Raw genomic sequence first — 56,205 nt, forward strand, 5'->3', positions numbered from 1 at the left:
TCGTGTCGATGTCACCCCCATCGAATTCATGTACTAATTTTACCGCACCAGGACCGTCGCGAGAACCCGAATTGTCCTGTATCACTTATATTTTCGCTCGTCATTGAATAAAATCCGATCCATACCGGCCGCCCCAACCAAACACAGACCATGTGGAATTCCACCAATATCCGCCAACGGAAGACTGATCGCCGGCACACCCGCAATAGCGGCAAGGCAAGTCAAATGGAGAGTTCGTACCCGCCGCGATTCCAGCGTTTCCGATACCGCCGTCCGACACGGCTACAGAGCAGCCGTACCAGGCAACACCAGGATCCGATCACTCAACGCGTTGCGAACCAGTTCGGCGGCCCCGCGTATCACTTCCCGTGCCTCCACTGCCCGTTCCGCCGTGATGGACGAAGGTGAACAGGAAACGCTGCGCCACTTCAGGTTCCAGCGCATTCGACGAACGCACGGTCGAACTGATCGAGCGCCGCTCACGGTGAGGGTGGTGGTCGAGGCGCGTCAGTGGCGGCTCTTACCCCGGGCCGTCCTCGTCGTCGAAGTTCATCGGAACGACCCGATGGTCGCCGCAGATACGCTCGATGTTCCACCCGGAACACACTCTGGGGCAGCAGGATTCATCGGCATTCCGTAACGCCGGTTGCGACCTGTCACGCTGTAGGAGAATTCGTCGTCTGGTGCGTCAAGCCGAATCTATGTGCTTGAAATAGTCTGCACGGGGAGGGATTCGGCCGAAGACTACGAAAGGCCGACCGCGACCTCGGTCCGGAAGGTGCGCCGATAGGCCAGTGGCGAGACGCCGATCGCGTCGTGCAGGTGCTGACGCAGGGACGCTCCGGTAGCGAATCCCACCTCGCCGGCGATCCGATCCACCGAAAGCTCTGTGGTCTCCAGCAATTCGCGGGCGCGGAACACCCGCTGCTGGATCAGCCACCGCCCCGGGCTCATGCCCACCTCGTCACGGAAGCGCCGGGCGAAGGTGCGCCCACTCATGCGCGCTCGATCCGCGAGGTCGGCCATGGTGAGCGGCCGGTCGAGATTCTCGAGCGCCCACTGACGTGCGATGGCTGTCCCGGCCGCGGTGGGCGGAGGCACGGGCTGTTCGATGAATTGGGCCTGGCCGCCTTCACGCCAGGGCGGCACGACGCAGCGGCGGGCGACCATATTGGCGACTTCGCTGCCGTGATCGGCGCGAATCAGGTGCAGGCACAGGTCGACTCCGGCGGTGGCGCCGGCGGAGGTGAGGATGTCGCCGTCGTCGACGTACAGGACGTTCGGGTCGACGCGCACTCTCGGGAAGGTGCGCCGGAACCGTTCGGCGAAGTTCCAGTGGGTGGTTGCGGGTCGATCGTCGAGCAGCCCGGCGGCAGCGACGACGATCGCGCCCGTGCAGATGGAAACCAGCCGCGCTCCGGGGCGGATGGTGGCCAGCGCATCCGAAACCGCCTGCGGCAGGCCGCTTTCCAGAATGGGCAGGACATCACAGGGCGGAATCACCACAGTGTCGGCGGTTTTCAGCAGGCTCGCGTCGTGCGCGACCGCGATGTCGAAGTCGGAGCTGCTGCGCACCGGCCGCCCGTCGAGCGAGCAGGTGATCACCTCGTACCGCCCGTCCGAGGTGCCGAACACCCGGTTCGGGATGCCGAGCTCGAACGGGTACACCCCGTCGAGCGCCAGGACGACGACCCGGTGCGGCACGACAACCTCCGATTTCATGGCACGATCCTATCGAATAATGGCAATCGTGCCATTTACCCGCGACTCCCCCGGCGGCAAGCTGAGAGGCATGAGCGAGAAGGACATCACCATCCCCACCACCATGAAGGCCATCGGCCAGGACGTGCTCGGCGGTCCCGAGGTCCTGCACGAGGTGGAACTGCCGGTGCCGCAACCGGGTCCGAGCGAGCTGCTGGTGCGGGTGCGCGCCACCGCACTGAACCCGACCGACTGGGGTCACCGCGCCCGCGCGGGTCTGTTCCTGCCCGCGCCGCCGTTCGTGCTGGGCTGGGATGTCTCCGGCGAGGTGGTGGCGATCGGCGTCGGCGTCACCCTCTTCAAGCCCGGCGACGAGGTCTTCGGCATGCTTCCCTACCCGCACGGGCACGGCGCGGCCGCCGAGTACGTCACCGGTCCCGCCCGGGCCTTCGCCCGCAAGCCCGCCAACCTCGACCACGCCCAGGCCGCCGCGATCCCCCTGGCCGCCCTCACCGCCTACCAGGCCCTGGTGGACACCGCGAATGTGCAAGCCGGACAGCGGGTCCTGATCCACGCGGCCGCCGGCGGCGTCGGCCACTTCGCGGTCCAGATCGCCAAGGCGCGCGGCGCATACGTGATCGGCACCGCCAGCGCAGCCAATCACGACTTCCTGCGCAGCATCGGCGTGGACGAGGTGATCGACTACCGCACCACCGATTTCGCGGTCACGGTCCGCGATATCGACATGGTCCTCGACCCCATCGATGCCGACCACGCCCAACGTTCCCTGCGCACACTGCGCCCCGGCGGCATTCTGGTCTCTCTGCGCGCCAATGGCGGTGACCATTACAAGGCCGACGCCGAGAAGCTCGGCGTGCGTGCCGAAATCCTGCTCGTCGAGGCCGATCACACCGGGATGGAGGCGCTGCGCGAGCTCGCCGAATCCGGCGCGCTGCGACCCACCATCGCGGGGTCTTTCCCGCTCGCCGACGCCGCCAAGGCCCATGCACTCGGCGAGACCCGCCGTACCGTCGGAAAGCTCGTCCTCACCGTCGACTGAAGTCCGGGAAGAACATCGGCCGTGCCCAGAAACGGGCGCGGCCGGTGTCCTCTGTGACAGACGCGTAGTTCCGCCGGCACAAGCCATACCTGGATCTCGAATCAGGCCAAAGGCGGGAACGACCCCGATGGTGTCGCCGACGATCTGTACCAACGTGCCGCCAGGGCGCGCGTCGCGGTGTCGCACAACCGCTTACGACTCGAACAGACCCATCTGCGGCTCGTGACGACGCACCTCGATCGACCCGAAAACCAGGTCCGGCGGCGGCACCAAGCCCAGGTGCTCCCAAGCAGCCGCGGTCGCGATCCGCCCTCGGGGCGTGCGCGCCACCAAACCCGCTCGCACCAGGAACGGTTCGCACACTTCCTCGACAGTGGCTGCTTCCTCGCCCACCGCGACGGCGAGCGTCGACACACCCACCGGCCCGCCGTTGAAGCTGCGGATCAGCGCACTCAGCACCGCGCGGTCCAGCCGGTCGAGACCGAGCGCATCCACGTCGTACACCGCCAGTGCGGCACCGGCGATTTCGCGTGTGACCAGGCCGTCGGCCTTGACCTCCGCGTAGTCGCGCACGCGGCGCAGCAGCCGGTTGGCGATACGCGGCGTGCCCCGGGATCGGCCCGCGATCTCGGCCGCCGCGTCGGACTCCAAGCGCACGCCCAGGATTCGCGCCGAGCGCTCCAGAATCTTCTGCAGCTCTTCGGGTTCGTAGAAGTCCATGTGGCCCGTGAAGCCGAACCGGTCACGCAAGGGCCCGGTCAGCGCGCCGGACCGGGTGGTCGCGCCGACCAGCGTGAACGGCGCGATATCAAGGGGAATCGAGGTGGCGCCCGGGCCTTTGCCGACCACCACGTCGACGCGGAAGTCCTCCATGGCCAGGTACAGCATTTCCTCGGCGGGCCGGGCCATGCGGTGGATCTCGTCGATGAACAGCACATCACCCTCGACCAGATTGCTGAGCATGGCGGCCAGGTCGCCCGCGCGTTCCAGCGCCGGACCCGAGGTGAGCCGCAGCGCGGTACCCAGTTCGCCGGCGATGATCATGGCCATGCTCGTCTTGCCGAGGCCGGGCGGACCGGACAGCAGAACGTGGTCGGGGGTACCGCCGCGCAGTTTCGCGCCGCGCAGCACCAGCGCCAGCTGTTCGCGCACGCGCGGCTGGCCGATGAAGTCGTCGAGCGACTTGGGGCGCAGGCTGGCCTCGATCTCGCCGTCGGACTGCAGATAGCTTGCACTGACGGCGGATTCGGTGTCGTCGAGGTCGTCGAACTCGTCGGTCATGGCGGCCTAGCGATTCTTACCCAGCAGCCCGAGCGCCGTGCGCAGGGCCTGAGAGGTGCCGATGCCGGGTTCGTCGGCCAGCACCGCGTCCACCGCGCCCTCGGCCTGCCGGGCCGGGAAACCCAGCCCGATGAGCGCGTCCACCACCTGCTCGCGCACGGGCGTCACCACGGGCGCGGGCCCGGATCCGGGCGGACCGGACTGCACCGGAACCAGATTCACCTTGTCGCGCAACTCGACCACCATGCGTTCGGCGCCGCGCTTGCCGACACCCGGAACCCGGGTCAGCGCCGCCACGTTCGATTCGGCGAGCGCCTTGCGCAGCGCCTCGGGTTCGAGCACCGCCAGCACCGCCATGGCCAGCTTCGGGCCCACCCCGGACACGGTCTGCAACAGCCCGAACAGCTCCCGCGCCTCGGTGTCGGCGAAGCCGAACAGGGTCATGGAGTCCTCGCGCACGATCATGGTCGTGTAGAGCCGGGCGTCCTCGCCGCGGGCGAGCCCGGCCAGGGTGACCGGGGTGGCGTTGAGCCGGTAGCCGACCCCCGCCGCCTCGATGACCACATGGTCGAGCCCGATCTCGAGCACCTCGCCGCGTACCGACGCGATCACCGCGTTACCGCCTTCCGTTGCTGGGCAAGCCTTTCCTCGTACATGCGCCGTTGCCGCTCGGCCATCGCCTCCGCCTTGGCCATGCGTTCCAGCATGGGTGCGCGCCAGCAGTGGCAGATGGCCAGGGCGAGCGCGTCGGCGGCGTCGGCGGGCTTGGGCGCGACGGCCAGCCCGAGGATACGGGTCACCATGGCGGTCACTTGCGCCTTGTCCGCCGAACCGTTGCCGGTGACCGCCGCCTTCACCTGAGACGGCGTGTGGAAGTGCACCGGGATCCGGCGGCGCGCGGCCGCGAGGGCGATGACGCCGCCGGCCTGTGCTGTCGCCATGGCGGTCCGCACATTGTGCTGGGAGAAGACGCGTTCGATGGCCACGACCTCGGGCCTGTGAGTGTCCATCCAGGTTTCGGCGGCGTCGGCGACCAGCAGAAGCCGTTGCGCCAGCTCCATTTCCGCCGGGGTGCGGATCACGTCGACGGCCAGCATGGAGACCTGCCTCCCCATACTGCCCACGACCATGCTGATGCCGCACCGGGTGAGCCCGGGGTCGACGCCCATCACCCGCACCGAAGCCCCTCTCACCGTGAACGAACAACTGTTCGAGAGTCTAACGGACCCTCGGCGCGACAGTATCCATCGACACGGCCGGTCCCGGTGGGGGCTCGGCGGATTCGGCCGGAATCAAGAACCGCTGGGGGCCGGGGCGGGCCGGCGGCGGCCGCTGTTGTCGACCACGGCAGCGAGATAGTCGATACCCATCTCGTAGCTGGGTTCGAAGGTGCCGGGGTCGGTCACCATCGGCGGCGTGCTCCAGGTGCCGTCGGAGTTCATCGACGGCGTTCCCAGGTGGGTCTGCCCGGGCACCCAGCGTCCGGTGCATCCGGGACGCACGTCCTGGGTGGTATGACTGTTCACCCAGACCGACGTCTCGTAGGTGCCGTTGAATCCCGTGCAGTTCACCCGGACCCGCACCCGGTAGATGTCGTCGGTGTCGTTTCGGCAGCTGTGGTCGCTGCAGGAGACTCCGTCGGCCAGGTCCGTGGCGAAGGCCGCCGGGGCGAGTGCACCGGCGGTGGCGGCGATCAGGGCGGCAGCGCCGAGACCGATGAGCAACCGTTGAGCCATGCGTGAATCAACTCCTATCAACCATCCCGACCCGGGATACAGCCTGTCGCACAAGAGGTTTCACGCACATCGGGGTAAACCCGGAATTCGCCGCTCAGGCACCCTGATTCGCGCCGAGCGCGCCGTCGAAGATGCGGAACGCGTCCGCGCTGAAGAGCACGAACCGCACCTCCCGCACCCGGGTCGCGGTGCCGCGCAGGGTCTCGACGGCGATGCGCGCGCCGTCGTCCATGGGCCAGCCGTACACGCCGGTGGAGATGGCCGGGAACGCCACCGTGGCCGCCCCGAGTTCGTCTGCCACACGCAAGGATTCGCGATAGCAGGAGGCCAGCAGGGCGGAACGGTCCTCGCTCGCCGACCACACGGGACCGACGGTGTGAATCACCCACTGGGCCGGCAGGTTTCCGGCGGTGGTCGCGACCGCCTGCCCGGTCTCGAGGCCGCGCCCGTACTGCGAGGCCCGCAGGGCGCGGCAGGCGGCGAGGATCTCGGGCCCGCCCTTGCGGTGGATGGCGCCGTCCACTCCCCCGCCGCCGAGCAACGAGGAGTTCGCCGCGTTCACCACGGCATCCACCCGCTGTTCGGTGATATCGCCTCGAACGGCAAGCAATTCGACCATGCCGCGATTCTCGCACCCGATGCTCGCCGACCCCGGGAAAAATCACGCGGGCCGCCTCCCGGATCGGGAAGCGGCCCGCGTGATCGGGTATTCGCCCGGCAGAAAGAGCCGGCTCAGGCGTCGAGCTCGGCCAGCACCTCATCGGAGATGTCGATGTTGGTGAAGACGTTCTGCACGTCGTCGCAGTCCTCGAGGGCGTCGACCAGCTTGAACACCTTGCGGGCCAGCTCGGCGTCGGCGGGGACGGAGACCGAGGGCTGGAAGCCGGACTCGGCGGAGGTGTAGTCGATGCCCGCCTCCTGCAGCGCGGTGCGGACCGCGATCATGTCGCCCGGCTCGGAGATGATCTCGAACTCGTCGCCGAGGTCGTTGACCTCTTCGGCGCCCGCGTCCAGCACGGCCATCAGGACGTCGTCCTCGGTCTGGCCGGCCTTCTCCAGCGTCACCACGCCCTTGCGGGAGAACATGTACGACACCGAACCGGGGTCGGCCATATTGCCGCCGTTGCGGGTGACCGCCACGCGGACCTCGCCGGCCGCACGGTTGCGGTTGTCGGTCAGGCACTCGATGAGCACCGCGACACCGCTGGGGCCGTAGCCCTCGTACATGATTGTCTGCCAGTCGGCACCACCGGCTTCTTCGCCGCCACCGCGCTTACGGGCCCGCTCGATGTTGTCCTGCGGCACCGAGTTCTTCTTGGCCTTCTGGATGGCGTCGTAGAGCGTCGGGTTGCCATCCGGGTCACCACCACCGGTGCGCGCCGCGACCTCGATGTTCTTGATCAGCTTGGCGAACAGCTTGCCGCGCTTGGCGTCGAGGGCAGCCTTCTTGTGCTTGGTGGTGGCCCATTTTGAATGGCCGCTCATTCCCTACTTCCTCGCTTCGGGGGTCTGTGTGGTTTCCGACATTCGAGAGTACGTCAGACTCCGGCGCGCGGTCGCACCACGGTATCGACGAACAGCTTGTGCACCCGCAGATCGCCGGTCACTTCCGGGTGGAAGGAGGTGGCGATGACATTGCCCTGCCGCACCGCGACGATGCGCCCGGCCGCCGGGCCCGCGGGCACCCGCGCCAGCACCTCGACGCCGGCCCCGGCCCGCTCCACCCAGGGGGCGCGGATGAAGACCGCCCGGACCGGGCCGTCGTCGAGGCCGGTGAAATCGAGGTCGGCCTCGAAGGAGTCGACCTGGCGGCCGAAGGCATTGCGGCGCACGGTCATATCGATGCCGTACAGGGGCTGCATGTCGGGGCGGGTATCGAGCACCTCCGAGGCCAGCAGGATCATGCCCGCGCAGGAGCCGTAGGCGGGCAGGCCGTCGCGCAGGCGCTGCTTGAGCGGTTCCAGCAGCTCGAAGACTTCCAGCAGCTTGCTGATCGTGGTGGATTCGCCACCCGGGATCACCAGACCGTCGACGGCGGCCAGCTCGGATTCGCGGCGCACGGGCAGCGCCGCCGCTCCGCAAGCTTCCAGCGCGTGCGCGTGTTCGCGCACATCACCCTGCAGGGCCAGCACACCAATCGTCGGTTTCACGCCGTCGAGCATACGTTCGGGGGGTGTTGTGGCCCTGCTCACCCAAGGTGTCAGGGTTTCGTCAGGACGGGCGTCCAAGAGCACTTTCGGGTGAACACTCCGCATGTGACCGATTTGCTTCCGCAAACCTCGCCCGGGCCGCGCGGCGGGGTCGACGCACCGCCGCCCCGGCACGGGCTGACCGTGGCGACCGGGCTGGCCGGGCTCTCGCTCGACGCCATGGCCTCGGTGGCCTATGGGCCCGAGGCCATCGTGCTGGTCCTGGCGGCGGCGGGCACGGCCGGACTCGGCTTCACCCTGCCGGTGACCCTGGCGATCGTGGTGCTGCTGACCGTGCTGACCTTCTCCTACCGGCAGGTCATCGCGGCGTTCCCGAACGGCGGCGGCGCGTACGCGGTGGCCAAGGCGCGGCTGGGGCGGCGCACCAGCCTGGTCGCCGCGGCCTCGCTCATCGTCGACTACGTCCTGAATGTGGCGGTGTCCATCGCCGCGGGCGTGGCGGCGCTGACCTCGGCGTTCCCCTCGCTCTTCCCTTACACGGTGTGGATCTGCCTGGCGGTCCTGGCCGGAATCACCGTATTGAATCTGTACGGAATCCGTGAGAGCGCGCGGGCCTTCATGGCCCCGACCGTGGTGTTCGTGCTCGGTATCTTCGTCGTCATCGTCGCGGGCCTGCTGCGGGCGCAACCGGCCGCGGTCGAAACCGGCGCCGCGGTCGCCGAGAACGCCCGCAATATCGGAATCCTGTTGCTGCTCAAGGCCTTCTCCAGCGGCTGCGCGGCCCTGACCGGTGTCGAGGCGATCGCCAACGCGGTACCGAGCTTCGCGCAGCCCAGGGTCGAGCGGGCGCAGCGGGCCGAGGTGGCGCTGGGTGCGCTGCTGGGCCTCATGCTCGTCGGGCTGGCCACGCTGATCGGGAAGTTCTCGATCCACCCGATCGAAGGCGCCACCATCCTGTCGCAGCTGACCGAGGCGGCGCTGGGCCACGGAATCGCCTACTACATCGTGCAATTCGCGACCGTGATCCTGCTGGCGCTGGCGGCCAACACCTCCTACGGCGGCCTGCCGACACTGACCAAGATCCTGGCCGACGACAATTCGCTGCCACACCGGTTCGCGGTGCGTTCACAGCGGCAGGTGTACCGCTTCGGCGTGCTCGCCCTGGGCGTCTCGTCGGCGGTGCTGCTGGCCGCGTCCGACGGCGAGATGAACGCCCTGGTGCCGCTGTTCGCGATCGGCGTGTTCGTGGGCTTCACCATCGCCCAGGCCGGCATGGTCCGGCACTGGCCGGCGGTCCGGACCAAGGGCTGGCGGTGGCGGGTGGCGCTGAACGGGTTCGGCGCGGTGCTCACCTTGGTGGCGCTGATCGTCACCACCGCAATGAAATTCGCCGAGGGCGCGTGGCTGATCGTGGTGGTGCTGCCGCTGCTGGTGGTGGCCATGGAGCGGATCCGCACGATCTACGCCCGTATCGACGGCTGCCGCGGCGTGGGGTGCGTGCCCGCCGAGCCGAAGGCCACCGAGACCGCGATCGTGGTGCCGGTGTCGGAGGTGTCGGAGCTGAGCCGGGAGGCGCTGTCGGCGGCCATGTCGCTGGGCCGGGACGTGACCGCGGTGCACGTGTGCCTGCCGGGCGAGAACATCACCGTCTTCACCAAGGAGTGGGAGACCTGGCACCCGGACGTGCGCCTGGTGCTGCTCGAGGACGGCGATTCGACGGTCGGGGGCCCGGTGGCGCGTTATGTCGCCGACCATTTCACCGGCCGCCGCAAGGTGGTGGTGATCGCCGAGGTCGAGCCGCCCGCGGGCTGGAATCACGTGCTGCCCAGCCATCGCAGTGACGAGCTGGAGCGGGTGCTGCGCAAGATGACCGACACCGTGGTGTGTCACCTGCGGGTGCAGATCGCCTGATCCCGGAAACACTAGCGCGCCACCGTAATTCACCGGCGGCGCGCTCGATTGGTTTGCGGCTCAGGCGGTTCCGGCCGGGTAGGACTCGGCCTGCGCGTCACGGAAGGTGCGGGTCAGCCCCTCCTGAATGACCACCGCCACCAGTTCCCCGGCCTGATTCCAGATCCGCCCGCCGGTCAGCGCACGGCCCGCGCCCGCCGACGGCGACTGCTGGTCGTAGAGCAGCCAGTCGTCGGCGCGGAACGGGCGCAGGAACCACATGGCGTGGTCGAGCGAGGCGTTCTGCGTGGGCTCATCGGGGTGGATGACCTTGGACGAGCCGAGCAGCGTCATATCGCTCATGTACGCCAGGGTGCAGACGTGGAACAGCGGATCGTCGGGCAGCGGGTGCCGGTAGCGGAACCACACCTGCTGCTGGGCGGCGAGACCGTCGCGGCGGTCCACCTCGTCCTGCGGGATGGTGCGGATATCCCAGTGCTCCCATTCGCGCATGAGCCACAGCCGTTCGGGGCTCATGGCCTCCTTGGCGTCCGACAGATCAGACGCCGCGGGCACCGCCGGCATCCTGTCCTGATGCTCGGGACCCTCGTCGCCGACATGGAAGGAGGCCGACATGGTGAAGATGGCCTCGCCGTTCTGCACTCCGGTGACTCTGCGCGTGCAGAAGGAGCGGCCTTCGCGGATGCGGTCCACCTGGTAGACGGTGGGTCGCTCCGGATTGCCCGGCCGCAGGAAATACCCGTGCAGCGAGTGCACCTGATAGTGCGGATCCACCGTGCGCACCGCCGCCACCAGCGCCTGCCCCGCTACCTGCCCGCCGAATGTGCGTGGCAGCTGCGTCTTGGTGGACGCACCACGGAAGATGTCGCGTTCGAGTTGCTCTATTTCGAGCGCCTCTTCGATCGTCGCCATGCACCCGTCCCTTCGCGTTTGTCCCGCTCAGGCTAACAACCGCCTAAAACTATCGAATCATTCACGATCGTTTCTGCTACGATAGTTCTTATGAGCTGGAAGCGCCGGACCCTCCTCGCTGTGAGTTGTGTTGCCGCACTGGTGCTGTCGGCCGGCGGATGGGTGATCGTCCAGCACGACTTCGGTTTTCGCGCGGAGCGGGTCACCATCACCGGCGGTACCCAGCCGCTGCAGGGCGCGCTGGCATTGCACCGCACGGGTGTACCGGGATTCGGTGCCGTCGAACCTGCTGACGGTCCCGGACGTTCCCGGACGCCTCGCACAACATCGTGAAGTTCGATCTGGATAGGCCCGACAGCGCGTGGTCCTACCTGGTCGCGCTCTTCGCACCCCGATCCCTGTACGCCCCAGGCTATCTCGATGCTCTGCGTCGGTACGCCGACCAGCCGGACCACTGATTCAGGAGTACGTCATGAGAGTTCTAGCCCTGGGCGCGGCGGGCGCGATGGGCGCGGCCGCCGTCGAGACGGCCGCCGGGCTGCTGGGTGTCGAGCAGATCGTAATCGCCGATCGCGACGGTGCCGCCGCCGCGGCGGTGGCCCGCCGATTCGCCGACGCCCGGGTCCCGGTCACCGCACGCACACTCGATGTCACCGACGCGGCCGCGCTGCGCGGGGCGCTCTCGCGGGCCGATCTGGTGCTCAATACCGTTGGCCCCTACTACCGTTTCGGCCGCGCCGTCCTGCGGGCGGCCATCGACACCGGCACGCACTATCTCGACATCTGCGACGACTGGGAGCCGACGGTCGACATGCTCGGATCGGATCAGGAGGCTCGGGACGCCGGGGTGTGCGCGGTGGTGGGGATGGGCGCGAGCCCCGGCATCAGCAACCTGCTCGCGGCGCTGGCCGCCGACGAACTCGACACCGTCCTCGACGCGTATACGGCCTGGCCGGTGGATGTTCCGGGCGCGGGCGCCGACGACGCGCTGCTGACCGATGGACGGCCGACGGCGGCGGCCGTGCACTGGATGCAGCAGAGCAGCGGCACCATCTCCGCGGTGGCGGCGGGCCGACTGGTCGCGCAGCGGCCGCTGCGGGCGGTCGAGCTCACCCTGCCCGGGGGCCGGCGCGGGACCGCGTACACGATCGGCCATCCCGAGCCGATCACCCTGCAGCGCAGCCTGAATCCGACCGGCGACGCCGCCAACCTGATGGTGGTGACGCCGTGGACGCTGGCCTACCTGGAGATGCTGCGCCGCGATATCGACGCCGGGCTGCTCACCAACGAGGCGGCCGCCGAGGAGCTGGCCAGCCCGTCGCTGGGGCGGATGGTCCGGTCGGTGCCGACGGCGATGCGGACCCGGGGTCCCGGCAATTTGCCACCCTTCTTCGCCGCGCTGTCCGGCACCCGGGACGGGCGCGAGTACCGGGTGCTCGCCCACCTGAGCCCCGAGGAGACGGGCGGAGTCCGTATGCTGTTCGGCGATATGGCGCGGGCCACCGGGATCCCCTTGGCGCTGGGCATGTCCCAGGTCATCGACGGCAGCGCCCGCCGGCCGGGCGTGCATCCGCCGGAGGCGGTCATCGACGCGCGGCGGTTCTTCGCCGACCTGGGCCGGGAATTCGGCGGCAGCGCGGCGCCGGTCGTCATCGAACGGGAGCCCGGTGGCATCACGGCCGGCCGGGTGGAGCGAGGAGTGACCAGTGGATGATCCGGTTGCGGCCACCGAGATTCCGACCCGGACGCTCGTGGAGAGCATGATCCGCGAGGACGCCACCATCGACGCGGGCGAACTCTACGATGTCGCCACGGCGCTGGGGATGAGCGATCAGCAGGTGCGGCTGTGCATCAAAAGGCTGGTGGCCGAAGGCCGATTCACGCACGAGGGGCGCGGGCGCAAAGCGATACTGCGCGCCACCGCGGACACCCGGGGCAGCACCCTCGAACCCGACCTGGAGTATTTGCGGTTCACCTACGCCCAGGATCGCGGGGAGGTGACGTGGGACGGCAATTGGCATCTGGCGGCCTTCGCGGTGCCGGAGGCCAATCGGCAGGCGCGTGACGCCATGCGTGAGGCCATCATGTTCCACGGCGGCGCGCCGATCCAGGGCGGACTGTACGTGTCGCCGCACGCGTGGGAGGACCGGATCCGTTCCCTGGCAGGCACACTCGGCATCGACGGGCAGCTCACCCTGATGACCACCGCTGAGCTGTCGGTCGGGGGGATCACCGCGGGAACCGAACTCGCGGCGCGACTGTGGCCGCTGGATCGGCTGGCCGCCGGGCACGAGCGGCTGCTCGCGACCGCCGAGCGCACGCTGTCGGCGCTGCGCACCGCGGATTCGACCGAACAGCTGTCGCTGGCGATCACGGTGGCCGCCGAATTCGATCGAGCGCTCGCCGGCGATCCGCTGCTGCCGCCCGAGCTGCTCCCCCAACCCTGGATCGGGGTGACCGCCCGCGCCGCGGTCGCCCGATGCTGGGCGGCGCTGAATGCCGTTCCCCTGCCGCCGATTCGACTGTTCCGCTGGCACACCGACGTGGTCGCCGAGATCACCGCCCCCACCGGTACCCGGGATTAGACCGACAGCACATCATCCCCCGGCCCGGCTGTCACTGTGACCCGGAACCCGGAAAATCCTTACGGTCTGCTTACGCCCAGCGGTGGCAGCATGTGCTGACGGGCTCACGCCCGGCAGAGACATCGCTGCAACAGGGGGTGCCAGTGTTGGCAATAGCCGAGGTCGATCGGGCCTTGGGTCCTGGAATCGCTTGCGCTGCTGAGGGACCGGCATGACCATGACCCACTGCCTGCGACCGGACTGCGGCGGAACCATCCAGGACGGCTTCTGCGACGAGTGCGGAATGGCGCCCGCCGCACCGGCGCGTCAGAGCCGCCGCTCCTCCTCCCGTTCCACCCGCACCGCGCGGTCCAGCCGGGGCCGGCTGGGCGCGGGCCTGGTATCGATTCCGCAAGTGCCGTACCGGGATCCGTCCACGGCGGTGCTGGCCGACCCGCAGGTGCCCGAGCGCGAACGCTTCTGCAGCAACTGCAATCAGCGGGTGGGCCGCGGCCGCGAGGGTGTGCCGGGCCGTACCGAGGGCTTCTGCCGCCAGTGCGGCACCGCCTACTCCTTCACCCCGAAGCTGGCCGCGGGCGATCTGGTGGCCGGACAGTACGAAGTGCTGGGCTGCCTGGCGCACGGTGGCCTCGGCTGGATCTACCTGGCACGCGACCACAATGTCAGCGACCGCTGGGTCGTGCTCAAGGGCCTGCTCGACTCCGGCGATGCCGACGCGATGGCCGCGGCGGTGGCCGAGCGGCAGTTCCTGGCATCGGTGGAGCATCCGAACATCGTCAAGATCTTCAACTTCGTACGGCATCCGGACCCGCGCACGCATGAGCCGGTCGGCTACATCGTCATGGAGTACATCGGTGGCGCATCGCTGAAAGAGCTGCGCTCCCAGCATGATCCTTCCGGCAGACCGGCGCCGCTGCCGCTGGCGCGGGGGCTGGCCTACATTCTCGAGATCCTGCCCGCCATCGGCTATCTGCACGGCATGGATCTGCTCTACTGCGATTTCAAGCCCGACAATATGATTCAGACCGAGGAGCAGCTCAAGCTCATCGATCTGGGCGCGGTCCGGCACGTGGAAGACGAGGACAGCGCCGGCTTCAAGACCGACGGCTACTGCGCGCCCGAGCTGGAAACCGAAGGCGCGTCGGTGGAGTCGGATCTGTTCACGGTGGCGCGGACACTCGCGGTGCTCACCTTCAACTTCGACTACCAGCACGCCTACAAGTACACCCTGCCGCCCGCGACGGACGTGCCGCTGCTGGCGCAGTTCCCGTCGTTCCGGCGGCTGCTGGAACGCGCCACCGCCGCCGACCCGAACGAGCGCTTCGGGTCCGCCTCGGAGATGGCCGAACAGGTGACCGGCGTCTTGCGCGAGGTGGTGGCCGCCGAGGACGGGCAGCCGCGCCCGGCGCTGTCCACCGTGTTCAGTGGTGAGCGTGCGGCTTTCGGGGCCGACCCGCGGCAGTGGCCCGCCACCCCGGACCCGCTCGCCATCGCCGCGGCGCTGCCGGTGCCCATGGTCGACCCGTCCGATCCGGCGGCGGCCTTCCTGGCCACCACCTCGATCGGCGACCCCGGGCAGTTGGTGGCCGCCCTGGAGGCCGCGCCGGTGTCCTCGCCCGAGGTGACGCTGGCGCTGATTCGCGCCCGCATCGAGAGCGGCGACTTCGACACGGCCGCAGGCGAACTCACCGTATTCGAGGAGTCCCAGGACGCCGACTGGCGGATCACCTGGTATCGCGGGCTCACTGCGCTGGCGCGCCGAGACTTCACCGCCGCGCGCCAGTACTTCGACACCGTCTACGGCATGCTGCCCGGCGAGGCGGCGGCCAAACTGGCGCTCGCGGCCGCTCAGGAGTGCGGCGGCGGGTTCGCCGCCGCGTCCCGGCTGTACCTGCGGGTGTGGCGGACCGACAACGGATATCCCAGTGCCGCCTTCGGTTCGGCGCGCACCCTGCTGCAGGAGCGCGATGTCGACGGCGCCATCGCTGTCGCGGAATCCGTGCCCGCCGGCTCCAGCCATCACACCGCCGCCCAGCTCGCCGCCTTCGGCGCGCAGCTCGCGGGCGGGTCGGGCCGGCACGGCTATCTCGTCGCGGCCGGTGAACGCCTCACCGGTCTGCCGCTGGATCCGGAATACAAGGCATGGAAGAGCATTGCGGTCCTCGATGCCGCGCGCGCCCTGGCGGCCGCGCATCCGGTCGAGCCGGGCGCGACCGTGCTCGGCTGCCGCTTCGCCGATCGCGAGCTGCGGACCGCGCTGGAGTCCCAGTTCCGGATCCTGGCGCGACTGGCCCCCGACAAACTGACCCGGCGGGATCTGGTCAACCGGGCCAATGCCATTCGCCCCGTCAGCTGGGTGTGAACGATGACGACACTCGAGGAGACGACCGACGTGTGCCCGGCGTGTGGCGCACGATGCGCCGACGGCGACCGATTCTGCGAGGACTGCGGCGCATGCCTGACCGGTGAGGTCGCGGCGGCCCCCGCCGTTCCCGACCGGCGGCAACTCGATCTCGGCGGCCTCGCCGCGGTCAGCGATCGCGGGAAACGGCACGCGCACAACGAGGATGCGATGGCGCTGCGCACCGTGGCAGACTTTCGGATCCTGGTGGTGTGCGACGGGGTATCCAGCTCCGAGCACGCCGCCGACGCCGCCCAGCGCGCCGCCGCAACCGCCGCCGATCGGCTCGCGGCCGAGTTGAGTGTGGGTCTCGGCGCGGAGGCGGCGACCATCCTGGCCATCGGCGCGGCAGCCGAAGCCGTTGCGGCCCTGGGTGATCGAGGCGAGCTGACACCGTCCTGCACGATCGTGACGGCGGCGGTCACCGCGACCGCGGTCACCGTCGGGTCCATCGGCGACAGCCGTGCCTACTGGCTCACCGCCGACGCGGCCGCCACGCCACCGCGTCGGCTGAGCATCGACGATTCGGTGGCCGCCGGGCTGGTGGACCTGGGTGTGGACGAGGCGACCGCCATGTCCATGCCCGACGCGCACACCCTCACCGCCTGGCTCGGGGCCGACGCGGACGGCGTCGAACCCCACCTGCGCACCTTCGTCCCGGACGGGACGGGCGCGGTGCTGCTGTGCAGCGACGGACTGTGGAACTACCACCCCGACGCCGCCGCGCTCACCGCGCTCGCCCTGCCGTCCGCCCTGACCGACCCGTGCGCCACCGCCCATCACCTGGCCGATCTGGCGCTCGCCGCCGGCGGCGGCGACAACATCACCGTCGCCGTCGCGCCGTTTCCCGCACTCTCGAGGAATAGCCGATCATGAACGATGCCCTGGGTTTCCGCATCGACACCTACCAGAACGAGTACCTGCCCGCGGGCGCGACGCGGGTCGACGCGGTCGTCACCGTGACCGCGAGCGGGGGCGGCGCGATACCCGCGAGCGGCGGGGCGGCCGAGGTGATCATCGTCGACTGCTCGGGCAGCATGGACCACGCCTACGGGAAACTCGCCGCCGCCAAGAACGCCACGGCGGCCGCCATCTCGGCGGTGCGCGATGGCGTGGACTTCGCAGTCGTCGCGGGCACCGAGGTGGCGCGCATGGTGTATCCGGTGACGCCGTCGCTGATCACCGCTACGTCCGGCAACAAGGTCAATGCCATTGCCGCCGTGCAGAACCTGCGGGCCGGCGGGGGCACCGCGATCGGCAACTGGCTGCGGCTGGCGCGGCACCTGCTCGGGGACCGGGAAGGGTTGCGCCACGCCATCCTGCTCACCGACGGCCGCGACGAACACGAGACGCCGCAGCAGCTCGACGCCGAGATCCAGGCCAGCACCGGGGTGTACGTGTGCGACTGCCGCGGCGTCGGCACCGACTGGGAGATCGCCGAACTGCGCAAGATCTCGAGCGCACTGCTCGGCACCGTCGACATCGTCGCCGACCCCCGCGACCTGGTGGACGACTTCCAGGCCATGACCACCGCGGCCATGGGCAAGTCCGTCGCCGATGTGACGCTGCGGCTGTGGACGCCGCGCGGGGCCACCGTGAAATTCGTCAAGCAGGTCGCGCCGGATCTGCTCGATCTGACCGGGCGGCGCACCGAAACCGGTACGCAGACCGGCGAATACCCGACCGGATCGTGGGGCGGCGCGGAGAGCCGCGACTACCACATCTGCGTCGAGGTCGCGCCCGGCGGACTCGGGGACGTCATGCTCGCGGGGCGGATCGGACTGGTGCGCGGCAGCGGGGATCGGGCCGAGGTGCTCGGGCAGGGGCTGATCAAGGCGGTGTGGACCGACGATGTCGCGCAGTCCAGCAAGATCAGCCCGGAGGTGGCCCACTACACCGGGCAGGCCGAGCTGGCCGGGGTCATCCAGGAGGGCCTCGCCGCGCGCCGCGACGGCGATCTCGACACCGCCACCAGGAAACTCGGGCGCGCGGTGCAGATCGCGGCGGCCTCCGGCAACGCGGACACCGCCAAACTCCTGGAGGGCGTGGTCGACGTGCTCGACGCGCGGACCGGGACCGTGCGGCTGAAGTCGGCGGTCCGCAAGGCCGACGAGATGACGCTCGACACGCGGTCGACCAAGACTTCGCGCGTGCACAAACGATAGAGGGGGACGAACATGCTGACCTGTCCGGCCGGACACGATTCGGCGGCCGGCGACTACTGTGACGTGTGCGGTCTACTGATGGAAAACGAAAGATCTTCTCCCGCAGTGGAAGCCGCAGGGGTGCCATGCCCGGCGTGTGGGGAGCCGCAGACGGGGCGGTTCTGCGAGGGGTGCAGTTACGACTTCGCGGCGGGCCGGCCCGTGCGAACGGTCGCCACACCGGCGGCCGCGGTGGACGCATCCACACCGGCCGGGTCCGCGTCCGCGCCGACGATGGTCGCGCCGCTGGCCGCCGTATTTGGAACCTCTTGGACAGCAACCGTTTTCGCCGACCGCGAGTACTTCGACACCATGCGCGGCGAGGACGACGACGTCGAATTCCCGGCCTACTGCCCCGAACGCGTCTTCGCGCTGCGGGGCGCGCAGATGCGGGTGGGCCGCCACAGCGCCGCCAAGGGCATCGATCCCGAGATCGATCTCACCGGTCCCCCGCAGGATCCGGGCGTCTCACACCTGCACGTGCTGTTCGTCGCCCAGCCCGGGAACGGCTGGGCCATCATCGATCTCGGCTCCACCAACGGCACCCGCGTCAACGCGGCCGCCGACCCCATCCCGCGCGGGCAGGCGGTGCCGGTGCGGCCCGGCGACCGAATCCACCTGGGCGCGTGGACCACGCTCACCCTGAAGCAGGACACCCCGTCATGACGACGATGCTCACCCGCCCCCGGACTCCGCGCGCCGAGACCGCGCCTGCCACAGGCGCGCTCACGCGAGTGCGCGGGCTGTTGCCCGGGAGGTCGGATACTCCGGGCTGGATTCGGCTGCTGGCCGTGGCCGCGGTGCTGCTCACGGCGGTGACCGCGCTCGTGATGGCCGCCGACGCGCGGTCGACCCGGCACCGCATCGATGTCATCGGCCACCACACCGCGCCGACCGTGACCGCCACCGAGGACCTGTACTTCGCGCTGGCCGATATGGACGCCCAACTGGCGGATGTGCTTCTCGCCGGGAACGATTCGACGCTGGCCACGGTGCGCGAGAACGCGCTCGCCGGCTACGAGCAGCGGCGGGTGCAGGCCGACGCCGACCTGCAACAGGCCATGACCATCGCCACCACTGACGATGCGGCCCGGCAGATCCGGGAGCTGCTCGACGAGTTCGGCAGTACGAGGCGCTCGCCGCCGGCACCTTCCAGCTCGGCGATCTCGATCGTGGCGCCGCGGGCCGGCCTTCGGCCCGCACCCTGGATGCCTACCGGACGGCGACGGGGATGGTGCCGGATCTGCTGTCCCGCGCCCAGAAACTGGCAGACACCAACAGCGGTGTGCTGAGCCAGGCGTACCAGGACAGCGAGCACACCACGGTCGCGGAACGGGTGCGCATCGCCGTGCTGGGCCTGCTGCTGCTCGGGGTGCTGGCCGGACTACAGGTCGTGCTGCGGGTGACGCTGCATCGCCGGGTCAACCCGGCACTCGCCGCGACCACCGTGCTGATGCTCGGGGTGCTGACCGGCGGCTTTGTCGCGAATGCCTCGGCGGCACATCAGCTCACCGTCGCCAAACAGGACGCGTTCGAATCGCTGCTGGCGCTGCGGCAGGCACGGGCGCTGAGCTACGACGCCAATGCCGACGAGAGCCGATACCTGCTCGATCTCGCGCACGCCGCGACCTATCAGCAGAGCTACTTCGAGAAATCGCAGCGGCTGGCCGGGGTGCAGGCGCGCGGCGTCGACGACTACGCGGGCGCGATCGACCAGGCGATCGCCGCGCACACCGGCTATCCGGCACAGGCCGTCAGCGCCGACTCCTTTCTCGGAGAGGAACTGCGCAACATCACCTTCGGTGGCGAACGGCAGGCCGCCGAGCAGAGCCTGCTCACCTACCAGGCCTACCAGCACGACGACCACGTCCTGCGCGGACTGGCGGGCACGGACCTGCGGGCGGCCATCGCCCTGGACACCGGCGCATCCAACGACCACTTCGGCGCCTACGACAAGGCGCTGGTATCGGCCATCGACATCAACCAGCACGCCTTCGACACCGCGATCGCCCAGGGCGAGAACGACCTGTCCGGCTGGGGCACCTGGCTCCCCTACGGCGCGGCCATGCTCGTGGCGGTCCTGGTCCTGCTCGGCGTCCGCCCGCGCCTGGCCGAATACCGCTGACCCGAGGTGACCGGGCACGAGGCCTCGACCAAGATGGGTCTCGTGCCCGAATTCACCGCCATCACCCCCGATGCCCTGCGCGCACTCCTCGCCGACCGGGCCATGGCACTGCCCGGATACACGGTGATCGCGGTGGACGGCGCGGACGCGGCCGACCCGCGCACCCTCGCGAACGGAGTCGCCGAACTCCTCCGCACCCGCGGCCGGCCCGCCGAAGTGGTGTCGCTGCACGATTTCGTCCGGCCCGCCTCCGTGCGCCTGGAATACGATCGCGACAGCGAGTTCACCTACCGCACAGCCTGGTTCGATTTCGCGGCGCTGAATCGCGAAGTCCTCGAACCACTCCGGGACACGGGCCGTTACCTGCCGGCGCTCTGGGATGAACAGGCCGACCGCTCGGCCCGCGCCCGCATCCGCGCCGCCGCCGAGAGAACAGTGCTGTTCGTCGCCGGGCCGATGCTCCTCGGTCGCGGCCTGGACTTCGATCTGACTGTCGGCCTGCGCATGTCGGAGGGGGCGCTGCGACGCCGCACGGACGCCGACGCGATGTTCACGGTGGACGGGCTGCTCGAATTCCACCGCGAACACGCCGCCGACCCCGATATCCAGGTCGCCTGGGACCACCCCGATCGCCCGGCCATCCGGGTCGGCTGAGCCACGCCGACGGGGCTCAGCGCGACGCCGCCTGCTCCGCCAGCGCGCTGAAGGCCGCTTTGGGTGCCCAGCTCAGCGAACCGCTCTCGGGCTGAAGGACTTTCACCAATCCCGGGCTGGCCAGGTCCAGGTCGAGTCCGGCGTCGTCGCGGTGGGGTAGGTCGTAGCGGGCGAAGCAGTAGTAGAAGGCGGCGTCCACGCCCTCGGCGTCGAGGATGCCGAGCAGGTCGGTGAGGTGGGCGGCCTGGGCGGGCTCGTCACGCTGGTAGCTGCCGTCCAGGCGGAGCGGTCTCGCCGTATCCGGGTCCCACTCGATGATGTCGAATCCGTGCCGGCCCGCATCGGGCGCGCCGCGGAAGGACGGGCAGCCGAATTCGGTGATGGCCACCGGCTTTCCGAGTCTCTCGCCCAGCGCGACATAGGCGCGCATGGTGTCCCGATAGCCCGGGGCGAGCTCCGCGCCACGGTATCCGGCGTCGGTGGCGAGGATGTCGAACTTATCCCAGTCGACCTGTTCGAAAGGCAGGCTGCAATAGGTCAGCCTGCCGCGGAAGCGATCCCGGGCGATCGCCGCGGCGCGGGACAGGAGAGCGTTGACGCGCGCGGGGATTCCGGCGAGAGCGGCCTGGCCTTCCGGGGTCCCGAGGGCGGCCGCGCGCTCGGTCAGGGTGTCACCGGGGAGATATCCGAGCACGAACATGGCGAGCTCCGACCCGACTGCCAGCACGATCTCCGCACCGCCGGCACGCAGCCGTTCCGCGTGTCCGGCACAGTCGGCGACGACCGCGAGGACCTCGTCCTCGGTGACATCGTTCAGGAAGGGGCACAGCCACACCTCCAATCCGGCCGCCGCGGCCTCGGTCGCCGCCCGCTTCAACCGTTCCGGATACCCCCCGGTGATCCGGACCGCGTCGCAGTGCAGGTCTTCGCGAATGACCCGCATGTCCTCCCGCACCCGCGCGAGTTCGAACGGCTCGTGGGTGCTGCTGCCCAGGTTCACGAAGCCGGTGTCGTAACAAACGCCGATCGCTCGCATCGGCTACCTCCTCCAATTACGGTACGTTTAGTACCCTAGTTGCGACCGTAGTCGGGCCTACCCCAGCCCCGCAAGGTACGCTCAGTACCGTTATGAGCGAATCGACAGAGCGCGCGACCCGCCGTCGCGGCCCGGCCCTGGAACAGGCGATCCTCCGCGCGGCCGTGGACGAACTGCTCGAATCCGGCTATCCCGGCATGACCATGGACGCCGTCGCCACCCGAGCCGGCACCAACAAGAACGCCATCTACCGCCGCTGGCCGCACCGTGCCGCCCTCGGCGTCGCCGCCTACCGCCAGCTGAGCTCGGCCGCCCTCGATCTACCCGACACCGGCGCCCTCCGCACCGACGTCCTGGAGTTGTTGCGCCGCGCCAACTCCCACCTGGCCTCGCCCCTCGGCGAAATCCTCCGCACCCTGCTCTCCCAGCTCGCGAACGAGCCCGAACTCCTCGCTCAACTGCGAGAGCAGTCCGGAGACACCGGAACCCGGCCCTGGCTCACCATCCTGGAGCGTGCCGCCGATCGCGGCGAAGCCCCGCGCGCAGCCTGCGTGCCCCGGGTCGCCACCACGCCCATCGACCTGCTGCGCAACGAGTTCGTGACCCGTGGCGTGCCGGCGGTACCCGACGACGTCCTGGTGGACATCGTCGACACCGTGTACCTGCCACTGATCCGCGGCTTTTCCGTGCCGTCGGACTGACCGCGCACGGACCCGGCCCGGGCGGCGGAAATCGTTGCACCGCATCTCTTCCGGCGCCCGGACATCGTCCCCGTTCGCCCGCGCGGCCCTCACCATCGGTGACGGCGGAAATCGAACTGTCCGTCGGGTATTCGTCCGGTCAGGATCCACCCTCCGTGCCCCTGCTGATCACGAGCCCGCACCATGCACCGCAGGGCCGAACGACCCGGTGACGGACATGACATGGGCCAGAACGGGAGTGAGCCGCCCATAGGTGAAATGGTCGATTACCAATATGCGGGCTCCTTGCCGGAATGACTGCTCATGACGTTTCACCGGCGACCGATCCGAACCGTAGCGAGGAAACACCAGGTAGTAATTCACCGAAGCCCAGCCCCGAAAAAATAGCTGGAGTTTGCTGAACGGTATGCACGCAGGTGGCCACCGGTATGGACGGGTCCGCAGCGCCACTCACACCGCGTATGCGCGCCTTGACGGCCAGCACCCACCGTGCAAACCCGATAGGGCCGCAAGTCCCTCGCGCACAATGAAAAACCGCCGGGCGGTCACAGGGACCACCCGGCGGTGTGAATCAGACTGTGGCGAAGCCGATTACCGGTCACGCCCCGGCGGGATCACCAGCCGCGCTCGGCGAGCCGGTGGGGCTGGGCGATGTCCTCGACATTGATGCCGACCATGGCCTCGCCCAGGCCGCGCGAAACCTTCGCCAGCACATCGGGATCGTCGTGGAAGGTGGTGGCCTTCACGATGGCGGCGGCGCGCTGGGCCGGGTTGCCGGACTTGAAGATGCCGGAGCCGACGAACACGCCCTCGGCGCCGAGCTGCATCATCATGGCGGCGTCGGCCGGGGTGGCGATGCCACCGGCGGTGAAGAGCACGACCGGAAGCTTGCCGGTCTCGGCGACCTCGGCGACCAGCTCGTAGGGGGCCTGCAGCTCCTTGGCGGCGACGTACAGCTCGTCCTTGGGCAGCGAGGTCAAGCGGCGGATCTCGTCGCGGATCTTGCGCATGTGGGTGGTGGCGTTGGAGACGTCACCGGTGCCGGCCTCACCCTTGGAGCGAATCATGGCCGCGCCCTCGGTGATCCGGCGCAGCGCCTCACCCAGGTTGGTGGCGCCACACACGAAAGGCACGGTGAAGGCGAACTTGTCGATGTGGTTGGCGTAGTCGGCCGGGGTCAGCACCTCGGACTCGTCGATGTAGTCCACACCCAGCGACTGCAGGATCTGCGCCTCGACGAAGTGGCCGATACGGGCCTTCGCCATGACGGGGATGGAGACGGCGTTGATGATGCCGTCGATCATGTCCGGATCCGACATGCGGGACACGCCACCCTGGGCGCGAATGTCGGCGGGAACCCGCTCGAGCGCCATGACCGCGACGGCGCCCGCATCCTCGGCGATCTTGGCCTGGTCCGGCGTGACGACATCCATGATCACACCGCCCTTCAGCATCTCGGCCATGCCGCGCTTGACGCGGGCGGTACCGATGGTCGGGGTGGTGTCGGGCGTGGTCACGGCAAACTCCTGGGTCATGGGGGCCAATCGGGTCGCTCGGAATCGAACACCCCGATTCTAGGCGGCGCTTTCAGGCCACTTGATAGCCAGTCCGACACGACTGGACTGCCCGCCTCCAGCAGGATGACGGGCGTCACAGCCGCCAGGGTTACCGCGTCGCTACTACAGCGGTCCGATGACGAAAATCGTCGCCCAGTACTCGGCCGCGGCCGGGCCCATCAACGGTTCCAGGAAGTCGTAGAGCAGGTAAGACACGAAGAACATTCCACCTTCCACACACGGTCTGCCGATTCCGCTGCGCGGCAAACCTTCCCAGGGACCCTAGCGGACAATGCGCCAGGGATCACGGGAAAGTTCTTCAGGCTATCGATCAGCCCAGGGTGTAGACGTACCGGCTCGTGGGCACCAGATCCAGATTCAGGTGGGCGCCGAAGCGCACGACGCTCTCCATCATGGCGGTGACCCGCCGCTGCAGTTCCGCATCGTCGCCACCGCTGCCGTAGAAGGCATGTGCGCTGGTCATGGCCGCCATCGGGAACAATTCCTCGACGAGGGCGTCGACCCGATCGCCCTCGGTGATCGCCTCGGTCACCGTGTTCTGGACGTAGCCGAATGTGTCCTGCGTCTCGATAGCCACTGGCGTGTGCAGGACGTGCCACCGATGCAGCCACTCCGCACGCGTCAGGTCCTCCGGAATCCGCAGAATCGCGATGTTCGCCAGCGCGTCGGTCCGCACGCCGTCCTCGACCACCGGCGGTTCGATGGGCCGCCGCTCGTCCACGACCCAGCCGTTCACGTCGTCCGCGACCGTCCGCAGCACGCCGGTGACCGCCGCGTGGTCGGCCTCGGTCCATACGCTCACGATCGCGTCGATGGGCGTGTCATAGGTGGTGTGCTTGACCTGCGCGTCCTCGACATCGGCGTCCCGCACATTCACCTGATACGCGGTCACCCCCACCCCGGCCAGCTCTTTGCGCAGCTCCTCGCCCCGCAGCCGCTCCCCCAGCCCCGCGCCCCACAACGCATACATCAACTTCATGCCGTAAGTCCTTGCCACAGATCACCATTGATCGCCCCACCGTAGCCCCGTGCGACGCCCGCACTGCGCGCTTTCACCCGCCGATCCCACCCACCGGACGGCGGTCGTCAGCGGATGGAGCGGACTTCGGGGTCGATGTCGGAGTCGGCGGCGCTGATCGCCTCGGCGAGGAGCTGGTCGAGGTGATAGGGGTAGACGGTTTCGCCGGAATGGTCGATCTGCGCGATGTCGGTGGGGGTGCACCACTTGCTGCCGGTGATCGAACGGCGCTCGATGTAGTCGAGATTGGTGGGCGCCGGGTCGAAAGACTTGGCGCGCAGGACGAAGAACAGTTCCTCGGAGCGGATGAGCTCGCCGTTGAAGGGGAACACCGCCACCCGGCGCCAGAGCGGGCCGCGCAGCGCCGAGGAGTCGGCGGCGTGGCCGGTCTCCTCGTAGAGTTCGCGGATCGCGGCCTCGCGCAGGGTTTCCCCGGGGTTGACGCCACCACCGATGGTGAACCAGAACGGAACGTCGGGGACCTTGGGATCCACGCCCTGCAGCAGCAGAACCCGATCGTTCTCGTCGACCAGCACCACGCGCGCCGAGGTGCGGACGGTGTCGACGTCGAGGCCGGTCGAGGCGGCCGGGGTGACCCGTTCGGCGATCTCGAAGTAGGTCGGCAGCGGCGCGGTACCGCCGAGGTGCAGCCAGCGGACCAGGCGGCGGGTGCGCAGCGCGAGGGTGTCGCGGACGGCGTCGTTGTGGAAGCGGCGGGCGATGAGCACCCGGGCCTCGGCGTCGGCGAGCTCGGCCACCAGCTGAGGCGGCAGCAGCGCGATGTCGACCGCGGACAGGGCGGCAGCGAGCTGGTTCTCGACGGTTTCACGATCGCGCCAGTTGGAGCGTTCGGCGCGGTCGGCCAGCGCGGTCAGTCGGCGGGCCTGCTCGACCAGCGCCGGGTCGTAGAGCCCGGCCAGCGTGGTGGCCACCGCGCGTCCGACCACCGCGCGCCGGGCCAGGGCCGCGTCCAGCGCGTGGCGGGCCTGGTCGGTGCGCACGTGCAGGCGGTCGAGGCGGTTGGCGGTGGTGTAGGCCCAGCCGGCGGCGGTGACGATGAGCGCCGCGACGAAGGCGAGGACCAGGATGGTCGTCGCGGAAAAAGTGATCATCCGGCGGTCCTGACACGCACGTCACCGACGGTCACGGTCTCGTACACCCGCAGGATCTGCTCGGCCACGACCGGCCAATCGTATTCGCCGACAACCTGATTGGCGGTGCGGATGAACTCCTCGCGCCGGTCGTCGTCGGTCAGCAGGCCGCTGATCGCCTCGCCCAGCCGCGCCGAGTCGCCGACCGGCACCAGCAGGCCCGCGGTGCCGTCGCGCAGCACCCGGCGGAAGGCGTCCAGATCGCTGGCCACCACGGCGGTCCCGGCGGCCATGGCCTCGACCAGCACGATGCCGAAGCTCTCACCGCCGAGATTGGGCGCGACATAGACATCGGCGCTGCGCATGGCCGACGCCTTCTCGGCATCCGACACCTGGCCGAGGAAGCGCAGGTGTCCGGCGTTCTCCCCCGCCTCGCGCCGCAGCCGGTCCTCATCGCCGCGGCCGACGATCAGCACCTCGAGGTCCGGATGCCGGCGCACCAGCGCGGGCAGCGCGCCGAGCAGCACCTCCATGCCCTTGCGCGGCTCGTCGAACCGGCCCAGGAACAGCACCGACTTCCCCGCGCGCGGATACCCGTCCAGCAGCGGCGCGTACGCGAACGCGGGCACGTCGACGCCATTGGGAATCTCGACCGCGTCCCCGCCGAGCGCCTCCACCTGCCAGCGCCGCGCCAGCTCGCTCACCGCGATCCGCCCGCTGATCTTCTCGTGGTACGGCCGCAGCACGCCCTGAAAAGTGCTCAGTACCAGCGATTTCGTGGTCGAGGTGTGGAAGGTGGCCACGATCGGCCCCTCCGCGATCTTCAATGCCAGCATGGACAGGCTGGGCGCGTTGGGTTCGTGGATGTGCAGGACGTCGAAATCGTTCTCGGCGATCCAGCGGCGGATCCGGGTATAGGCGGTGGGCCCGAACGACAGTCGCGCCACCGACCCGTTGTAGGGGATCGCGACGGCCTTGCCCGCCGACACCACGAAATCGGGCAGCGGGGTGTCGTCGGCGGCGGGGGCGAGCACGCTCACCTTGTGGCCGCGCTCGATGAGCACCTGGGCGAGCTCCACGACATGGGCTTGCACACCGCCCGGCACATCGAACGAATACGGGCAGACCATGCCGATTCTCATAGCGCCCCTGTTTCCGGAGACCTCTGCGCGTCGTACCCCAGCGCCTGTTGCGCGACGGCGATACGTTCCAGTCTGGCCTGTGACAGGTCGCTTTCCCACATCGGCTGGAGCATGTGCCAGTCGGCCGGGTGCGCGGCGATATTGGCGGCGAAGACATCTGCCAGGGCCTGGGTGGCCGGCGTGATGCCCCCGGACAGATCCAGGGCCTCGAACACCCGCATGCCCCAGCCCTCGCGGCCGTCCGCCTCGGTGGTGAACCAGCAGTGCACGGGCAGCAGCGCGGCCCCGGTGTCGGCGGCCAGCTTGGCGGCGCCGGCGGGCAGCCAGGTGCGTTCGCCGTACATGGTGACGGGGACGCCCTTGCCGGTGAGGTCGCGCTCGCCCATCAGGCAGACGACCTTGTTGTCCCGCAGCCGATCCGCGAGCTGCGGGAACGGCGGCTGCTCACCGCCGGTCAGCGGAAACACCTCGAAACCCAGACTCTCCCGGTATTCGACGAACCGCTCGAACAGCGACTCCGGCTTCAAACGCTCTGCGACCGTGGAGAACTGGCCGTAGTTCTGGACCAGCCAGACCCCGGCCATATCCCAGTTGCCCGAGTGCGGCAGCACCAGCAGCGCTCCCCTGCCGCGGGCCAGCGCGGCGTCGAGGTGCTCGACCCCGTCCACGTGCAACTGTCCGAGCACGGTGTGATCCATGGACGGCAGCCGGAACGCCTCGCGCCAATACCGGGCGTAGGACCGCATGCTCGCCGCGATCAGGCTGTCCGGCACCGCTTGCGGCGTCGTCCCCACCACGCGGGCGAGGTTGCGGCGCAGTTGGTTCGGGTGCCCGCGATGCGACTTCCGGTTCGACCGCTGGGCGGCGGCGTTCGCGCCCGCGTCGAAGCCCTTGCGCACCATGCGCTCCGGCAGGCCGCGGACAAGCCGCCACCCGGCCGCGAACGCCTTGTCGGTCATCGCGGACGTGAAATCGGTTGTCACCGCTACGGTTCCTCCGGGGTCTTCGCCGTGGGGGCGATGATGTCGCGGGCGCCGGGCGAGTTGCGCACCGCCAGCACCCGCTGGAAGACGGTGATGATGCTGAGCACGGCCAGCGCGTACATGGCCACGTACACCGCGTACGACAGCCAGGTGATGCCGAAATAACCGCCGATGCCGGTGAATCCGGCGCCGACCAGCACGATAACCAGCCGATCGGGCCGCTCGATCAGGCCGCCGTCAGCGGAGAGCCCGCTGGCCTCGGCACGCGCCTTGGCGTACGAGATGACCTGCGAGGTCACCAGCACCACCAGGGTCGCCACGAACAGGTGCTCGGAGTTCTCGTGGTACACCGACCACCAGGCCAGCGCCGCGAAGATGGCGCCGTCGGCCACGCGGTCACACGTGGCGTCCAGCACCGCACCGTATTTCGTGCCGCCGCCGCGGGCGCGGGCCATGGCCCCGTCCAGCATGTCGAACATGACGAACAGCCAGATCACCATGGTTCCCCAGAACAGGTGACCGGTCGGGAACAGCGTCACCGCCGCCACGATCGAGGCGGTGGTGCCGATGAGCGTCATCGCATCCGGCGTGAGGCCCGTGCTCACCAGCGCTTTGCCCAGCGGCGCAGTCGCTTTGGCGAACGTCTCGCGACCGAAGAAGCTCAGCACGCTACCCGGCGTCCTTCCATGCGTCGGCTTCCTTCCACGCCTGTGCCAGCAGCGCCCGGGTTTCCCGGAGCAACTGCGGCATCACCTTCACTCCGCCGACGACGGTAATGAAGTTCGCGTCCCCACTCCAGCGCGGCACGATATGTTGATGCAGGTGATCGGCGAGTGAACCACCGGCAACGCCACCGAGATTCAGGCCGACATTGAAGCCCTCGGGCCGCGACACCTGCTTCATCACCCGGATCGCCTGCTGGGTGAACGCCATCAGCTCGGCGCTCTCCTCGGCGGTCAGGTCCTCGAGGTTGGCGACGCGACGGTAGGGCACCACCATCATGTGGCCGGGGTTGTACGGGTACAGGTTCAGCACCGCGTACACCGATTCACCACGCGCGATGATCAGGCCGTCCTCGTCCGACATCTGCGGGATGTCGGTGAAGGGATGCCCGGTCTTCTTGGGCGCGTCGACCTTCCGGTCTTCGGCCTCGCCGGTGATGTAGGACATCCGGTACGGGGTCCACAGCCGCTGCAGCCGGTCGGGGTCCCCCGCACCGGTGTCCACGATCTGCTCGGACACGGGTGCCGTCCAATCGCTCATCGATCCGCCTTGCGGATCTCGAAGCCCGCGGCGGTCGGCGACCCGTTCTCGCGGCGCCCGATCCAGTCCACGATGGTGGCGATGGCGTCGGCGACGGGCACGCCGTTGACCTGCGTGCCGTCGCGGAAGCGGAAGCTGACCGCGTCGCTCTCCACGTCGCGGGCGCCGGCCAGCAGCATGAACGGGATCTTCTGCGCGGTCTGGTTGAAGATCTTCTTCTGCATGCGGTCGTCGCTGCGGTCGACCTCGGCGCGAATGTTGCTGTCGCGCAACTGCTCGATGACGCCGTCGAGGTGTTCGGCGAAGGCCTCGGCGACCGGGATGCCCACCACCTGCACCGGCGACAGCCAGGCCGGGAACGCGCCCGCGTAGTGCTCGGTGAGCACGCCGAAGAAGCGCTCGATGGAGCCGAAGAGCGCGCGGTGGATCATGACCGGGCGGTGCTTGGCGCCATCGGAGCCGGTGTACTCCAGCTCGAAACGCTCGGGCAGGTTGAAGTCCAGCTGGATGGTGGACATCTGCCAGGTGCGGCCCAGCGCGTCCTTGGCCTGCACCGAGATCTTCGGACCGTAGAACGCGGCCCCGCCCGGATCCGGCACCAGCTCCAGACCGGAGTCGGTGGCCACCTTGCGCAGGGTCTCGGTGGCCTCCTCCCACAGCTCGTCGGAGCCCACGAACTTCTTCGGGTCCTTGGTGGACAGCTCGAGGTAGAAGTCGTCGAGACCGTAGTCGCGCAGCAGGCTCAGCACGAACTGCAGCGTGGAGGTGAGCTCCGCGTGCATCTGCTCCTTGGTGCAGTAGATGTGCGCGTCGTCCTGCGTCATACCGCGCACGCGGGTCAGGCCGTGCACGACGCCGGACTTCTCGTAGCGGTAGACCGAGCCGAATTCGAACATGCGCAAGGGCAGTTCGCGGTAGGAGCGCCCGCGCGACCGGAAGATCAGGTTGTGCATCGGGCAGTTCATCGGCTTGACGTAGTAGTCCTGGCCGGGCTTGCGCACCGAGCCGTCCTCATTGAGTTCGGCGTCGAGGTGCATGGCCGGGAACATGCCGTCGCGGTACCAGTCCAGGTGGCCGGAGACCTCGAACAGATGACCCTTGGTGATGTGCGGGGTGTTGACGAACTCGTAGCCGGCGGCGATGTGGCGGCGGCGCGAGTAGTCCTCGAGCTCCTTGCGGATGATGCCGCCCTTGGGATGGAACACCGGCAGGCCCGAGCCCAGCTCGTCGGGGAAGGAGAACAGGTCCAGCTCCAGGCCCAGCTTGCGGTGGTCGCGCTTCTCGGCCTCCTCGAGCAGGTGCAGGTACTCGTCCTGGGCCTCGCTGGATTCCCAGGCGGTGCCGTAGATGCGCTGCAGGTCCTCGCGGGACTGGTCACCACGCCAGTAGGCGGCCGAGGAGCGGGTCAGCTTGAAGGCCGGAATGTACTTGGTGGTGGGGATGTGCGGGCCGCGGCACAGATCGCCCCAGAGCTTCTCGCCGGTGCGGGGGTCCAGGTTGTCGTAGATGGTCAGCTCTTTGCCGCCGACCTCCATGACCTCCGGATCGTCGATGCCCGACTTGTCGGAGATGAGCTCCAGCTTGAACGGCTCCTTCGCCAGTTCGACCCGGGCCTCGTCGATCTCGACCACCCGGCGCGAAAACCGCTGCGCGCCTTTGATGATCTTCTTCATCCGGGACTCCAGCTTGGCCAGATCCTCCGGGGTGAAGGGACGGTCTACCTGGAAGTCGTAGTAGAAGCCGTCCTTGATGAACGGGCCGATGCCCAGCTTGGCCTCGGGGAACTCCTGCTGCACCGCCTGGGCCAGCACGTGCGCGGCCGAGTGGCGGATCACATTGCGGCCGTCCGGGGAATCGGCGGTGACGACCTCGACCTCGGTGTCGAGCTCGGGCACCCAGGACAGGTCCTTGAGCGCGCCGTCGGCATCCTTCACCACGATGACCGCGCCCGGTCCCTTACTCGGCAGATCCGCCTCGCGCACCGCGGCCCCGGCGGTAGTCCCAGCCGCAACCCGGACGCGGGCGACTGGGGTCTGCTGGGGTGAGGTGGTCACGGCTGCGCACTCCTTGGCATCGTAGGCGGCGAGAACTCTCGCGCCAGGTCTGGTGCGAGGAGAGTTCTCCCCGCGATCGTGGCCGGTCACGAAACGCAAAGCCCCGGCGGCCACCACTCTATCGGCACGGTTCTCGCCGCGCGCCGATGGACCGACCCCGCCGCGTGGCCCCTGCCCCGGACACGGCCCCGCCGAGTCGTTCACACCACTGCGACCAGGCAAAACAACGGTCGAACCGGGACGCGGTACGTCCCGCTGCGGCGCAGGCCGTTTCGGGCGGCCGAGGCGCACCCCGAGACCGGCCGGGCCTGGTCAGCCGCGGGCGGCGACCTCGGCGAGCAGGGCTTCGCGCTCCGGGGCGGGGCGTTTGGGGCAGCTGGTGCACATGTCGCAGCCGGGAACCTCGAAGACCAGGCAGCAGGAGATGCGGCGAACGAAGGTCCGGCCGCCGATGTCCTGGAACCGCGGCACGGGCAGGCGCCCTGCCACGTCGCGGGCCAGGCGGGCGCCCGCATCGGCCGCGCCGATGTCCAGCGCCCGGTTGCCGATGGCGTCGGCGACGATCGCCCAGAGCGAGGGAACGCCCGCGCCGGAGACCTCCGCGACGACCGGGATTACCCGGGACAAGGTGTGCCGCAGGGCGTGGCCGATCGGAGTGGTGGCACAGCAGGCCGCCGTATGCGATTCCGGGTGAGCGCAATTCGCCACGGCCGCAGCGGAATCCGTCTCGGCGGCGGGGCTCGTCGCGAGCACCGCCGTGCCCAGCGCCACGGTGTAGGCGTGCGGTTGCGGCAGCACCCGCTCGACGCCGCCGTCCGGCCGGATCTCCAGGGCGATGTGCTCGAGCGCCGGGTCGAAGGCGGGCCGGTTCGCGGCCACGGCCGCGACGATCGGATCCACCAGCGACGAGGCCGCCATGCACCACCACAGCGTGCCCGACACCCGCGAGTTGGCAGTCCCCCACGAGATCCCCATATCGGCGATCCGCTCGGCAAGCCACGGTGGCCGCACGAGCTGGGTGCCCGGCGCCAGGGCCTGTGAAACGGGGGGCTGCGCAACCATTTCCATTCGACTCCGATCCGGCCGATCCACGGTGATTACTACCCACGATGTCACGTTTTCGCGCCCAGGTGGGCCGCTCCCCCGCGGCCCTGACGCACCCGTTCGACTCGCGATGCCGCGAGGCGGCCTCAGCGTATGCCGCGGGCGGTTCCCGGATGCGCCGACGCGCCCGAAAACCGCGATGGTGCGGGCATTCCCGAGACGGGAAGCCCGCACCATCACAGGGCAGGTGGGCGGCTCAGTGGGTGTGCGCCAACGCCGACAGCTCAGCCGCGTCGATTTCCCGGATGCCGGTCGAGGTGACCTCCAGGACTCGGGCGGGCCCGATGTCGAAGAACAGGCCGGAGACCTCGAGGCCGCGTTCCAGGATCGCCCGGCGGACCACGGGGTGGGCGCGCAGGGTGTCGAGCTGGACGGCAACGTTCACAATGGACAGCTGGTCCGGTATCCCGAATCCGGCACGGGCCGCGGCGGTGGCAACCGGGTCGTCGGAGTGGAAGCGGTCCATGCTGGCCCGGCCGTGGACCAGCCAGTTGCCCAGGCCGGGGCCGGTGGGCCCGCCCGCGACCAGTGCCTTCATCGCCCCGCAGGCGGAGTGGCCGCAGACCACCACGTTGTCCACACCCAACTCCTCGATGGCGAAGGCGAGCGCCGCCTCGAAGGAGGTGTCGCGGCCACCGGGGACCACGAGATTGCCGACATTGCGGACGGTGAACAGGTCACCGGGGCCGCTATTGGTGATCACATTGGGCACGATCCGCGAATCCGCGCAGGTCAGGAAGAGCGAGTGCGGGTTCTGCCCGTCGCGCAGCTCGTCCAGGTGCGGGCGCACCACGTGGGCGTTGCGCTGATGGAAGGCGGCTACGCCCTTGGTGATCGGGTTGCCGTCGTCCTCGCGCCAGGGGCGCAGCACATCGTCCAGCAGGCTGCGGGCGCGGCCGCGAACCGGCGGGCCGGTCAGGGCGTGTTCCATGCGGGCGGTCCCGAGCTCCACGAATTCGACTGTGCCGCCGGTGCTCTCGTGCTGCTTGGACCAGTCGTGGATGGCCTCGTAGGCGGCGTGATCGAGGAAGTCGACGCTCATCTCGACCAGCACGTCGACCCCTTCTGGCACCTTGCGCAGTTCCGAGGACAGCTTGGGCAGCGCCAGGAACGTGCAGGTGCCGTCGATGCTGACCAGCCAGCGATCGGTGCCGGTCACCTCGCCGGCGGTCACCGAGACGCGCACGACCCGCCACAGCAGCAGCGCGAAGGCCAGCGCGAGGCCGATGATGACGCCCTCGAGGAGGTTCAGGAACACCACGCCGAGCACGGTCACCACGTAGACGAGCAGGTCGCCGGTGCGCCTGGCCAGTCTGATGTGGGCGAGTTTGACCAGCTGGATGCCGACCACGATCAGCAGACCGGCCAGCGCGGATTTCGGGATCTGCTGCACCAGGCCGACCAGCGCGACCGAGAACACCAGGATCCAGACGCCGTGCAGGAAGGCCGAGGCACGCGAGCGAGCGCCGGCCTGCACATTGGTGGCACTGCGCACGATGACGCCGGTGACGGGCAGGCCGCCGAGGCCGCCGGAGATCACATTGGCCGCGCCCTGCCCGACCAGTTCACGATCGAAGTCGGTGCGCGGGCCGGTGTGCATCTTGTCGACGGCGACCGCCGACAGCAGGCTCTCCACGCTGGCGATCAGGGCGATGGTCAGTGCCGCGAGCACCACCGCGCCCCAGTTGCCCGACGGCAGCTGCGGAAGTCCGACGGCGTCGAACAGCGAGCCGCTCAAGACAATTCGTTCGGGGTCGCCGGGCAGCACCAGCGACAGCACGGTGCCGGTCACGACAGCGACCAGCGGGCCGGGCAGCACCTCGAGCCGTCCGGGCACGTACTTCCAGGCGAGCATGATGGCGATGACGACGACGCCGATCGCGAAGTCGTCGCCGTGCAGGTTCGCGAGTTCGCCGGGCAGCTGAATCAGGTTCTGCCAGGCCGAACTCCGCGAGGCCCCGCCCAGCAGCACGTGCAGCTGCTGCAGCGCGATGGTGACGCCGATTCCGGCGAGCATGGCGTGCACCACCACCGGCGCGATGGCCAGCGCGGCGCGGGCAATACGACTGAGCCCGAACAGAATCTGCATGATGCCTGCCAGGACAGTGATGAAACAGGCTGTCTTCCAGCCGAATTCGTTGATAGTGGTGGCCACGACCACCGTCAGGCCGGCAGCGGGACCGCTGACCTGCAGCGGCGAACCGCCCAGCAGGCCGACCACGAGGCCGCCGACCACGGCGGCGATGAGACCGGCGGCAATAGGTGCGCCGGAGGCTACGGCAATGCCGAGCGAGAGCGGCAATGCGACGAGAAAGACGACAAGGGATGCAGGAAGATCATGACGCAGCAGGCTGTCGAGCCGGCCGTCGGGTCTACCTGGCGGTGAATCGGTGTCGCGAGACATTTCGCTCCTCAGCGAGCATGTACAGGGGGCATCGAATAAAGGCTGCGGGCAGCTTTGACCGCAGACTCACCGGACGAGCAGAACCAGGCTAAAGGTAAAGACTTAGCAAAGTCTGAGAAATATGAGCCAAAATGTAAAAGGGGTGTGAACCTTTCAGGTTCACACCCCTTCTTCCCCGGGTCGTCACACGGGTTACGCCACCCGCCCGACGCCATCGATCTCGGTGATCCCGTCCACCGTGACCTCCATGACGCGCGCGGTCGCGATATCGAAGAACAGGCCCGAGAGCACCACGCCGCGCTCCTCCATGCCGCGGCGAACCACCGGATGCGCGTACAGCGTTTCCAGCTGCACCGCCACATTCACCATGCCGAGCTGATCGACCGGACCGAACCCGGCCGCCGCCGCGGCCGCCGCCACCGGATGCCCGCGCCGGAAACGCTCGAGGCTGGGCGCCGCGTGTGCCAGCCAATCGTCGAGCTGGGATCCGGTGACCAGTTCATTGTGCAGCGCGCCCATCGCACCGCACCCGGAATGCCCGCACACCACCACCGAGCGCACATCGAGTTTGTCGAGGGCGTAGATGAGCGCCGCCTCCATCGACGAATCCTGGGCATCGCGGGGAATCAGATTGCCCACATTGCGCACCGTGAACAGGTCGCCCGGACCACTGTTGGTGATGACATTCGGCACGATGCGGGAATCGGCGCACGTGACGAAAAGTGAGTCCGGTTCCTGACTGTCGCGCAGCACTCCGAGATGCGGTCGCATGACATGCGCGTGGCTGCGGTGATAGGCGGCCACCCCGGCGACGATCGGATCCACATCGGTGGCGGTGCGCCGCCAGGGTCCGAGCACCTCGTTCAGCAGGTGCCGGGAGTGTCCGCGCGCGGGCGGACCATCCGCGGCATCGGCCATGCGCACCGCACCGACCTCCACGAATTCGACTGTGCCGCCTTCATTTCGGTGCAGTTCCACCCATTCCTGCAGGGCGTCGTAGGCGGCGTGATCCATGAAGTCGACGGTCATCTCGACCACCACGTCGGCGGTGGCGGGCACCTTGTGCAGCTCGGCGGTGAGCTTGGGCAGCGCCAGGAAGGTGAAGCTGCCGTCGACGGTGACCCGCCAGCGCAGCGCGTCCACCTCCTCGGCCGTCACCGTCACCCGCACCACCCGCCACAGCAGCAGCGCGAAGGCCAGTGCGAGCCCGACGAGCATGCCCAGCAACAGATTCCAGAACACCACCACGAACACGGTGGCGGCGTACACCACCAGGTCGCCGGTGCGCTGGGCGCGCCGGATGTGGGCGAGCTTGATCAGCTGGATGCCGACCACGATGAGCAGCCCGGCCAGGGCCGCCTTGGGGATCGAGCGCACCACGTCGACGAGCGCCACCGAGAACAGCAGGATCCACAACCCGTGCAGCATGGTCGAGGCCTTGCTGCGCGCTCCCGCTTTGACATTGGTGATGCTGCGCACGATGACCGCCGCCACCGGCAGGCCGCCGATCAGGCCCGAGACCATATTGGCCGCGCCCTGACCGAGCAGCTCGCGGTCGAGATCCGTTCGGCGCGCGGAGTTCTGGCGCATCCGGTCCACCGCCACGGCCGATAGTAGGGTCTCCACGCTGGCGATGAGTGCGATGCTGACCGCCATCAGCGCGACCGCGGCCCAGCTGCCGTGCGGCACCTGCGGCAGGTGAACCGCCTGCAGCAGTGAGCCATTGAGCGTGATGCGCTCGACCCGCACCGGTAGCACGCGCGCCAGCAGGGTGGCGACCACCACGGCCACCAGCGGCGCGGGCACCCGGCGGACCGGTTCCGGCAGCCGTCGCCAGCCGACCAGGATGGTGATGACGACCAGTCCGATGCACAGGTCGCCGGGGTGGACCGAGGCCAGCTGGTGCGGCAGCGCGACGATGGCGTCCCAGGATGAGGTCAGCGTGTCGCCGCCCATGAGGACGTGCACCTGTTCGAGGGCGATGATGATGCCGATCCCGGCGAGCATGGCGTGCACCACGACCGGCGCGATGGCGAGCACCCCGCGCGCGATCCGGCTGAGCCCGAACAGGATCTGCAGGCCGCCGGCCAGGATGGTGATGAAACAGGTGGCGGCCCACCCGAATTGATTGATGGATTCGGCGACCACCACGGTCAGCGAGGCGGTGGGCCCGCTGACCTGGAGGGTCGAGCCGCCGAGAAGTCCGGCGACCACGCCGCCGATCACCGCGGCGATGAGTCCGGCGGCGACCGGCGCGCCGACGGCGACGGCGATGCCGATGGACAGCGGCAGGGATACGAGGAAGACGACGATCGAGGCGGGGAGATCGTGGCGCACCAGGGCGGCGAAGCCGGGAAGCGACGTCCGTGGAGGCTGATCGGTGTCGGTGGACATATTTCTCCTTCGCCGGCACGGCAGCGCCGCCCGGTTCATCGGTCAACATGTACTGGCATCGAGAGGCAGCGGCGGGCGAGGCTGGAGAAACCGCGACGCTTGGAAGATCGCGGGTAATCGTAAAGACAATGCAAAAGAAATGAAAAGCGTCTGCGACATTTGAGGCGAACCGCTACCAAACTGTGACACAGCTCACGACGCCACGCCAAACGCTGGCCGCGGACCGGGATGTCACCGGCTATGTACCCCCGAGGCCCGGCAGATCACCGCCGCGCACGAATGATTCCGGCCCGGACCGACATCTCGGAAGCGCGGCACCCGAGGACGAGGTCGAACAGCTCCCGTTCTCGTGGGATCAGGTCGAGGGCAACGGTTCCGACGCCCTCGCAGAGTTCACCCAGCGCTATCCGTTCAGCCGCGACCGTGCGCCCGTTCGTAGGCCGCCCGCTCCGCGGCGGCACGATCGCGGTCGCTCTGGTCGGCCAGGGCCGGATCGAGGCCGTGTTTGGCGAGCCGGGCACGCCGGAAGACGTACATGAGCGCGGCCGTGAAATAGATGAGCGGCAGGTACAGCAGCGCCATCATGGCCAGGCCCATCCAGAGCGGGCCGGGAATCAGCAGGAACAGACACAGCGGCGGAATGATCGGGATGAGGATGCGCAGCATGTAGCGGCGCGCCGCACCCGGACCGGTCAGGTCGTCGATCACCCACTGCGACATGCTCGGCGGCAGCGTCCCGCCGCTGATATAGCGGAGGCGCTGCACGAGATTCGGTGTGGTGGGTTCGCTCATCTCTGACTGCTTTCGGTGGTGCCGGATACGAGTTGGCGGGCAATGGCGTCGGACGTGTGCTCGAGCAGGGCGCCGGAGCCGTCATCACGGCGCGGCCCCGACCACCGCGACCGCGGTCACCAGGTCCAGCGCGACGGTGACCGCGAAGGTGATCGCCACACCGCCCTTGGGGTCCGAGAACCGTGGACGAGGCTCCGGCTAGGCCGGCTGTTCGAGCGCCTCGACCTGGCCGGTCACCACTCCGGTGAGGATGGCGCGGGCTACCGCGAGCAGTTCGGCGACCTCCGGCGAGGTCAGCTCGTAGGTGACCGAGAGACCCTCGCGGCGAGCGGTCACCAGACCGGCGCGCCGCAGAATCGACAGCTGCTGAGACAGATTCGCTGCCTCCACACCGATTTCGGTGAGCATCTCCGAGACCGCGTGCTCGCGCTGGCTGAGCAGTTCGAGGACCCGGATACGGACGGGGTGGCCGAGCGTTTTGAAGAAGTCCGCCTTCATCTGATAGAGCGGCCGTTGCATTCCTGGCACCTCCGAGCCACTCCTTCCATTGGCGGCGGATCATCCTGCGTAGGACCCGCCCGGCAATTGCAGAGTTTAGCAAGCAGGCCAATCAAGGCCCACGGGCCCCGGCGTGGCACGGGCCGCGGCGGCCGAGCGTGTCCGCAAGGACCCCGAGCTAGGCCGCTGCGATCAACTGCTTGCGAAACAATGAAAGCATGCAGGCGTGGTACTTTCGGTCGTCCTCCGGACCGCCTACCAGAAAGACCGACCTGTGCCCCTCGCCACTCTCAACGGCATCCGACTCAACTACGACGTCACCGGTACCGGGCCACTGGTCGTACTGGTCATGGGCACCGGCAGCCCCGGCCGGGTATGGCGCACGTATCAGGTTCCGGCACTGGTGAAGTCGGGTTTCCGGGTCGCCACCTTCGACAATCGTGGCATCGCGCCCTCGGACGAGAGCGCGCACGGCATGCGGGTCGAGGACCTGGTCGCCGACACCGCGGCCCTCATCGAGCACCTCGGCGCACCGGCCCATGTGGTGGGCACCTCCCTGGGTGCGCGGATCACCCAGGAGCTGGCGCTGGCGCGACCCGAACTGGTCCGCAAGGCGGTCATGCTGGCCACCACCGGACGGCCGCATCCGCTGCCGAACACCCTGAGCAAGGGTGAGCAGGCCCTGGCCGCGGAGGGGGTGCGGCTGCCCGCGGAGTACGCGGCGGCCATCAAGGCGATGCTGAACCTCTCCCCTCACACCCTCGAGGCCGACGACCAGGCCCAGCAGTGGCTCGACATCTTCGAATACTCGGCGAGCACAGCGGATCCCGCGCCGGGCGTGCTGGCCCAGATGCGCATAGACCGCTCCAGCAATCGCCTCGCCGACTACGCCCGTATCACCGTCCCGAGCCTGGTCGTCGGATTCGCCGACGACCGCATGCTGCCGCCGATCTTCGGCCGTGAGGTGGCCGAGGCGATTCCGGGCGCGCGCTTCGTGGTGATCGAGAAGTGCGGGCACTACGGCTATCTGGAACGCCCCGAGGAAGTCAACCGCACCATCATCGACTTCCTCACCGGCGTGAACGCCTGAGCCCCACCACATTCCAGCCCCGCCCCGCGAGAAGGAACCGACCGTGAGCGATGCCCTGCCACCGTGCCCCAGCTGTTCGAGCGAGTACACCTACGACGTCGGCGGGTTGCTGACCTGCCCGGAGTGCGCGCACGAATGGACCCTCGACGCCGAGCCGGACGCGGACGGGGACGGGGACGGGGTGATCCGGGACGCGGTCGGCAATGCGCTCGCCGACGGCGACACCGTCACGGTGATCAAGTCCCTCAAGGTGAAGGGCAGCCCGACCGGGATCAAGGCCGGCACCAAGGTGCGCAATATCCGCCTGGTCCAGGGCATCGGCGATCACGACATCGATTGCAAGGTCGACGGAATCGGGGCCATGCAGCTGAAATCCAGTGTGGTGAAGAAGGTCTGAGCCGGAACTCGGAAGCCGCCGGGTGGATATCGGAATCTCGCACATCTAGCGCGCGCCGAGTTCGGCGGCGATCGCGCCGGTGAGCAGGGTGCGGGCGCGGTCGAGGGTGAGCGAGCCGCTGTGCCAGCGTTCGCTCAGACCCTCGACGAGGGCGGTGAGGCGTTCCGCGACGGCGGGGGCGTCGAGATCCAGTGGGATGGAGCCGGTTTCCTGTCCGTGCAGGATCAGGGTCTCGACATCCGAGTTCCAGGACTCGGTGCTGGCCCGGAGTGGTTCGCGCAGTGCGGGATCGAAGACCGCGCTGGCGCGCAGTTCGCCCCAGGCGACGCTGTTCTCGCGGACCTCGCCGGTGTCCTGGAGTTCCAGCAGCAGCATGCGCTCGACCTGGGAGCGCGGTTCCTCGAGATCGGCGAAGGCCTGGTTGGTGTAGGACTCGGCCCGGTGATTGATGTGTTCGAGGGCCGCGCGCAGGATGCCGGCGCGATCCTTGAAGTGGTAGTAGATCAGCGCGGTGGACACCCCCGCGGCGGCGGCCAGCTTCTCGACCCGCAGTCCGCGGACTCCGTCCTGCGCGATGACATGAACAGCGGCTTCCAGGATCTGGGTCTGACGGTCCGACACGATTCCTCACTGTAGGGGTGTCCCGCGCACGGGTCAGTCGACGGGTTCCTGCTGGGTGGTGCAGTGGATGCCGCCGCCGCCCGCGGCGATGGCGTCGATATTGATCTGCACCACATGACGATCCGGGAAGAGGCGCTGCAGCGTGGACTGCGCCGCGGCGTCGGTCTCGGGGTCACCGAACTCGGGGCGATCACACCACCGTTGCAGACGTAGAAGTTGATGTACCCGGCTGCGAAGTCGTCTCCCGCACCCCGGTAGCGCAATTCCGAAGGCGCTTCGAGGGTTTCGATCTCGAGCGGTCGGCCCTGCGCGTCGGTCGCATTGTGCAGGATGTCGAGGTGACGGCGGGTCACGTCGTAGTCGAAGGACTTTTCGTTGTTGTCGAGGCCCGCGACCACGACGCCCGGGTGGGCGAAGCGGGCATAGAAATCGGTGTGCCCGTCGGTGATGTCGTGACCGGCGATGCCCGGCAGCCAGATCACCTTCTTGATGCCCAGCAGATGCTCGAGCTCGGCCTCCACGTCCGGCTTCTTCCAGCCGGGATTCCGATTGTTGTTCAGCACACAGGATTCGGTGATGAGCGCGGTGCCCTCGCCGTCGACCTCGAGGCCGCCGCCCTCGAGCACCAGGTCGGTGTGCACGGTCTCGACCCCGGCGCGGCCGTCCACGCAGGTGGCGATCTTGCCGTCGCGGCGGTGCTGCTGCTTGCCACCCCAGCCGTTGAAGTTGAAATCGACCCCGGCCTTGGCGCCGAGGCCGTGCACGAACACCGGGCCGGTGTCACGCATCCAGAGGTCGTCGAGATTGTGAGGGAACGGCGCGGCGTTTCCCTCTCCGGCGCGCTGAATCCGATAAACCGGCCGGTAGAACGGCCGTCCGCACACGACGACCCCGAGCCGGGCATAAACTGACTGAATTTTCAGTCAAAGAACGCGACGCAGGTCACCTGGCAGGTCCGGGAGGGACCGGATCACCCGGATTCGGTCATCCCTCCCCTACCCGGCCCAGCGGCGCGTCAGACTCGAAAGCTATGACCACCGTTCGCATTACCGCCGCCGTGGCCGCGGTTCTCGTGATCGCCGCCGCCGGGGCTGTCGCGACAGGTCCGGCCGTGGCGCCCGCCCGGGCATACGGACCGGTGTCGTGCGTTCCGGGGAACCCCACCCAGCCCACCTCCGAGCTGTTCGCCACCACCGAGACCGCCACCATTACCGACCCGTCCGATCCCCGCCTCGCCGACCGGCTCTCCCAGTTCGAGCTGGAGGTGGACGCGACCGCGCTCACCGAACTCGCGCTGCCTGTCGGCTCGCAACTGCTCGACGGCGTGTTCTGGTCCGCCGGCACCGGGACGGCCACCTATGAGCGGTCCCGCCGATTCCAGCTGGCCTGTACCGATTTCAAGAATCTGTGCTGGGTCGCCGACGACCTGCGGGTGCGCTACAACCAGGAATCGGTGCTGACCTTCGAATACCTGCCCGGCGACGACACCCGCGCCAATGGCTTCACCGTCACCGTCCCCGGCATCGACCGCACCCGTTTCCGCGACGCCCTGGTCGCCGATCCCCAGGTGCGTGACCGGCTCGGCGGCGGATCGGTCACCGAATCCGGCGATCTCGTGCTCGTGGCCGACCGCGCCGATCAGGATCTGGTACGGGACTTCGTGACCGAACTGGGCGGCGAATGGAACGACGGCCAACTGCGTTACGGCGATCGCGAATTCGTGCACGGCACAGGCACGGCCACGCTGGCGTGCCAGCTCTGACCTCCGGTTCCGACGGCATCGGGCGGCTGGAATCCAATGATGACGACCAATAACACGGTTGTCGGAATACGCGATCAGCTCGTGACAGCCGCCTATGAGCTCTACACCCGCATCGGAGTGCGCGCGATGACGGCCGACATGATCGCCGATCGGGCCGGAGTCTCGAAATCCACTCTGTACAAGTATTTCCGACACTGGACGAGCTGGTGACGGTCGTCCTCGACCGCCGCGAACGACTGTGGACCTTCGGATTGATCGAGGAACAGTCAGGCCTGCGCGGCAGTACTCCCGAGGAACAGCCGTGGCCTCTTCGACGTTGATCCTCGCCACCACGTTGATCGGCACTCCTGCCACCGTGCGCCGACGCCTCCAGGTCTGGAACGACGTCGGTGTCGACACGGTCCGCCTCTACCCCGCCGGCGACACCCTCGACACCGAACTGACCAACCTCGCCCGAGCCCTCGACCGCATCACCGACCTCGAACGCAGCCCGATCCACTCGCCGTCGGCCACCGACTGATCCGCCCGTCCTGGCTTCGGCCGGGGCGCAGCCCATTCCGTGCTCGCTACAGCGAGCGGGCGAGCGGGCTGCCGCGGGCCCGACAGCATAATCTCGAATCATGGTGTCGGGGACGAATGGGGCGGGATTGCCGCCGAGCTTGGTGGAGGTGGCGACGCGGCAGGTGCGGGCCGAGGTGCTGAGCGGGGTGTTCGAACCCGGGGAGCGCATCGGCGAGGAGGCGTTGTGCGCGCGACTGGGGACCAGTCGCGCGCCGGTGCGGGAGGCATTGCGGCTGCTGGCACAGGAGGGGCTGATCGAGCATGTCCCGCGCAGGGGGTTCCGGGTGGCGGTCTGGTCGAGGACCGACATCCTGCAGTTGTTCGAGTTGCGGCGGGTGCTGGAGCGGTATGCCGTCGAGAGCGCGTTTCCGCTTCCGGCGGACGGTGATCCGCTAGGGGAGGTGCGGGCGGCACTGGATCGGATGCGGGCCGCCGATGCCGCCGAGGACCCGCTCGAACGCGACAATGCCCATCGCCGGTTCCACGCCGCCATCGTCGCGCTGGCGGGCAACCGGCAGCTGAATCTGGCCTATGAGCCGATCCTGCTGAAACTGCAGCTGCCGATGGCCCGCAACCTGCGCACCGAGGCGCGGATCATGCAGCGCCGCCAGGGTATTCGCCGCCACGCCGAGCTGCTGGAGGCCCTCGAATCCGGCGATGCCGCCATCGCGAGCGACGCGCTGCTGCGGCACGGCGAGCTGGCCTACCTGGATCTCGATATCCGCTAACACAGCGGATACATTGCGAGACCGCCGATTTCACACATTCTGTCGACAATCGACAAATGCTGAATCTCGGTCCGACGGTCACGGAGATACTGGCTTCCCACGAAAGCGGCAGCGGCTCACCGACACACACCGCCACTCGGGTCGCCGACGCCATCGCCGCGCGGGGCGCGGACGGCACCTGGATCACCCCGGTCCCGCGCGAGCAGCTGCTGGCCGACGCGGCCCGCATCGAGCGTCTCCCCGGGGCCCGCACGCTGCCGCTGTACGGGGTGCCGTTCGGCGTGAAGGACAGCATCGATGTGGCGGGATGGCCCACCACCCTCGCCTGTCCCGACTTCGCCTACACCGCCGCCGAAACCGCGCCCGCGGTCCAGCGCCTGCTCGACGCCGGCGCCCTGTTCGCCGGCAAGACCAACCTGGACCAGTTCGCCACCGGTCTCAACGGTACGCGCACGCCCTACCCGATTCCGCGCAGCGTGTACGGCGGCGAATTGATCTGCGGCGGTTCCAGTTCCGGTTCGGCGCGCGCGGTGGCGCTCGGTGAGGTGCCGTTCTGCGTGGCCACCGACACGGCCGGATCCGGGCGGGTGCCCGCCGCGCTCAACGGGATTCTCGGCTGGAAGCCGTCGCGCGGCCTGATCAGCACCGTGGGTCTGGTGCCCGCGTGCCGATCCCTGGACTGCCTGTCGCTGATGGCGACCACGGTCGAGGATCTGGACCGGGTCTTCGAGGTGATCGCGGGACCGGATCCGGACGATCCGTGGAGCCGGGCGCGGGGACCACGTCACGACGGGGACCGGCTGCGGGTCGGCCTGCCCGACACGGCGGAGCTGGAGTTCTTCGGCGACGAGATGTTCGAGTCCGCGCACCTGCGGGTGCGGGACCGGCTGGGCCGGCTCGGATTCGACTGCGTGCCCGTCACTCTCGCCCCCTTCCTCGACGCGGGCGAGCTGCTGTACCAGGGCCCCTGGGTGGCGGAACGGCTGGTGGAGTTCGAGACGTTCCTGACCGCGCAGCCCGCCTCGATCCTTCCGGTGATCCGCGAGATTCTCACCGGCGGACTCCGATTCACCGCGGTCGACGTGTTCCGGGCGCAGCAGCGATTGCAGGAGTTGCGGGCCACCGTGGCGCGGTTGTGGGCCGAGATCGACGTGATGGTGGTGCCCACGATCGGCACCACCTTCACCGTCGCCCAGGTACAGGCCGATCCGATCGCCACCAATACCGTGCTGGGCCATTACACCCATTTCGGGAATCTGCTGGACCTCACCGCGGTCTCCGTACCGGTGGGCGCTACGGCCGACGGCCGCCCACTGGCGGTCATGGTGTTCGGGCCCGCCCTCGCGGACGACACCGTGCTCGCTGCCGCCGCCCGCATCCTCGACGAGCCACGTCCGCGGGCGGCGCAGTCCGATCTCCGGCTCGCACAGAAGGAACGACAATGACGGCAGCCCACCACATTCCGGCACAGCCCGAGGCCTTCCCCTTCGACCCGGGCGCTCTGGCGCTGCTCGTCATCGACATGCAGCGCGACTTCCTGCTCGCCGGCGGCTTCGGCGCGAGTCTCGGCAACGACGTGACGCTGCTCCGGCCCGTCATCGAGCCGCTCGCGGCATTGCTGGGGACCGCCCGCGCCGCCGGACTCCCGGTCATCCACACCCGCGAGGGCCATCTGCCCGATCTGTCGGACTGCCCACCGGCGAAACTGGCGCGGGGCAACCCGTCCCAGCGGATCGGGGATCCCGGCCGGTTCGGGCGCATCCTGATCCGCGGCGAGTACGGCCACGACATCATCGACGAACTCGCCCCGCTCCCGGGCGAAGTGGTGATCGACAAGCCCGGCAAGGGCGCGTTCCATGCCACCGACCTGTCGGACGTGCTGGTCCGCAATGGAATTCGCGCGCTGCTGGTCACCGGGGTCACCACCGAGGTCTGTGTGCACACCACGGTGCGCGAGGCCAATGACCGCGGCTACGACTGCGTGGTCGTCTCCGACTGCGTCGGTTCGTATTTCCCGGAGTTCCAGCGCGCCGGGCTGGCGATGATCACCGCGCAGGGCGGGATCTTCGGCTGGGTCGCCGATTCCGCGGCGGTCCGCGGCGCGCTCGAATCCACCGTCTTCCCCACCCCGGCTCAGTGAACAGGAACTCCGATGTCCGTCGACACCAAAGTGCCCGGTGAAACCGGCGCCACCGCACCGTTGTCGCTGCCGTGGTGGACCCGCGGCGACACCAATGCCTTCTTCGGCCTGTCGTTCAACATTCTCGTCAACGTCCTGACCCTCACCACCCTGTCCATCGCGGTGGTGAAGATCCCCAGCGGCGACGTGCTGGGCACGGTGCTGCCCGCGCTCGGCGTCGCGCTGGTGCTGGGCAACCTCTACTACATGATGCTGGCGCGGCGACTGGCCCGGCGGGAGGGCCGCGCGACGGTCACGGCGCTGCCGTACGGACCGAGCGTGCCACACATGTTCATCGTGGTGTTCGTGGTCATGCTGCCGATCTATCTGAGGACCGGCGACCCGATGAAGGCGTGGGCGGCGGGCCTGGCCTGGGCGTTCATGATCGGTGTGATCGTCATGATCGGCGCGTTCGTGGGTCCCTTCATCCGGCGCGTCACGCCGCGCGCGGCCATGCTGGGCACCCTCGCGGGCATCTCGATCACCTTCATCGCCATGCGGCCCGCCGCGCAGATGTGGGAGGCCGCCTGGATCGGATTGCCGGTGCTGGCCATCATTCTCATCGGCTTCTTCACCGATGTGCGCCTGCCGGGCAATGTGCCGATCGGGCTGGTGGCGCTGCTCACCGGCACCGCGATCGGCTGGATCGGCGGCTATATGTCGGTGCCGGATGTCTCGCAGGCCGCGCACGACATCGCCCTCGGCCTGCCGGATCTCCGCCTGCATCTGCTCTTCGATGGGCTGTCGCATCTGGGCCCGCTGCTGGCCACCGCGATTCCCCTGGGCGTGTACAACTTCACCGAGGCACTGAGCAATGTGGAGAGCGCCGCCGCCGCGGGCGACAACTACAACCTGCGCAGCGTCCTGCTCGCCGACGGGCTCGGTGCGATCGTCGGATCCGGTTTCGGCTCACCGTTCCCGCCGGCCGTGTACATCGGCCATCCCGGATGGAAGGACGCGGGCGGGCGCACCGGCTACTCGCTGGCCGGCGGGGCGCTCATCGGATTGATGTGCCTGCTCGGCCTTTTCGGGGTGCTGGCGACCCTGCTGCCCATTCCGGCGATCGTGCCGATCCTGCTGTACATCGGCCTGCTGATCGGAGCGCAGGCCTTCCAGGCGGTGCCGCGCCCGCACGCGGTGGCGGTGGTGGCCGCGCTGCTGCCGAACCTGGCGGAGTGGGGCGTCGGGCAGATCGACAACGCGCTCTCCGCGGCGGGCACCACCGCCGACAAGATCGGCATGGGCGCGCTCGGGCAGGCCGGGGTGGTGTACGACGGGCTGAAGACCCTCGGCGAGGGTGCGGTGCTGGCCGGGCTGGTGTTGGGCGCCATGGTGACCTTCGTGGTCGACAAGCGTTTCCGGGCAGCGGCTCTCGCGTCCGCGGCGGGCGCGGTGCTCAGTTTCGTCGGGCTCATCCACGCGCCCGAGGTGGGCTGGGCCGCCGCTCCGAAGGTCGCCCTCGGCTATCTGTTCTTCGGCCTGGTGTGCCTGGCCTGCTCGTGGCTGCGCACCACCCGCTCGGACCCCGATCCCGCACCGGCCGAGGCGGTCCCGGACCAGCTCCCGCGCGGCGACAACAGGCCTGGTCCGGCGTTCCCGGGCTAGGTCTGACTGACGGGGGCGTAGGCCCAGGCGTCGAGGGTGAAGGTCCAGGCGACGCCTTCCTTGGCGGTGCGGGTGGTGGGTGGGACGCGGAGCCAGTAGGTGCGGTGGGTACCGTCGGGTTCGGGGGTGGAGTTGACGACCTCGACCATGACGACATCCTCGTCGTCGGGGAGCTGGATGCGCCAGAGGATGCCGGTTTCGTCGCGGTGGACCGGCTCGGCGCCGGATTCCGCGAGATAGCGGTCGTAGCCGAAGAATTCGAGCATGACGCGGCGGAGTTCGGCGTTCTCCTCGGTGCGGATGCGGGCGGCGGTGAGGGTGGTCAGGTCGTCGAAAAGACCGGCGGGGACCGGCATTCCGCGCCACGCGTGCAGGGCGAAGCCGTCCGGATAGACCAGCGCGGGGCCGTCCTGGGAGTGCAGGCGGCCCGCCTCGTCGCGTTCCAGACGATCGGGACGCTCGCAGAAGACGATGACGTTCTCGAAAGGCCACCACCAGCCCGCGTTACGGGCGACACCGGCCAGACCGGCAAGGCGTTCGCTCCCGGGGAAGGCCGCCAGCCACGCGGCATCGTGCTGGCCCAGCACGGCATCGAGGAAGATGGCCTGGATTTCGCGTTCGGCCTGCGCGCGGGCGTTCCGGTCGGCGGGATCGACCGCGACGGCGGCCTCCACAACGCCCAGGCGAATGCGGTCGGCGAGCGTGCGGGTCGCATCCCACAGCCGAGCGCCGGTCGCGTTCCACCGTTCCGACCACCCGGCGGCGCCGAGTTCATCGTGCACACGCCCGCGTTCGGCGGCCCAGGGCTGCGTGCGCACCTCGTCGCGGACGCTCCGACCCGGATCGGACAGTCCGCGAATGGCGGCCACCGCCGCGAGAGGCGACTCCACCCAGACATGGTGGGCGGGGGCGGCCAGACCAGCGCTGACGTAGGCACGACGCGCGGCTTCCTCGGCGGCGGCCCGGTCGGCGGGCCCGGTGGCGGCCGCGACCGCGCGCCAGTCTTCCAGCAGGTGCATATGAAATCCCTTGGGTATCAAATAGTTCGGCTCGACGGCCAGGGCCGAGTTGGATCCGCCCGGCGGCGGCCCGGACTCAGTCGGCGACGATGCGTACCGCGCCGGGGAAGTATTCGCGCTGGCGGATGACGCGGAACCAGCCCTTGGGCAGCGGGATTGCCGCGTGCTCCTCGTGCACGATGCGACCGCCCTCGGGTAGGTGCATGAGCATGTCGGCGCCGGCGCGGACCAGGCGGCCGGGAGCGGCGATCGCGTGCGCGTGGCCGGTGACCTCGCCGAGTGCGAGCACCATGCGTCCTCGGGTGTCGCGCGGTTCGGCCGGCGCGTCGACCGCGTGGGCCGGTACCTCGGCCTCGGCGATCGGCATGATCAGCACATCTCCCTGACGGAACATGAGGTCCTCCCCGTGAGCGCCGGCGCCCCGTGCGTCCGGCTCGTTCTCGAAACTAGCGGTGGGGTACGACAATTCGCGGCGGCGAAGAATGCGTGATCCGGTGGTGCCGCGGTCGCGCCGGATCTTCGCGACCCGGCGGGCACCGGATGATCGTGGCGCCGAGGGCACTCGGGCGCGCCCCGCGGCCGGGACCTGTCGGGCGGCCTTGGTAGAACTGGCGGGCACGGACAGATCACCGACCCGGCGTACGGAGCCCGTCATATGACCATTTCCACCCATCTGCAGGAATTCCACGGCCTTCCCATCGTCGAGTTCGACGGCGACGCGGCCGGCGGCGCGTTGCCGGCGGCGGACGCTGCGGCGTGGCGGATCGCCGTCGATCCGTACGGCGACAACCCGGACGTGTCGTGGACCGAGGAGTTCGGGCGGTTCCTCGCCGCCGTGGATTCGACGCGGGTACGGGCGCTGGTGGTCGGGTTGTGGGGCGAGGTCTACGACCACCATTCCGATCTGGTGATCGACGAGCTCATCCGGGTGCGGGAGCGGTTCCCGGCGCTGCGTGCGATCTTCCTCGGGGAGATCACCTACGAGGAGGCGGAAATCTCCTGGATCCAGCAGTCGGATGTCACGCGGCTCCTGGCGAATTTCCCCGCGCTGGAGGAACTTCGGGTCCGCGGCGGCGAGCACCTCGCGTTCCCGCCGACCACGCATGACGCCCTGCGGACGCTTGTGGTGGAGACCGGCGGCCTGGGCGGGGACGTGGTGCGCGGGATCGGCGCGAGTTCACTGCCCGCGCTGGAGCATCTCGAATTGTGGCTGGGCGTCTCCAATTACGGCGGCGACGCCACCGTCGCGGATCTGGCCGCGCTGCTGTCCGGGGAGCGATTGCCGAAGCTGACCTGGCTGGGCCTGCGCAACAGCGAGATTCAGGACGAGGTCGCCGCCGCGGTGGCGAGCGCCCCGGTGGTGGCGCGCCTGTCGACGCTGGATCTGTCGCTGGGCACGCTCGGAGACGAGGGCGCGACGGCGCTGCTGCACGGGCAGCCGCTCACCCATCTGCGCATCCTCGATCTGCACCACCACTTCATCAGCGCGTCCCTGCAGAAGCGGGTGATCGCGGCGCTGCCCGGTGTCACGGTGGATCTCTCGGACGCCGAAGTCGAGAACGACGAGGAGAATCCGGCCGATCGTCGCTACACGGCCGTATCGGAATGACCGGTACGGGGGCGGTGCGCCTGGCGGTGGTGGGCAATCCGGCCAACCGGCGCGTGACCATGTTCCAGGACGCGGCTCGGCAGGCCGGGATCGGCGCGCTGCGGGTGGTGTCGTGGCTGGAGGTGCTGGGCGGGCGGGCGGAATTCGGTGCGGGCGAACTGGTCCGGCTGGACTCGCCGGGTGAGGATCCCGAGGTGGAACGGCTGCTGCGCGAGGTCGAGGATTCGACGCGGGTCGAGGGGACGGCCGTGTGGTACGAGCGGTTCGTCGCGGCCGCGCGGGCTGTCGGTGCGCGGGCGCACGCCTGCGGCGCACGGCTGCTCGACGATCCGGACGAGCTCGCGGTGCTGTTCGACAAGCGCCGCTGCCATGCCGTGCTGAGGGAAGCCGTTGTGCCCGTGCCGTTCTCACCGACCTCGGGGACCGGGCCGGCGGTTCGCGGCTGGGACGATGTCCGCGGACTGATGACCGAGCACCGGCTGCCGCGAGTCTTCGTCAAACTCGCGCACGGATCGTCGGCCTCGGGTGTGCTGGCCATCGAGACCGCCGGTCGCGGGCGGGTCCAGGCGACCACCTCGGTGCAGCGCGCCCTGGACGGGCGCCTGTTCAATTCCCTGCGGGTACACCGGTACACCACCGAAGCCGAGGTCGCGGCCATCGTCGACGCCCTGGCTCCGGACAGGCTGCACATCGAACGCTGGCTGCCCAAGGCATCCCAGTACGGCCGCAGCGCCGACCTGCGCGTGGTGGTCGTGGACGGGCGGGCCACGCACGCGGTGGTGCGCACCAGCCGCTCCCCCATGACCAATCTCCATTTGGGTGGCGCGCGAGGCGATCTGGCCGAGGCCCGCGCCGCGATCACCGCCGCGGGCGGCAGCTGGGACGACGCGCTCGCGATCTGCGAGCGCGCGGCCGCCTGTTTTCCCGGCTTCTCCCGAGTGGGCGTGGACCTGCTGCCCGCCACCGGCTGGCGACGTTTCGCGGTCGGCGAGGTCAATGCCTTCGGCGACCTGTTACCGCGACTCCGCGGTCTCGACGGGAGCGGGGCGGAGCGGGGAGACACCTACGACGCGCAGGTGGCCGCGATTCTGCGCCGGATCGGAAGCGAGCAGCATGTCGGCGCCTGACCGTCGGGACGCGGAAACCCCCGCGCCCGAACCGGATATGAACGAGGTGATCGGCCGCGACGACCTGCTGCTGGTCACCCTCGACACGCTGCGGTTCGATGTGGCGGCCGAGCTGGCCGCCGCCGGACGGCTGCCGAATCTGGCCCGCCATCTGCCGGGCGGCCGGTGGGAGAAGCGGCACGCGCCGGGCAGTTTCACCTACGCCTCGCATCAGGCCATCTTCGCCGGGTTCCTGCCGACGCCCGCGACGCCGGGCCCGCATCCGCGGTTGTTCGCCGCGCGGTTCGAGGGCAGTGAGACCACGGCCGGGCGCACTTTCGTCTATGACACACCGGACTTCGTGTCGGCGCTGGCCGGGCGCGGGTATCACACGGTGTGCATCGGCGGTGTCGGGTTCTTCAACAAGCGCGGGCCGATGGGTTCGGTGCTGCCCGGCCTGTTCGCGGAGAGTCATTGGGACAGCGACTTCTCGGTGGCCTCCCCGACCTCCTTCGAAGCGCAGGTCGCCCGCGCCGAGGAGGTGGTCGCGGCATTGCCCGCCGAGCGACGGCTGTTCCTGTTCGTGAATGTATCGGCACTCCACCAGCCCAACTGGTTCCATCTGCCGGGCGCGACCAAGGACGCGGGTGATTCCCGCGAGACCCACGCCGCCGCACTCGAATACGTCGACCGGCACATCGGCCGCCTGTTCACCGCGGCCGCCGGCCGGCGCCGCTGCTTCGCCATCGTGTGCTCCGATCACGGAACCGCCTACGGGGACGGCGGTTTCACCGGGCATCGGCTCGGCCACGAGGCGGTGTGGACGGTGCCCTACGCTCAGTTCTTCCTGGAGAGATCCGCATGACCACGATCGCCACCCGGCCGCGGCCGTACGAGAGCTACGTCTACGGCTACCCGCACAAGACCGCGTACCGGCCGCTGGGTGCGGATCGGCCGCGGCTGAGCGAGCTGTGGGCGGCGGAACCGAAGGACGCGCTGTCGGTGTACGCGCACATTCCGTTCTGTGAATACCGCTGCGGCTTCTGCAATCTGTTCACGCGGGTGGGTGCTCCGGAGGAGCTGACCACTCGGTATCTGGACGCACTGGAACGACAGGCCGGGGCGGTGCGGGCGGCATTGGGCGACGGGCCGGTGCGGTTTGCGGCGGCGGCGTTCGGGGGCGGGACGCCGACCTTTCTGACCGCCGGTGAGCTGGAACGACTATGCGACATCATGGAATCGGGGATGGACGCGGACCTGCGGGCGATCCCGCTGTCGGTGGAGACCTCACCCGGAACCGCGACCCCCGACCGGCTGGCAGTGCTGACCCAGCGTGGGGCCACCCGGGTGAGCATCGGCGTGCAGAGTTTCGTCGACGCGGAAGCGCGGGCCGCGGTGCGGCCGCAGCGACGCGGCGAGGTCGAGGCGGCCCTCGAGGCGATTCGGGCGGCACGGATTCCGGTGCTGAACATCGATCTGATCTACGGCATCGACGGGCAGACCGAGGCGACCTGGCGGGCCTCCCTGGACGCGGCGCTGGCCTGGCGGCCGGAGGAGCTGTACCTGTACCCGCTGTACGTCCGGCCCCTGACCGGGCTCGGGCGACTGGGCGCGGACGCCGACGCGGACTGGGACGAGCAGCGACTGCGGCTCTACGCGGCGGGTCGCGACCACCTGCTGGCCCACGGCTACGAGCAGCGGTCGATGCGCATGTTCCGGCGAATCGACGCACCGGAGGCCGGACCCGACGATTACGCCTGCCAGACCGACGGGATGGTCGGGCTCGGCTGCGGTGCCCGGTCCTACACCTCGGGACTGCACTATTCGTTCGACTACGCGGTGGAGACCCGTGAGGTCCGCGGCATCATCGACACCTATACGCGGACAACCGATTTCACGCGCGCCGAGGTCGGCCGCCGGATCGACGCCGACGAGGCTCGCCGCCGTCACCTGCTGCAATCACTGTTGCAGGCCGAGGGAATGCGGGTTTCCGACTACCGGGACCGGTTCGGCAGCGCGCCCGCCGACCACTACCCGGCCGAGCTCGCCGAGTTCGCCGAATCGGGCTGGCTGGACCCCGATTCCGGCCCGGACCTGCTGCGCCTGACACCCACGGGCCTGGCCTATTCCGATGCCCTGGGCCCGCGCCTGTTCTCGCCCGCGGTGCGCGCCGCCATGGCCGCCTACGAACCCCGCTGAGCCACCATGGATCTGACGATTCTCTACCGAGGCCCGCTGTCGTCCTGCGATTACGACTGCCCCTATTGCCCGTTCGCCAAGCGCCGCGACAGCCGCGACCAGCTGCGCGCCGACCGCGCCGCGCTCGAACGCTTCACCACGTGGGCCGCGGACCAGCACGACGACCGCCTGTCGATCCTGTTCACGCCCTGGGGTGAGGGCCTGGTCCGCTCCTGGTACCGCCGCGCCCTCGTCGAACTGTCCCGGCTCCCGAATGTCGCGCGAGTCGCGATCCAGACCAACCTCAGCTGCCGGACCGACTGGCTCGCCGACGCCGATCCCGACACCCTCGCCCTGTGGTGCACCTACCATCCCGGCCAGACCCCCTACGACCGTTTCGCCGCCAAATGCGCCGACCTGGACCGCCGCGGCATCCGCTTCAGCGTCGGCATCGTCGGCTTCCCCGAGCATCTCCCCGAGGCCAGGCGTCTGCGCGCCGACCTGCCCGAGCACATCTATCTGTGGGTCAATGCCCCCGAGGGCCACGAACTCTCCGACGCCGACGCGGACGCCTGGACGGCCCTGGACCCCCTGTTCCCCTACAGCCGCCACCCCCACCCGTCCGCCGGACTCCCCTGCCGCACCGGCGAATCCGTCATCTCGGTAGACGGCGACGGCACAGTCCGCCGCTGCCATTTCGTCCGCACCGAACTCGGCAACCTCTACGACGGCACCTACCGCCCCGCCCTCCGCCCCCGCCCCTGCCCCCGCACGTCCTGTGACTGCCACATCGGCTACGTCCACCTCGAAACCCTCCCCCTCTACGACGTCTTCGCCGGCGGCGTCCTCGAGCGTATCCCCGCTACCTGGGCCGATCCATCTCCTCCAGGAAGATCCGCAACCCCTCCCCGATCTTCCCCGCGGCGTTCTCCAACTGCTCCGGCGACATCACCTTCCCGAACGACGCCGCCTTCAGCAGCTGCCGCTGCACCTCTTTGAGGTTCATCGTCGCCCAGTCGCGTCGTGAGAGTTCCGGCATGGCCTGGAACGATACCTCGAGTAGAACGTTTGTTCGAGTGACGTTCCGGTATTCGGGCGAATGTCTAGAGACGGACAGGTCTGCCGGGGTCGGCGAGGCGGCGGGTGAAGGTGCCGTGGAATACCCCAGGGGATGTGGTGGTTGAGCCAGGCGGTGGCGAGGGGGCCTTTGCCGCGGTCGCGGGCGTCGAGGACGAGGAGCTGGGAGCGGTTTTCGGTGAGGTCGTGGTTGAGGGCGAGGAGCCAGCCCTCATCTTCGGCGGCGTCGGGCGCGCGGGGGGACGAACAGCGGTTCACCGACGGAGCTGGCGCCGAGGTCGCAGCTGGTGGCGTCGCCGGTGCGGTGGTCGATCTTGACGAGGGCGTTGAACAGCCCGGCGGGTCCGCCCGCTCCGGCGAGATAGCTGTAGCGGTGCTCGAGAGTGGAGCGGCGCCAGTCGTACTGAGGGAATTCTCCTGAACGGTGGGAGAGTTCGCGTTCGACGACGGCGCCGGCCTTGGTGATCCGGTATTGCATGAGCCGGGATTGCGGGAATTGCGGGGCGTCGGGGGTGGCGAGGTTGACCATGCCGGTCATGGCGCGGACGTTCTCCCATGCGGTGTCCAGACGCACCAGTTCGATGACCACGTCGTCGCCGTCGTCGTAGGCGTTGGTGAGGTGCATGTGCAGCAGCGCGTCGTGTTCGACGATGCGGGCCCGTCCTCCGCGTTTGGGGACGAGCAGGAACCGGGTCGCCTTGGCGGACTTGAATTCCAGGGCATCGATGAACGAGTCGGCGGCCAGCGCGATCTTGGGAATGTTCGGGAGGATGGGGTCGAGCACGAACACCATGTAGGTCGCGGTGAGGGCGAAGTCGTGGTTCCAGGGCAGGTCCCACATCGGCACGGTCGCCAGCCGGTGGGCTCGTCCGGCGCGGTCGACGCGGTAGGTGCGGATGCGGGGCGTGGGTAGCAGGTCGAGGCCGAAGTTGTACATGTCGCCGGTGACCGGATCCCATTTCGGGTGCGCGGAGAACGCGCCCCGGACTACGGCGGCGTCAGTGCCGAGGACCGCCGCGCCGAACGCCGGACCCGGCTGCTCGCGGCGGCCCGCGAGCTCTGGGGCGAGGCGGGACTGTCCGCGGTGACCGTCCGCGGGGTCTGCAAGCAGGCCGGATTGATCGACCGCTACTTCTACGAACATTTCCCGGGCCGCGACGAGCTGCTCGCCGCGATCGCCGATCAGTTGCGTGAGGAACTGCTGACCGTCCTGGTGCAGTCCGGCCTCACCGCCGAAGGCAGCGCCGAGGACAAGCTGCGTGCGGCGTTGCGCGCCTTCCTCGAAGCCGTCGCCCAGGACCGGCACATCCATCGCATCATGACCAGCGATTTCAGTGCCGTACCGGTTCTTGCCCAACGCCGCCGCGACATCCTCGGCACCATCGCCGATCTCGTGGTCCACAACGTTCCCGCCGCACTACCCGGCGATTACGACCCCGACGCGCTGCGACGTGCGGCACTGTTCATCACCGGCGGCGTCAACCAGCTCATCGAAG

Annotated in this window: 54 protein-coding genes and 3 pseudogenes (1 of these 57 only partly in view); 28 read left to right on the forward strand and 29 right to left on the reverse strand. The window is 69.1% G+C overall.

Annotated elements, in window-relative coordinates; all coding sequences use genetic code 11:
• Positions 1 to 744: 744 nt before the first annotated feature.
• Positions 745 to 1,722, reverse strand: a complete 978-nt coding sequence (locus ON33_RS12685) for a GlxA family transcriptional regulator (protein ID WP_040858736.1) — start codon at positions 1,720 to 1,722, stop codon at positions 745 to 747.
• 70 nt (positions 1,723 to 1,792) lie between these two features.
• On the opposite strand from ON33_RS12685, the gene ON33_RS12690 reads away from it, so the two are divergent.
• Entirely contained in the window at positions 1,793 to 2,761 is a 969-nt protein-coding gene (locus ON33_RS12690; protein ID WP_245550503.1) for an NADP-dependent oxidoreductase, read from the forward strand.
• 192 nt (positions 2,762 to 2,953) lie between these two features.
• Here the strand turns inward: ON33_RS12690 and ruvB are convergent, their stop codons facing one another.
• From ruvB to pdxT, 7 genes are all read right to left on the reverse strand, one after another.
• Entirely contained in the window at positions 2,954 to 4,042 is a 1,089-nt protein-coding gene (gene ruvB / locus ON33_RS12695) for a Holliday junction branch migration DNA helicase RuvB (protein WP_040858737.1), read from the reverse strand.
• Positions 4,043 to 4,048: 6 nt separating this feature from the next.
• Complete coding sequence (gene ruvA / locus ON33_RS12700; protein ID WP_040858738.1) at positions 4,049 to 4,654, reverse strand: Holliday junction branch migration protein RuvA; 606 nt, start codon at positions 4,652 to 4,654, stop codon at positions 4,049 to 4,051.
• On the reverse strand, positions 4,651 to 5,220 hold the full coding sequence (ruvC, locus tag ON33_RS12705; RefSeq protein ID WP_040858739.1) for a crossover junction endodeoxyribonuclease RuvC: 570 nt from the start codon (positions 5,218 to 5,220) through the stop codon (positions 4,651 to 4,653). Before ruvC ends, ruvA begins: the two co-directional genes overlap by 4 nt.
• Before the next feature lie 114 nt (positions 5,221 to 5,334).
• Positions 5,335 to 5,778, reverse strand: coding sequence for a hypothetical protein (locus ON33_RS12710; RefSeq protein WP_040858740.1), 444 nt, complete (start codon positions 5,776 to 5,778; stop codon positions 5,335 to 5,337).
• 94 nt (positions 5,779 to 5,872) lie between these two features.
• Positions 5,873 to 6,397: an O-acetyl-ADP-ribose deacetylase gene (locus ON33_RS12715; RefSeq protein WP_040858741.1), complete on the reverse strand. Its 525-nt coding sequence runs from the start codon at positions 6,395 to 6,397 to the stop codon at positions 5,873 to 5,875.
• A gap of 113 nt (positions 6,398 to 6,510) precedes the next feature.
• Complete coding sequence (locus ON33_RS12720; protein WP_040858742.1) at positions 6,511 to 7,263, reverse strand: YebC/PmpR family DNA-binding transcriptional regulator; 753 nt, start codon at positions 7,261 to 7,263, stop codon at positions 6,511 to 6,513.
• Positions 7,264 to 7,316: 53 nt separating this feature from the next.
• A complete protein-coding gene (gene pdxT, locus ON33_RS12725; RefSeq protein WP_040858743.1) occupies positions 7,317 to 7,940 on the reverse strand; it encodes a pyridoxal 5'-phosphate synthase glutaminase subunit PdxT in 624 nt (207 codons plus the stop codon).
• 207 nt (positions 7,941 to 8,147) lie between these two features.
• Here pdxT and ON33_RS12730 point away from each other — a divergent pair, with 207 nt between their 5' ends.
• On the forward strand, positions 8,148 to 9,839 hold the full coding sequence (locus ON33_RS12730) for an APC family permease (RefSeq protein WP_040859134.1): 1,692 nt from the start codon (positions 8,148 to 8,150) through the stop codon (positions 9,837 to 9,839).
• Positions 9,840 to 9,899: 60 nt separating this feature from the next.
• Here ON33_RS12730 and ON33_RS12735 read toward each other — a convergent pair whose 3' ends face one another.
• A complete protein-coding gene (locus tag ON33_RS12735) occupies positions 9,900 to 10,751 on the reverse strand; it encodes an acyl-CoA thioesterase (protein ID WP_040858744.1) in 852 nt (283 codons plus the stop codon).
• A gap of 90 nt (positions 10,752 to 10,841) precedes the next feature.
• Between ON33_RS12735 and ON33_RS12740 the strand changes: the two genes are divergently transcribed.
• From ON33_RS12740 to ON33_RS12785, 10 genes are all read left to right on the forward strand, one after another.
• Positions 10,842 to 11,084 carry a hypothetical protein gene (locus ON33_RS12740; RefSeq protein ID WP_040858745.1) on the forward strand — a complete coding sequence of 81 codons (243 nt, stop codon included), beginning with the start codon at positions 10,842 to 10,844 and terminating at the stop codon, positions 11,082 to 11,084.
• Positions 11,085 to 11,223: 139 nt separating this feature from the next.
• A complete protein-coding gene (locus ON33_RS12745) occupies positions 11,224 to 12,465 on the forward strand; it encodes a saccharopine dehydrogenase family protein (protein WP_051152007.1) in 1,242 nt (413 codons plus the stop codon).
• A 46-nt stretch (positions 12,466 to 12,511) separates the two neighbouring features.
• Positions 12,512 to 13,336 carry a PaaX family transcriptional regulator C-terminal domain-containing protein gene (locus ON33_RS12750; RefSeq protein ID WP_051152158.1) on the forward strand — a complete coding sequence of 275 codons (825 nt, stop codon included), beginning with the start codon at positions 12,512 to 12,514 and terminating at the stop codon, positions 13,334 to 13,336.
• Between the two features lie 211 nt (positions 13,337 to 13,547).
• Positions 13,548 to 15,698 carry a serine/threonine-protein kinase gene (locus ON33_RS12755; RefSeq protein ID WP_245550504.1) on the forward strand — a complete coding sequence of 717 codons (2,151 nt, stop codon included), beginning with the start codon at positions 13,548 to 13,550 and terminating at the stop codon, positions 15,696 to 15,698.
• A gap of 3 nt (positions 15,699 to 15,701) precedes the next feature.
• Entirely contained in the window at positions 15,702 to 16,613 is a 912-nt protein-coding gene (locus ON33_RS12760) for a PP2C family protein-serine/threonine phosphatase (RefSeq protein ID WP_040858747.1), read from the forward strand.
• The gene (locus ON33_RS12765; RefSeq protein WP_040858748.1) at positions 16,610 to 17,902 is read left to right on the forward strand and encodes a vWA domain-containing protein; all 1,293 of its coding nucleotides are present in this window, start codon (positions 16,610 to 16,612) and stop codon (positions 17,900 to 17,902) included. The genes ON33_RS12760 and ON33_RS12765 overlap by 4 nt, the downstream gene beginning before the upstream one ends.
• A 231-nt stretch (positions 17,903 to 18,133) precedes the next feature.
• On the forward strand, positions 18,134 to 18,607 hold the full coding sequence (locus tag ON33_RS39065; protein ID WP_218001418.1) for an FHA domain-containing protein: 474 nt from the start codon (positions 18,134 to 18,136) through the stop codon (positions 18,605 to 18,607).
• On the forward strand, positions 18,604 to 19,233 hold the full coding sequence (locus ON33_RS12775) for a GlnX family signal transduction membrane protein (protein ID WP_157184504.1): 630 nt from the start codon (positions 18,604 to 18,606) through the stop codon (positions 19,231 to 19,233). Before ON33_RS39065 ends, ON33_RS12775 begins: the two co-directional genes overlap by 4 nt.
• Entirely contained in the window at positions 19,173 to 20,066 is an 894-nt protein-coding gene (locus tag ON33_RS12780; protein ID WP_040858751.1) for a hypothetical protein, read from the forward strand. The genes ON33_RS12775 and ON33_RS12780 overlap by 61 nt, the downstream gene beginning before the upstream one ends.
• Positions 20,067 to 20,099: 33 nt before the next feature.
• Positions 20,100 to 20,720, forward strand: coding sequence for a nucleoside/nucleotide kinase family protein (locus tag ON33_RS12785; RefSeq protein ID WP_040859139.1), 621 nt, complete (start codon positions 20,100 to 20,102; stop codon positions 20,718 to 20,720).
• A 16-nt stretch (positions 20,721 to 20,736) separates the two neighbouring features.
• Here ON33_RS12785 and ON33_RS12790 read toward each other — a convergent pair whose 3' ends face one another.
• Positions 20,737 to 21,756: a glycoside hydrolase family 113 protein gene (locus ON33_RS12790; protein ID WP_040858752.1), complete on the reverse strand. Its 1,020-nt coding sequence runs from the start codon at positions 21,754 to 21,756 to the stop codon at positions 20,737 to 20,739.
• A 92-nt stretch (positions 21,757 to 21,848) separates the two neighbouring features.
• Between ON33_RS12790 and ON33_RS12795 the strand changes: the two genes are divergently transcribed.
• Positions 21,849 to 22,457 carry a TetR/AcrR family transcriptional regulator gene (locus tag ON33_RS12795; protein WP_040858753.1) on the forward strand — a complete coding sequence of 203 codons (609 nt, stop codon included), beginning with the start codon at positions 21,849 to 21,851 and terminating at the stop codon, positions 22,455 to 22,457.
• Between the two features lie 614 nt (positions 22,458 to 23,071).
• Here ON33_RS12795 and pdxS read toward each other — a convergent pair.
• From pdxS to ON33_RS12860, 13 genes are all read right to left on the reverse strand, one after another.
• Complete coding sequence (gene pdxS / locus ON33_RS12800; RefSeq protein WP_040858754.1) at positions 23,072 to 23,992, reverse strand: pyridoxal 5'-phosphate synthase lyase subunit PdxS; 921 nt, start codon at positions 23,990 to 23,992, stop codon at positions 23,072 to 23,074.
• Between the two features lie 352 nt (positions 23,993 to 24,344).
• Positions 24,345 to 25,013, reverse strand: a complete 669-nt coding sequence (locus ON33_RS12805; protein ID WP_040858755.1) for a hypothetical protein — start codon at positions 25,011 to 25,013, stop codon at positions 24,345 to 24,347.
• A gap of 107 nt (positions 25,014 to 25,120) precedes the next feature.
• On the reverse strand, positions 25,121 to 26,161 hold the full coding sequence (locus tag ON33_RS12810) for an NUDIX hydrolase (protein WP_040859141.1): 1,041 nt from the start codon (positions 26,159 to 26,161) through the stop codon (positions 25,121 to 25,123).
• Positions 26,161 to 27,285 (reverse strand): glycosyltransferase family 4 protein, encoded by a 1,125-nt coding sequence (locus ON33_RS12815; protein ID WP_040858756.1) that lies wholly within the window; start codon positions 27,283 to 27,285, stop codon positions 26,161 to 26,163. Before ON33_RS12815 ends, ON33_RS12810 begins: the two co-directional genes overlap by 1 nt.
• A complete protein-coding gene (locus ON33_RS12820; RefSeq protein WP_040859142.1) occupies positions 27,282 to 28,244 on the reverse strand; it encodes a phosphatidylinositol mannoside acyltransferase in 963 nt (320 codons plus the stop codon). The genes ON33_RS12815 and ON33_RS12820 overlap by 4 nt, the downstream gene beginning before the upstream one ends.
• A 26-nt stretch (positions 28,245 to 28,270) precedes the next feature.
• Complete coding sequence (gene pgsA / locus ON33_RS12825) at positions 28,271 to 28,936, reverse strand: phosphatidylinositol phosphate synthase (protein ID WP_040858757.1); 666 nt, start codon at positions 28,934 to 28,936, stop codon at positions 28,271 to 28,273.
• A gap of 1 nt (position 28,937) precedes the next feature.
• Positions 28,938 to 29,531, reverse strand: a complete 594-nt coding sequence (locus ON33_RS12830; protein ID WP_040858758.1) for an ATP adenylyltransferase — start codon at positions 29,529 to 29,531, stop codon at positions 28,938 to 28,940.
• Positions 29,528 to 31,585 (reverse strand): threonine--tRNA ligase, encoded by a 2,058-nt coding sequence (gene thrS, locus ON33_RS12835; RefSeq protein ID WP_040858759.1) that lies wholly within the window; start codon positions 31,583 to 31,585, stop codon positions 29,528 to 29,530. The genes ON33_RS12830 and thrS overlap by 4 nt, the downstream gene beginning before the upstream one ends.
• A 312-nt stretch (positions 31,586 to 31,897) precedes the next feature.
• On the reverse strand, positions 31,898 to 32,647 hold the full coding sequence (locus ON33_RS12840) for a (2Fe-2S)-binding protein (RefSeq protein ID WP_245550506.1): 750 nt from the start codon (positions 32,645 to 32,647) through the stop codon (positions 31,898 to 31,900).
• A 238-nt stretch (positions 32,648 to 32,885) separates the two neighbouring features.
• Positions 32,886 to 35,093, reverse strand: coding sequence for a SulP family inorganic anion transporter (locus tag ON33_RS12845; RefSeq protein ID WP_051152011.1), 2,208 nt, complete (start codon positions 35,091 to 35,093; stop codon positions 32,886 to 32,888).
• Between the two features lie 192 nt (positions 35,094 to 35,285).
• Positions 35,286 to 37,487 (reverse strand): SulP family inorganic anion transporter, encoded by a 2,202-nt coding sequence (locus ON33_RS12850; RefSeq protein WP_040858761.1) that lies wholly within the window; start codon positions 37,485 to 37,487, stop codon positions 35,286 to 35,288.
• A 411-nt stretch (positions 37,488 to 37,898) separates the two neighbouring features.
• Positions 37,899 to 38,279, reverse strand: coding sequence for a DUF5313 family protein (locus ON33_RS12855; RefSeq protein WP_040858762.1), 381 nt, complete (start codon positions 38,277 to 38,279; stop codon positions 37,899 to 37,901).
• Positions 38,280 to 38,477: 198 nt separating this feature from the next.
• Positions 38,478 to 38,798, reverse strand: coding sequence for an ArsR/SmtB family transcription factor (locus tag ON33_RS12860; RefSeq protein WP_040858763.1), 321 nt, complete (start codon positions 38,796 to 38,798; stop codon positions 38,478 to 38,480).
• A 253-nt stretch (positions 38,799 to 39,051) separates the two neighbouring features.
• Between ON33_RS12860 and ON33_RS12865 the strand changes: the two genes are divergently transcribed.
• On the forward strand, positions 39,052 to 39,867 hold the full coding sequence (locus ON33_RS12865) for an alpha/beta fold hydrolase (RefSeq protein ID WP_040858764.1): 816 nt from the start codon (positions 39,052 to 39,054) through the stop codon (positions 39,865 to 39,867).
• A 43-nt stretch (positions 39,868 to 39,910) separates the two neighbouring features.
• The gene (locus ON33_RS12870) at positions 39,911 to 40,264 is read left to right on the forward strand and encodes a zinc ribbon domain-containing protein YjdM (protein WP_040858765.1); all 354 of its coding nucleotides are present in this window, start codon (positions 39,911 to 39,913) and stop codon (positions 40,262 to 40,264) included.
• Between the two features lie 45 nt (positions 40,265 to 40,309).
• Here the strand turns inward: ON33_RS12870 and ON33_RS12875 are convergent, their stop codons facing one another.
• The gene (locus ON33_RS12875) at positions 40,310 to 40,885 is read right to left on the reverse strand and encodes a TetR/AcrR family transcriptional regulator (RefSeq protein ID WP_040858766.1); all 576 of its coding nucleotides are present in this window, start codon (positions 40,883 to 40,885) and stop codon (positions 40,310 to 40,312) included.
• 33 nt (positions 40,886 to 40,918) lie between these two features.
• Positions 40,919 to 41,691: pseudogene (locus ON33_RS12880) on the reverse strand (agmatine deiminase family protein); the annotation flags it as partial.
• 224 nt (positions 41,692 to 41,915) lie between these two features.
• Between ON33_RS12880 and ON33_RS12885 the strand changes: the two are divergent.
• The 7 genes from ON33_RS12885 to ON33_RS12915 all read left to right on the forward strand — a co-directional run bounded on the left by ON33_RS12885 (position 41,916) and on the right by ON33_RS12915 (position 47,720).
• On the forward strand, positions 41,916 to 42,647 hold the full coding sequence (locus tag ON33_RS12885) for a hypothetical protein (protein WP_245550507.1): 732 nt from the start codon (positions 41,916 to 41,918) through the stop codon (positions 42,645 to 42,647).
• 39 nt (positions 42,648 to 42,686) lie between these two features.
• Positions 42,687 to 42,857, forward strand: coding sequence for a TetR/AcrR family transcriptional regulator (locus tag ON33_RS39565; RefSeq protein ID WP_157184505.1), 171 nt, complete (start codon positions 42,687 to 42,689; stop codon positions 42,855 to 42,857).
• Between the two features lie 91 nt (positions 42,858 to 42,948).
• Positions 42,949 to 43,167 (forward strand): hypothetical protein, encoded by a 219-nt coding sequence (locus ON33_RS12895; RefSeq protein WP_157184506.1) that lies wholly within the window; start codon positions 42,949 to 42,951, stop codon positions 43,165 to 43,167.
• 100 nt (positions 43,168 to 43,267) lie between these two features.
• Entirely contained in the window at positions 43,268 to 43,936 is a 669-nt protein-coding gene (locus ON33_RS12900; protein WP_040858768.1) for a GntR family transcriptional regulator, read from the forward strand.
• A gap of 56 nt (positions 43,937 to 43,992) precedes the next feature.
• Complete coding sequence (locus tag ON33_RS12905; RefSeq protein ID WP_040858769.1) at positions 43,993 to 45,381, forward strand: allophanate hydrolase; 1,389 nt, start codon at positions 43,993 to 43,995, stop codon at positions 45,379 to 45,381.
• Positions 45,378 to 46,076 carry a cysteine hydrolase family protein gene (locus ON33_RS12910; RefSeq protein WP_040858770.1) on the forward strand — a complete coding sequence of 233 codons (699 nt, stop codon included), beginning with the start codon at positions 45,378 to 45,380 and terminating at the stop codon, positions 46,074 to 46,076. The genes ON33_RS12905 and ON33_RS12910 overlap by 4 nt, the downstream gene beginning before the upstream one ends.
• 12 nt (positions 46,077 to 46,088) lie before the next feature.
• Positions 46,089 to 47,720 (forward strand): SulP family inorganic anion transporter, encoded by a 1,632-nt coding sequence (locus tag ON33_RS12915; RefSeq protein WP_051152013.1) that lies wholly within the window; start codon positions 46,089 to 46,091, stop codon positions 47,718 to 47,720.
• Here ON33_RS12915 and ON33_RS12920 read toward each other — a convergent pair.
• Together ON33_RS12920 and ON33_RS12925 are read right to left on the reverse strand one after the other, a co-directional pair.
• Positions 47,717 to 48,739 (reverse strand): DUF6745 domain-containing protein, encoded by a 1,023-nt coding sequence (locus tag ON33_RS12920; RefSeq protein ID WP_040858771.1) that lies wholly within the window; start codon positions 48,737 to 48,739, stop codon positions 47,717 to 47,719. The two genes, ON33_RS12915 and ON33_RS12920, sit on opposite strands and share 4 nt — an antisense overlap.
• A gap of 76 nt (positions 48,740 to 48,815) precedes the next feature.
• Complete coding sequence (locus tag ON33_RS12925; RefSeq protein ID WP_040859148.1) at positions 48,816 to 49,133, reverse strand: DUF8820 family protein; 318 nt, start codon at positions 49,131 to 49,133, stop codon at positions 48,816 to 48,818.
• Positions 49,134 to 49,394: 261 nt separating this feature from the next.
• On the opposite strand from ON33_RS12925, the gene ON33_RS12930 reads away from it, so the two are divergent.
• The 5 genes and pseudogenes from ON33_RS12930 to ON33_RS12950 all read left to right on the forward strand — a co-directional run.
• Positions 49,395 to 50,348, forward strand: coding sequence for an STM4015 family protein (locus ON33_RS12930; protein WP_040858772.1), 954 nt, complete (start codon positions 49,395 to 49,397; stop codon positions 50,346 to 50,348).
• Positions 50,345 to 51,475: an STM4014 family protein gene (locus ON33_RS12935; RefSeq protein ID WP_040858773.1), complete on the forward strand. Its 1,131-nt coding sequence runs from the start codon at positions 50,345 to 50,347 to the stop codon at positions 51,473 to 51,475. The genes ON33_RS12930 and ON33_RS12935 overlap by 4 nt, the downstream gene beginning before the upstream one ends.
• Complete coding sequence (locus ON33_RS12940; protein WP_063710988.1) at positions 51,462 to 52,319, forward strand: STM4013/SEN3800 family hydrolase; 858 nt, start codon at positions 51,462 to 51,464, stop codon at positions 52,317 to 52,319. Before ON33_RS12935 ends, ON33_RS12940 begins: the two co-directional genes overlap by 14 nt.
• Positions 52,316 to 53,653, forward strand: coding sequence for an STM4012 family radical SAM protein (locus tag ON33_RS12945; RefSeq protein WP_040858774.1), 1,338 nt, complete (start codon positions 52,316 to 52,318; stop codon positions 53,651 to 53,653). The genes ON33_RS12940 and ON33_RS12945 overlap by 4 nt, the downstream gene beginning before the upstream one ends.
• A gap of 6 nt (positions 53,654 to 53,659) precedes the next feature.
• Positions 53,660 to 54,481: pseudogene (locus tag ON33_RS12950) on the forward strand (STM4011 family radical SAM protein); the annotation flags it as partial.
• A 13-nt stretch (positions 54,482 to 54,494) separates the two neighbouring features.
• Here the strand turns inward: ON33_RS12950 and ON33_RS44395 are convergent.
• Both ON33_RS44395 and ON33_RS39570 read right to left on the reverse strand, forming a co-directional pair.
• A complete protein-coding gene (locus ON33_RS44395) occupies positions 54,495 to 54,671 on the reverse strand; it encodes a DUF6374 family protein (RefSeq protein ID WP_373281025.1) in 177 nt (58 codons plus the stop codon).
• A pseudogene (locus ON33_RS39570) lies at positions 54,635 to 55,646 on the reverse strand (carotenoid oxygenase family protein). The gene ON33_RS44395 and the pseudogene ON33_RS39570 overlap by 37 nt, the downstream one beginning before the upstream one ends.
• Before the next feature lie 27 nt (positions 55,647 to 55,673).
• Here ON33_RS39570 and ON33_RS12960 point away from each other — a divergent pair.
• On the forward strand, positions 55,674 to 56,205 hold the 5' portion of the coding sequence (locus ON33_RS12960) for a TetR/AcrR family transcriptional regulator (protein WP_040859152.1). Its footprint extends 95 nt past the window's final position; only the first 532 of its 627 coding nucleotides appear in the window; its start codon is at positions 55,674 to 55,676; its stop codon lies off the right edge, out of view.

The organism is Nocardia niigatensis NBRC 100131, from assembly GCF_000308655.1.
Lineage (GTDB): Bacteria > Actinomycetota > Actinomycetes > Mycobacteriales > Mycobacteriaceae > Nocardia > Nocardia niigatensis.

Coding starts and splice junctions, on each gene's coding strand:
- ON33_RS12845 (WP_051152011.1), bottom strand. CDS start 35,093: ATGTCTCGCGACACCGATTCACCGCCAGGTAGACCCGACGGCCGGCTC.
- ON33_RS12740 (WP_040858745.1), top strand. CDS start 10,842: ATGAGCTGGAAGCGCCGGACCCTCCTCGCTGTGAGTTGTGTTGCCGCA.
- ON33_RS12940 (WP_063710988.1), top strand. CDS start 51,462: ATGTCGGCGCCTGACCGTCGGGACGCGGAAACCCCCGCGCCCGAACCG.
- ON33_RS12910 (WP_040858770.1), top strand. CDS start 45,378: ATGACGGCAGCCCACCACATTCCGGCACAGCCCGAGGCCTTCCCCTTC.
- ON33_RS12925 (WP_040859148.1), bottom strand. CDS start 49,133: ATGTTCCGTCAGGGAGATGTGCTGATCATGCCGATCGCCGAGGCCGAG.
- ON33_RS12905 (WP_040858769.1), top strand. CDS start 43,993: ATGCTGAATCTCGGTCCGACGGTCACGGAGATACTGGCTTCCCACGAA.
- ON33_RS12920 (WP_040858771.1), bottom strand. CDS start 48,739: ATGCACCTGCTGGAAGACTGGCGCGCGGTCGCGGCCGCCACCGGGCCC.
- ON33_RS12790 (WP_040858752.1), bottom strand. CDS start 21,756: ATGCGAGCGATCGGCGTTTGTTACGACACCGGCTTCGTGAACCTGGGC.
- ON33_RS44395 (WP_373281025.1), bottom strand. CDS start 54,671: ATGCCGGAACTCTCACGACGCGACTGGGCGACGATGAACCTCAAAGAG.
- ON33_RS12815 (WP_040858756.1), bottom strand. CDS start 27,285: ATGAGAATCGGCATGGTCTGCCCGTATTCGTTCGATGTGCCGGGCGGT.
- pdxS (WP_040858754.1), bottom strand. CDS start 23,992: ATGACCCAGGAGTTTGCCGTGACCACGCCCGACACCACCCCGACCATC.
- ON33_RS12765 (WP_040858748.1), top strand. CDS start 16,610: ATGAACGATGCCCTGGGTTTCCGCATCGACACCTACCAGAACGAGTAC.
- ON33_RS12685 (WP_040858736.1), bottom strand. CDS start 1,722: ATGAAATCGGAGGTTGTCGTGCCGCACCGGGTCGTCGTCCTGGCGCTC.
- ON33_RS12840 (WP_245550506.1), bottom strand. CDS start 32,647: ATGGTTGCGCAGCCCCCCGTTTCACAGGCCCTGGCGCCGGGCACCCAG.
- ON33_RS12900 (WP_040858768.1), top strand. CDS start 43,268: ATGGTGTCGGGGACGAATGGGGCGGGATTGCCGCCGAGCTTGGTGGAG.
- ON33_RS12935 (WP_040858773.1), top strand. CDS start 50,345: ATGACCGGTACGGGGGCGGTGCGCCTGGCGGTGGTGGGCAATCCGGCC.
- ON33_RS12760 (WP_040858747.1), top strand. CDS start 15,702: ATGACGACACTCGAGGAGACGACCGACGTGTGCCCGGCGTGTGGCGCA.
- ON33_RS12775 (WP_157184504.1), top strand. CDS start 18,604: ATGACGACGATGCTCACCCGCCCCCGGACTCCGCGCGCCGAGACCGCG.
- ON33_RS12830 (WP_040858758.1), bottom strand. CDS start 29,531: ATGAGCGATTGGACGGCACCCGTGTCCGAGCAGATCGTGGACACCGGT.
- ON33_RS12755 (WP_245550504.1), top strand. CDS start 13,548: ATGACCATGACCCACTGCCTGCGACCGGACTGCGGCGGAACCATCCAG.
- ON33_RS12720 (WP_040858742.1), bottom strand. CDS start 7,263: ATGAGCGGCCATTCAAAATGGGCCACCACCAAGCACAAGAAGGCTGCC.
- ON33_RS12690 (WP_245550503.1), top strand. CDS start 1,793: ATGAGCGAGAAGGACATCACCATCCCCACCACCATGAAGGCCATCGGC.
- ON33_RS12710 (WP_040858740.1), bottom strand. CDS start 5,778: ATGGCTCAACGGTTGCTCATCGGTCTCGGCGCTGCCGCCCTGATCGCC.
- ON33_RS12785 (WP_040859139.1), top strand. CDS start 20,100: ATGGGTCTCGTGCCCGAATTCACCGCCATCACCCCCGATGCCCTGCGC.
- ON33_RS12915 (WP_051152013.1), top strand. CDS start 46,089: ATGTCCGTCGACACCAAAGTGCCCGGTGAAACCGGCGCCACCGCACCG.
- ON33_RS39565 (WP_157184505.1), top strand. CDS start 42,687: ATGACGACCAATAACACGGTTGTCGGAATACGCGATCAGCTCGTGACA.
- ON33_RS12730 (WP_040859134.1), top strand. CDS start 8,148: ATGGCCTCGGTGGCCTATGGGCCCGAGGCCATCGTGCTGGTCCTGGCG.
- ON33_RS12850 (WP_040858761.1), bottom strand. CDS start 37,487: ATGTCCACCGACACCGATCAGCCTCCACGGACGTCGCTTCCCGGCTTC.
- ON33_RS12805 (WP_040858755.1), bottom strand. CDS start 25,013: ATGAAGTTGATGTATGCGTTGTGGGGCGCGGGGCTGGGGGAGCGGCTG.
- ON33_RS12745 (WP_051152007.1), top strand. CDS start 11,224: ATGAGAGTTCTAGCCCTGGGCGCGGCGGGCGCGATGGGCGCGGCCGCC.
- ON33_RS12945 (WP_040858774.1), top strand. CDS start 52,316: ATGACCACGATCGCCACCCGGCCGCGGCCGTACGAGAGCTACGTCTAC.
- ON33_RS12735 (WP_040858744.1), bottom strand. CDS start 10,751: ATGGCGACGATCGAAGAGGCGCTCGAAATAGAGCAACTCGAACGCGAC.
- ruvB (WP_040858737.1), bottom strand. CDS start 4,042: ATGACCGACGAGTTCGACGACCTCGACGACACCGAATCCGCCGTCAGT.
- ON33_RS12860 (WP_040858763.1), bottom strand. CDS start 38,798: ATGCAACGGCCGCTCTATCAGATGAAGGCGGACTTCTTCAAAACGCTC.
- ON33_RS12930 (WP_040858772.1), top strand. CDS start 49,395: ATGACCATTTCCACCCATCTGCAGGAATTCCACGGCCTTCCCATCGTC.
- ON33_RS12820 (WP_040859142.1), bottom strand. CDS start 28,244: ATGACCGACAAGGCGTTCGCGGCCGGGTGGCGGCTTGTCCGCGGCCTG.
- ON33_RS12780 (WP_040858751.1), top strand. CDS start 19,173: ATGGTGCCGGATCTGCTGTCCCGCGCCCAGAAACTGGCAGACACCAAC.
- ON33_RS12795 (WP_040858753.1), top strand. CDS start 21,849: ATGAGCGAATCGACAGAGCGCGCGACCCGCCGTCGCGGCCCGGCCCTG.
- ON33_RS12885 (WP_245550507.1), top strand. CDS start 41,916: ATGACCACCGTTCGCATTACCGCCGCCGTGGCCGCGGTTCTCGTGATC.
- pdxT (WP_040858743.1), bottom strand. CDS start 7,940: ATGCTCGACGGCGTGAAACCGACGATTGGTGTGCTGGCCCTGCAGGGT.
- ON33_RS12715 (WP_040858741.1), bottom strand. CDS start 6,397: ATGGTCGAATTGCTTGCCGTTCGAGGCGATATCACCGAACAGCGGGTG.
- ON33_RS12750 (WP_051152158.1), top strand. CDS start 12,512: ATGATCCGCGAGGACGCCACCATCGACGCGGGCGAACTCTACGATGTC.
- ON33_RS12855 (WP_040858762.1), bottom strand. CDS start 38,279: ATGAGCGAACCCACCACACCGAATCTCGTGCAGCGCCTCCGCTATATC.